Source organism: Paenibacillus sp. FSL P4-0113 (assembly GCF_038009305.1).
GTDB classification, from domain to species: Bacteria; Bacillota; Bacilli; order Paenibacillales; family Paenibacillaceae; genus Paenibacillus; species Paenibacillus polymyxa_D.
The window spans coordinates 3,617,501-3,675,171 of the sequence record NZ_JBBPAZ010000001.1 but is presented as its reverse complement, the minus strand read 5'-3'; the positions used below and the strand labels follow the sequence as shown (position 1 = coordinate 3,675,171).

At 47.6% G+C, this 57,671-nt stretch carries 55 protein-coding genes, 2 rRNA genes and 1 riboswitch (2 of these 58 running past the window's edge); of the genes, 3 read left to right on the top strand and 54 right to left on the bottom strand.

All coding sequences use genetic code 11. The annotated features are described in order from the left end of the window. The 28 genes from MKX46_RS15825 to pth form a co-directional block, all read right to left on the bottom strand. Positions 1-396: the 5' end (the start) of an aminotransferase class IV gene (locus MKX46_RS15825; protein ID WP_029514633.1), read on the bottom strand. It extends 501 nt beyond the left edge of the window; only the first 396 of its 897 coding nucleotides appear in the window; the start codon lies at positions 394-396; its stop codon lies off the left edge, out of view. Between the two features lie 3 nt (positions 397-399). After that, positions 400-975: an aminodeoxychorismate/anthranilate synthase component II gene (pabA, locus tag MKX46_RS15820; RefSeq protein WP_341071453.1), complete on the bottom strand. Its 576-nt coding sequence runs from the start codon at positions 973-975 to the stop codon at positions 400-402. Positions 976-980: 5 nt separating this feature from the next. After that, positions 981-2,603, bottom strand: a complete 1,623-nt coding sequence (locus MKX46_RS15815; protein ID WP_029514631.1) for an anthranilate synthase component I family protein — start codon at positions 2,601-2,603, stop codon at positions 981-983. 126 nt (positions 2,604-2,729) lie between these two features. Continuing rightward, complete coding sequence (gene cysK / locus MKX46_RS15810; protein ID WP_029514630.1) at positions 2,730-3,668, bottom strand: cysteine synthase A; 939 nt, start codon at positions 3,666-3,668, stop codon at positions 2,730-2,732. Between the two features lie 239 nt (positions 3,669-3,907). Continuing rightward, the gene (locus tag MKX46_RS15805) at positions 3,908-4,852 is read right to left on the bottom strand and encodes a peptidyl-prolyl cis-trans isomerase (protein WP_029514629.1); all 945 of its coding nucleotides are present in this window, start codon (positions 4,850-4,852) and stop codon (positions 3,908-3,910) included. 20 nt (positions 4,853-4,872) lie between these two features. Beyond that, entirely contained in the window at positions 4,873-5,757 is an 885-nt protein-coding gene (hslO, locus tag MKX46_RS15800; protein WP_025718327.1) for an Hsp33 family molecular chaperone HslO, read from the bottom strand. Between the two features lie 218 nt (positions 5,758-5,975). Then, complete coding sequence (locus MKX46_RS15795) at positions 5,976-6,743, bottom strand: type III pantothenate kinase (RefSeq protein WP_039274025.1); 768 nt, start codon at positions 6,741-6,743, stop codon at positions 5,976-5,978. 6 nt (positions 6,744-6,749) lie between these two features. Next, positions 6,750-7,640, bottom strand: coding sequence for a carboxylating nicotinate-nucleotide diphosphorylase (gene nadC, locus MKX46_RS15790; protein WP_341071452.1), 891 nt, complete (start codon positions 7,638-7,640; stop codon positions 6,750-6,752). Continuing rightward, positions 7,630-9,243: an L-aspartate oxidase gene (gene nadB / locus MKX46_RS15785; protein ID WP_341071451.1), complete on the bottom strand. Its 1,614-nt coding sequence runs from the start codon at positions 9,241-9,243 to the stop codon at positions 7,630-7,632. Before nadB ends, nadC begins: the two co-directional genes overlap by 11 nt. A 277-nt stretch (positions 9,244-9,520) precedes the next feature. Then, positions 9,521-11,560, bottom strand: a complete 2,040-nt coding sequence (gene ftsH, locus MKX46_RS15780) for an ATP-dependent zinc metalloprotease FtsH (protein WP_029514626.1) — start codon at positions 11,558-11,560, stop codon at positions 9,521-9,523. A gap of 97 nt (positions 11,561-11,657) precedes the next feature. After that, positions 11,658-12,197: a hypoxanthine phosphoribosyltransferase gene (hpt, locus tag MKX46_RS15775; RefSeq protein ID WP_023986447.1), complete on the bottom strand. Its 540-nt coding sequence runs from the start codon at positions 12,195-12,197 to the stop codon at positions 11,658-11,660. A gap of 47 nt (positions 12,198-12,244) precedes the next feature. Beyond that, positions 12,245-13,693 (bottom strand): tRNA lysidine(34) synthetase TilS, encoded by a 1,449-nt coding sequence (tilS, locus tag MKX46_RS15770; RefSeq protein WP_029514625.1) that lies wholly within the window; start codon positions 13,691-13,693, stop codon positions 12,245-12,247. Between the two features lie 66 nt (positions 13,694-13,759). Then, a complete protein-coding gene (locus MKX46_RS15765; protein WP_023986445.1) occupies positions 13,760-14,698 on the bottom strand; it encodes a protein kinase domain-containing protein in 939 nt (312 codons plus the stop codon). Continuing rightward, on the bottom strand, positions 14,682-15,431 hold the full coding sequence (locus tag MKX46_RS15760; RefSeq protein WP_029514624.1) for a VWA domain-containing protein: 750 nt from the start codon (positions 15,429-15,431) through the stop codon (positions 14,682-14,684). Before MKX46_RS15760 ends, MKX46_RS15765 begins: the two co-directional genes overlap by 17 nt. A 127-nt stretch (positions 15,432-15,558) precedes the next feature. Further along, positions 15,559-18,066, bottom strand: a complete 2,508-nt coding sequence (gene spoIIE, locus MKX46_RS15755) for a stage II sporulation protein E (RefSeq protein WP_029514623.1) — start codon at positions 18,064-18,066, stop codon at positions 15,559-15,561. A 505-nt stretch (positions 18,067-18,571) separates the two neighbouring features. Beyond that, positions 18,572-19,096 (bottom strand): S1 domain-containing RNA-binding protein, encoded by a 525-nt coding sequence (locus tag MKX46_RS15750; protein ID WP_014279051.1) that lies wholly within the window; start codon positions 19,094-19,096, stop codon positions 18,572-18,574. 123 nt (positions 19,097-19,219) lie between these two features. After that, positions 19,220-19,549, bottom strand: a complete 330-nt coding sequence (locus MKX46_RS15745; RefSeq protein ID WP_029514621.1) for an FtsB family cell division protein — start codon at positions 19,547-19,549, stop codon at positions 19,220-19,222. Positions 19,550-19,553: 4 nt separating this feature from the next. Then, entirely contained in the window at positions 19,554-20,132 is a 579-nt protein-coding gene (gene yabQ / locus MKX46_RS15740) for a spore cortex biosynthesis protein YabQ (protein ID WP_029514620.1), read from the bottom strand. Then, the gene (yabP, locus tag MKX46_RS15735) at positions 20,129-20,413 is read right to left on the bottom strand and encodes a sporulation protein YabP (protein WP_025721693.1); all 285 of its coding nucleotides are present in this window, start codon (positions 20,411-20,413) and stop codon (positions 20,129-20,131) included. Before yabP ends, yabQ begins: the two co-directional genes overlap by 4 nt. Before the next feature lie 178 nt (positions 20,414-20,591). After that, complete coding sequence (locus MKX46_RS15730; RefSeq protein ID WP_016818913.1) at positions 20,592-20,870, bottom strand: RNA-binding S4 domain-containing protein; 279 nt, start codon at positions 20,868-20,870, stop codon at positions 20,592-20,594. Beyond that, positions 20,870-21,142: an HU family DNA-binding protein gene (locus MKX46_RS15725; RefSeq protein ID WP_007428028.1), complete on the bottom strand. Its 273-nt coding sequence runs from the start codon at positions 21,140-21,142 to the stop codon at positions 20,870-20,872. Before MKX46_RS15725 ends, MKX46_RS15730 begins: the two co-directional genes overlap by 1 nt. Positions 21,143-21,475: 333 nt before the next feature. Beyond that, complete coding sequence (mazG, locus tag MKX46_RS15720; RefSeq protein WP_340931145.1) at positions 21,476-22,975, bottom strand: nucleoside triphosphate pyrophosphohydrolase; 1,500 nt, start codon at positions 22,973-22,975, stop codon at positions 21,476-21,478. A 156-nt stretch (positions 22,976-23,131) separates the two neighbouring features. Further along, positions 23,132-24,790, bottom strand: a complete 1,659-nt coding sequence (locus tag MKX46_RS15715) for a putative polysaccharide biosynthesis protein (protein WP_165150736.1) — start codon at positions 24,788-24,790, stop codon at positions 23,132-23,134. 141 nt (positions 24,791-24,931) lie between these two features. Next, the gene (gene spoVT / locus MKX46_RS15710) at positions 24,932-25,474 is read right to left on the bottom strand and encodes a stage V sporulation protein T (protein ID WP_029519371.1); all 543 of its coding nucleotides are present in this window, start codon (positions 25,472-25,474) and stop codon (positions 24,932-24,934) included. 167 nt (positions 25,475-25,641) lie between these two features. After that, positions 25,642-26,760: a peptidylprolyl isomerase gene (locus MKX46_RS15705; RefSeq protein ID WP_209950314.1), complete on the bottom strand. Its 1,119-nt coding sequence runs from the start codon at positions 26,758-26,760 to the stop codon at positions 25,642-25,644. Beyond that, positions 26,744-30,271: a transcription-repair coupling factor gene (mfd, locus tag MKX46_RS15700; protein ID WP_029519373.1), complete on the bottom strand. Its 3,528-nt coding sequence runs from the start codon at positions 30,269-30,271 to the stop codon at positions 26,744-26,746. Before mfd ends, MKX46_RS15705 begins: the two co-directional genes overlap by 17 nt. A gap of 134 nt (positions 30,272-30,405) precedes the next feature. Next, positions 30,406-30,636 carry an anti-sigma-F factor Fin family protein gene (locus tag MKX46_RS15695; RefSeq protein WP_007428020.1) on the bottom strand — a complete coding sequence of 77 codons (231 nt, stop codon included), beginning with the start codon at positions 30,634-30,636 and terminating at the stop codon, positions 30,406-30,408. An 86-nt stretch (positions 30,637-30,722) separates the two neighbouring features. Continuing rightward, complete coding sequence (gene pth / locus MKX46_RS15690; protein WP_029519374.1) at positions 30,723-31,283, bottom strand: aminoacyl-tRNA hydrolase; 561 nt, start codon at positions 31,281-31,283, stop codon at positions 30,723-30,725. A gap of 196 nt (positions 31,284-31,479) precedes the next feature. Here pth and MKX46_RS15685 point away from each other — a divergent pair, with 196 nt between their 5' ends. Then, positions 31,480-31,680: a hypothetical protein gene (locus tag MKX46_RS15685; protein WP_029519375.1), complete on the top strand. Its 201-nt coding sequence runs from the start codon at positions 31,480-31,482 to the stop codon at positions 31,678-31,680. Between the two features lie 67 nt (positions 31,681-31,747). On the opposite strand, the gene MKX46_RS15680 is transcribed toward MKX46_RS15685, so the two are convergent. From MKX46_RS15680 to MKX46_RS15620, 13 genes are all read right to left on the bottom strand, one after another. Beyond that, positions 31,748-32,701 carry a ribose-phosphate diphosphokinase gene (locus tag MKX46_RS15680; protein WP_013308125.1) on the bottom strand — a complete coding sequence of 318 codons (954 nt, stop codon included), beginning with the start codon at positions 32,699-32,701 and terminating at the stop codon, positions 31,748-31,750. Between the two features lie 59 nt (positions 32,702-32,760). Then, a complete protein-coding gene (gene glmU / locus MKX46_RS15675; protein ID WP_080658680.1) occupies positions 32,761-34,158 on the bottom strand; it encodes a bifunctional UDP-N-acetylglucosamine diphosphorylase/glucosamine-1-phosphate N-acetyltransferase GlmU in 1,398 nt (465 codons plus the stop codon). 345 nt (positions 34,159-34,503) lie between these two features. Beyond that, on the bottom strand, positions 34,504-34,791 hold the full coding sequence (gene spoVG / locus MKX46_RS15670) for a septation regulator SpoVG (RefSeq protein WP_007428016.1): 288 nt from the start codon (positions 34,789-34,791) through the stop codon (positions 34,504-34,506). Between the two features lie 175 nt (positions 34,792-34,966). Beyond that, positions 34,967-35,794 carry a pur operon repressor gene (gene purR, locus MKX46_RS15665; RefSeq protein ID WP_029519376.1) on the bottom strand — a complete coding sequence of 276 codons (828 nt, stop codon included), beginning with the start codon at positions 35,792-35,794 and terminating at the stop codon, positions 34,967-34,969. 181 nt (positions 35,795-35,975) lie between these two features. Continuing rightward, a complete protein-coding gene (gene ispE / locus MKX46_RS15660; protein ID WP_341071450.1) occupies positions 35,976-36,830 on the bottom strand; it encodes a 4-(cytidine 5'-diphospho)-2-C-methyl-D-erythritol kinase in 855 nt (284 codons plus the stop codon). A gap of 144 nt (positions 36,831-36,974) precedes the next feature. Further along, on the bottom strand, positions 36,975-37,154 hold the full coding sequence (locus MKX46_RS15655) for a small, acid-soluble spore protein, alpha/beta type (RefSeq protein ID WP_007428013.1): 180 nt from the start codon (positions 37,152-37,154) through the stop codon (positions 36,975-36,977). A gap of 162 nt (positions 37,155-37,316) precedes the next feature. Continuing rightward, positions 37,317-37,598 (bottom strand): biofilm formation stimulator Veg, encoded by a 282-nt coding sequence (gene veg / locus MKX46_RS15650; protein WP_013308120.1) that lies wholly within the window; start codon positions 37,596-37,598, stop codon positions 37,317-37,319. 201 nt (positions 37,599-37,799) lie between these two features. Then, entirely contained in the window at positions 37,800-38,696 is an 897-nt protein-coding gene (yabG, locus tag MKX46_RS15645; RefSeq protein ID WP_023986432.1) for a sporulation peptidase YabG, read from the bottom strand. A gap of 55 nt (positions 38,697-38,751) precedes the next feature. Continuing rightward, positions 38,752-39,636, bottom strand: coding sequence for a 16S rRNA (adenine(1518)-N(6)/adenine(1519)-N(6))-dimethyltransferase RsmA (gene rsmA, locus MKX46_RS15640; protein WP_209950312.1), 885 nt, complete (start codon positions 39,634-39,636; stop codon positions 38,752-38,754). A 7-nt stretch (positions 39,637-39,643) separates the two neighbouring features. Then, positions 39,644-40,189, bottom strand: coding sequence for a ribonuclease M5 (gene rnmV / locus MKX46_RS15635; RefSeq protein ID WP_013308117.1), 546 nt, complete (start codon positions 40,187-40,189; stop codon positions 39,644-39,646). A gap of 146 nt (positions 40,190-40,335) precedes the next feature. After that, positions 40,336-41,484 carry a 3D domain-containing protein gene (locus tag MKX46_RS15630; RefSeq protein ID WP_029519383.1) on the bottom strand — a complete coding sequence of 383 codons (1,149 nt, stop codon included), beginning with the start codon at positions 41,482-41,484 and terminating at the stop codon, positions 40,336-40,338. Positions 41,485-41,755: 271 nt separating this feature from the next. Continuing rightward, positions 41,756-42,038, bottom strand: a riboswitch (cyclic di-AMP (ydaO/yuaA leader). A 201-nt stretch (positions 42,039-42,239) separates the two neighbouring features. Then, entirely contained in the window at positions 42,240-43,010 is a 771-nt protein-coding gene (locus MKX46_RS15625; RefSeq protein WP_341071449.1) for a TatD family hydrolase, read from the bottom strand. Between the two features lie 42 nt (positions 43,011-43,052). Then, entirely contained in the window at positions 43,053-44,336 is a 1,284-nt protein-coding gene (locus tag MKX46_RS15620) for an HD domain-containing protein (RefSeq protein WP_341071448.1), read from the bottom strand. 331 nt (positions 44,337-44,667) lie between these two features. Here MKX46_RS15620 and MKX46_RS15615 point away from each other — a divergent pair, with 331 nt between their 5' ends. Continuing rightward, the gene (locus tag MKX46_RS15615) at positions 44,668-44,922 is read left to right on the top strand and encodes an AbrB/MazE/SpoVT family DNA-binding domain-containing protein (protein ID WP_007428005.1); all 255 of its coding nucleotides are present in this window, start codon (positions 44,668-44,670) and stop codon (positions 44,920-44,922) included. 124 nt (positions 44,923-45,046) lie between these two features. Here the strand turns inward: MKX46_RS15615 and rsmI are convergent, their stop codons facing one another. The 10 genes from rsmI to MKX46_RS15565 form a co-directional block, all read right to left on the bottom strand. Further along, on the bottom strand, positions 45,047-45,928 hold the full coding sequence (rsmI, locus tag MKX46_RS15610; RefSeq protein WP_029519388.1) for a 16S rRNA (cytidine(1402)-2'-O)-methyltransferase: 882 nt from the start codon (positions 45,926-45,928) through the stop codon (positions 45,047-45,049). After that, the gene (locus tag MKX46_RS15605) at positions 45,925-46,680 is read right to left on the bottom strand and encodes a tRNA1(Val) (adenine(37)-N6)-methyltransferase (protein WP_341071447.1); all 756 of its coding nucleotides are present in this window, start codon (positions 46,678-46,680) and stop codon (positions 45,925-45,927) included. The genes rsmI and MKX46_RS15605 overlap by 4 nt, the downstream gene beginning before the upstream one ends. Before the next feature lie 91 nt (positions 46,681-46,771). Continuing rightward, positions 46,772-47,146, bottom strand: a complete 375-nt coding sequence (gene yabA, locus MKX46_RS15600) for a DNA replication initiation control protein YabA (RefSeq protein WP_025722558.1) — start codon at positions 47,144-47,146, stop codon at positions 46,772-46,774. 27 nt (positions 47,147-47,173) lie between these two features. Further along, positions 47,174-47,974 carry a PSP1 domain-containing protein gene (locus MKX46_RS15595; protein WP_013308110.1) on the bottom strand — a complete coding sequence of 267 codons (801 nt, stop codon included), beginning with the start codon at positions 47,972-47,974 and terminating at the stop codon, positions 47,174-47,176. Between the two features lie 138 nt (positions 47,975-48,112). Beyond that, on the bottom strand, positions 48,113-49,108 hold the full coding sequence (gene holB / locus MKX46_RS15590; protein WP_023986424.1) for a DNA polymerase III subunit delta': 996 nt from the start codon (positions 49,106-49,108) through the stop codon (positions 48,113-48,115). A gap of 161 nt (positions 49,109-49,269) precedes the next feature. Continuing rightward, complete coding sequence (locus tag MKX46_RS15585) at positions 49,270-49,713, bottom strand: YaaR family protein (protein WP_013308108.1); 444 nt, start codon at positions 49,711-49,713, stop codon at positions 49,270-49,272. Positions 49,714-49,910: 197 nt separating this feature from the next. After that, on the bottom strand, positions 49,911-50,240 hold the full coding sequence (locus tag MKX46_RS15580) for a cyclic-di-AMP receptor (RefSeq protein ID WP_007427998.1): 330 nt from the start codon (positions 50,238-50,240) through the stop codon (positions 49,911-49,913). 74 nt (positions 50,241-50,314) lie between these two features. After that, complete coding sequence (tmk, locus tag MKX46_RS15575; RefSeq protein ID WP_029519390.1) at positions 50,315-50,962, bottom strand: dTMP kinase; 648 nt, start codon at positions 50,960-50,962, stop codon at positions 50,315-50,317. A 103-nt stretch (positions 50,963-51,065) separates the two neighbouring features. Continuing rightward, positions 51,066-52,649: an aminotransferase class I/II-fold pyridoxal phosphate-dependent enzyme gene (locus tag MKX46_RS15570; RefSeq protein ID WP_341071446.1), complete on the bottom strand. Its 1,584-nt coding sequence runs from the start codon at positions 52,647-52,649 to the stop codon at positions 51,066-51,068. A gap of 143 nt (positions 52,650-52,792) precedes the next feature. Next, positions 52,793-52,978, bottom strand: coding sequence for a sigma factor G inhibitor Gin (locus tag MKX46_RS15565; RefSeq protein ID WP_023986422.1), 186 nt, complete (start codon positions 52,976-52,978; stop codon positions 52,793-52,795). A gap of 399 nt (positions 52,979-53,377) precedes the next feature. Here MKX46_RS15565 and MKX46_RS15560 point away from each other — a divergent pair, with 399 nt between their 5' ends. Beyond that, positions 53,378-53,905: a hypothetical protein gene (locus tag MKX46_RS15560; RefSeq protein WP_029519392.1), complete on the top strand. Its 528-nt coding sequence runs from the start codon at positions 53,378-53,380 to the stop codon at positions 53,903-53,905. A gap of 364 nt (positions 53,906-54,269) precedes the next feature. On the opposite strand, the gene MKX46_RS15555 is transcribed toward MKX46_RS15560, so the two are convergent. The 3 genes from MKX46_RS15555 to MKX46_RS15545 form a co-directional block, all read right to left on the bottom strand. After that, positions 54,270-54,689 (bottom strand): hypothetical protein, encoded by a 420-nt coding sequence (locus MKX46_RS15555; RefSeq protein ID WP_013308104.1) that lies wholly within the window; start codon positions 54,687-54,689, stop codon positions 54,270-54,272. A gap of 234 nt (positions 54,690-54,923) precedes the next feature. Next, positions 54,924-55,040: ribosomal RNA gene (gene rrf / locus MKX46_RS15550) — 5S ribosomal RNA — on the bottom strand. 144 nt (positions 55,041-55,184) lie between these two features. Further along, positions 55,185-57,671, bottom strand: a 23S ribosomal RNA gene (locus MKX46_RS15545); it runs 442 nt beyond the window's last position.

The following is a 57,671-nucleotide window of genomic DNA, read 5'->3' as shown; positions in this document are numbered from 1 at the left end:
CGATGGGGAAGTCGATTGCCCAATTTGTGTATTGGTAGAGGGCAACGGCTTGGCAAACAAAATATGGTTGGGACGCGTATAGTCACCCGTCGGCAATCCTAGCACCTCTTCACCCGCTGATACAGTGTAGCGGATGTAGGCTTCATCCAACCCATTTGCCACCATCAGATGCTGGATGTGTTTCGTAAGCTGCTCCTCATCAGGTTGAAAAGGAATGCCGAGCATTCGGCAGCCTTCCTGTAGTCGATGCAGATGCCGATCCAGCAAGAATGGGGCGCCCTTGTAGGTGCGGAATGTTTCAAACAAGCCCATTCCGTATAAAAAGCCGTGATCACTTACGTGAACCACGGCTTTTGCGGCTTCCGTGAGGACGCCGTTGACTCCGATATATTTCATGAATCAAACGCCTACCTTGCGTTTTAGGAAATTGCGTAACAGCTGATGCCCGTAATCCGTAATAATGGATTCTGGATGGAACTGAGCTCCTTCTACGGCAAATTCTTTATGCCGCAAACCCATAATTTCCCCTTCTGCGGTTTCAGCGGTAATCTCTAGACACTCAGGTAGACTCTCGCGCTCTACCAGCAATGAGTGATACCGGGTTGCTGTGAACGGAGAAGGCAAGCCTTCAAATACTGACGTATTGTGATGAAGAATCGGTGAGGTTTTACCGTGCATGAGTCGTTCAGCCCGGATAACCTTACCGCCAAAAGCCTGTCCGATGGCCTGATGGCCGAGGCAAACGCCAAAAATCGGAATGCGACCTTTAAAATGGCTGATCACATCCAGTGATATCCCCGCCTCATTCGGCGTGCATGGACCCGGCGAGATCAAAATATGCTCTGGTGCCAGCTCTTCTATGCCTTTCACATCAATCTCATCGTTCCGTTTTACGATTACTTCTTCGCCAAGTTCACCCAAATACTGAACAAGATTGTACGTAAACGAATCATAATTATCAATCACCAAAATCATACGACTCACCCTCCTGTGATACCGCTTCTGCTCAAAGCGGCTTCTTCTTCACCACATTGTACCGCCTTCATGACAGCTTTGGCCTTGTTCCGACATTCCCGATATTCCCTGTACGGGTCTGAATCAATGACGATCCCCGCACCTGTCTGTAAATAGGCAGTGCTGCCTTTAACAGCTAGTGTTCTTATTATAATATTTAATTCCATATTACCGTTATAGTCAATCCATCCAAGGGACCCAGTATAAGGCCCCCGCCGGACAGGCTCTAATTCTTCGATGATTTCCATCGTGCGCACCTTGGGTGCCCCGGTAATGGTTCCGCCTGGAAAAGTAGCCGCAATTACATCTATAGCTGTACGACCTGAGGCTAACTTCCCCTCCACCTGAGAAACCAAATGCATAACGTGCGAATAATACTCGACAGTCAGCAGTTCAGGTACATGCACCGATCCGTATTCGGCAATCCGTCCGATATCGTTACGCTCCAGATCGACGAGCATAATATGCTCGGCGCGTTCTTTTTCGCTTGATAGAAGCTCTGCTGCCATAGTGGCATCTTCATCCGGTGTTAGCCCCCTTCTTCTCGTACCTGCAATAGGTCGGGCGCTCACACGTCCATCCTCCAGCTTCACCAACAATTCTGGCGATCCACTGACGATCCGTAAATCCGGCATACGCAGCATACCCATATAAGGGGATGGATTCAGCAGACGAAGCCATTCATATATATTCTCAGGAAGGGCTGCAAGCGTACGTTGCTGACGAATCGACAAGTTAACCTGGAATACATCCCCTTGGGCAATATATTCCTGCACACGTCTTACGGCCTGTTCAAAATCTTGTTGGCTGAATGCCGCTGTCCAACCTTCAGATTCTTGATGAGCAGCCTCTAATCCTTTTTCGGACAGCCGAGCACAACGGCGAGGATGAGCTGGATCAGTCTCTCCCGCATGTATGATGTTCTTCCACTGAGTCAGCATGCGTTCTGCACGTTGGACCGCTTCGGCATAAAGTTTGCCAAGTATCGATATGGTCTCATCCACCATAAGCTCATTAGCCAAATCAGTCTGGCTACTGAATTCACCGGAGCGGGCAGGATTGGGCATATGAACAGCACAATATATGCAGGATTTTTCGTGATCATAAATCCATAACTCATTCACCCTCATCCATACATAATCAGGTATGCCCGTATCGTCTGCAGCTTGAGATGGCAAACGCTCCAACGAGCGAGCTACATCGTATCCAAGATAACCCGCAAATCCTCCAGAGAAAAAGGGCATGCCAGGTACACGCGGTGCACGGTAAGGAGCGATCCAGTTGTTCATGACTTTCAAAGGTTGACCATGTATATCTCCATGCTTCCCACTTTGCAAGTCAGTCCAAACTGCATGTTCTCCCTTGCCTTCCAATACAGCAACCGGATTTAAGGCCAGATAGGTGTACCTCCCACCTTTAGCGCTCTCCAGCAAAAAGGCATATGGCGACGAATCCTCCCAAGCCTTCCGCCACGATGACGGTAGCCCTCCCACGGGTAATGGGTACTCAGCGATATAGGGAAGTATGCTCCAGCCTTCCTCCTGCCAAACCTGCCACTGCGCCTCCGTCACTCTAGCTGTCGATTTCATCCGTGTGTGCTTCCCCTTCCCAACTTTTCAATAAGTCTACATTCTCTCCTTAAAAAGAAACCCCCACTCCCCTGCAACAGGGAAATGAGGGAATCCTTACGTATAGTATACACAATTACGACATAATTACAGCTCGAAATTGTACAGTGGTGTACTCAGGTAACGTTCTCCATTACTTGGAATAATGACAACGATCCGTTTACCCTTGCCCAATTGCTTAGCAAGTTTCAAAGCCGCATGGACAGCCGCGCCAGATGAAATACCGGACAAAATGCCCTCTTCCTTGGCCACTCTACGTGCTACCTCGAAAGCTTCGTCGTTTTCTACATGAATAATTTCATCATAGATATCACGGTTTAAAATTTCAGGAATAAAGTTGGCACCCAACCCTTGGATCTTGTGGGGTCCTGGCTTACCGCCTGCTAACAGCGGGGAAGAGGCAGGTTCTACGGCCACAACTTTAATATCAGGGAATTCTTTCTTAAGCACTTCACCGGCTCCAGAAATGGTTCCGCCAGTACCTATTCCCGCTATAAAAGCGTCCAGAGTTCCGCCAATGGAATGAATGGCTTCCACAATCTCAGGACCGGTCGTTTCACGGTGAATTTTGATATTAGCTTTGTTCTTGAACTGCTCAGCAGCAAAATAATCCGGATTTTCACTCAGCAATTCTTCCATTTTCTTAACGGACCCGTTCATGCCTTCTGATCCTGGTGTTAACACAAGTTCGGCTCCATAAGCGCGCAACAAATTACGACGCTCTATGCTCATCGTTTCTGGCATAACGATGACTGCCTTATAGCCCTTCGCAGCAGCAACCATAGCCAAGCCGATTCCTGTGTTACCGCTAGTTGCTTCAATAATGGTACCGCCTGGCTTAAGCAGACCTTCACGTTCAGCTTCTTCTACCATACTAATCGCAATACGGTCTTTTACACTGGAGCCTGGGTTCTGATATTCCAGTTTCAAATAGATTTCGGCGCTATCTTCCGGTACGATCCGGTTGAGGCGAACAAGGGGGGTTTCCCCGATAAGTTCGGTGATGTTATTAACAACTTTAGCCATGATAATTCCTCCCTGACTGTAGATGATATATTAAAAAATGCGAAATCATATTGTAGATCATTCTTAGTCAATCAATTTAATTTTGTACCGTTCATTTAATTTCCGATAAAAATAGTGGGTTTTATACGCTAATCATAACAATCTTCAATTCCAATGTCAATACAAGTGAGTAAGCTGCGATGCTGTCAACCCGCGTTATCAGCATCGCGCTTCCTTCAAACCAATATTCTTTCACTACGTTACAGAGAAGCGGAGGATGCATTCTTTTCAGATAAAATACGCGCTCCATACTTATCACGCAGACTCTTCTCAACCTCTTCCAAAGGAGCGGCTTGTGCAAGCGCAAGAGATCGACGAATTTGCTGCCGGATCTGCTGCTTATCCGGAGAATTCTTCAACCGGACATCCTGTACATAAATGACAGCATAGCCATCGTTAACAGAGATTGGACCCGCAACATCCCCAGAGCTTAGCTCTCTCGCCGCCTTCATAATCGCCTCCGGTTGAAATGGATCATATTCATCCACCCATCCCAGCTGTCCACTGCTATCTTTGTCGAAAGGCTTACGTGAATGCTCTTGAATCAGCACATCGAAGCTCTCCCCCTGCTTAACCCGGTCTAGCAGCGCTTCTGCCTCCTCCGCATTATCCACATAAAGAGCTGCCAATTGGATCTGCTTACCGACGGCAAATTCCTCGGGATGCTGCTCCCAATACTCGTCAATCTCAGCTTCCCGAACTTGAATACCCTGCGTAGCTATTTTCTCCAAACCAATCCGGTATTCCGCTTCATTCCGCAAGTCAACCGGATCTAAGCCAAACTGTCGCTGCATTTCATCAAAGTAGGTATGATCTGATTCATACCCTTTACTATCCTGCTCCAGCACCTGCTGTAAGTCCTCTTGGGTGATCTTGATACCGAGACGCTTGGTTTCAGCCTGCACGGCTTTACGATTCAACATTTGCAACAGCGTATTGGTTCCATATCGCTTTTTCAGTTCCGCTACCCACTGTTCCTCCGATATGCCTTCCTGACCCATCTCCGCCACAGTATGATCGCCGTCATCCTTGCTTACATCACCCGGCTTTGACAGCCCCCGAAGCATGATAAGACCACCCAAGGCGGCGACGCTAACGGTCAGAATAATGACAGCTGTCCATAATCCCTTTTCCCGTGTAGTCATCGCTTGCACCGCCCATCCGGTTAGGCTTTGGCTTGATCTAACAGATTTTGCAGCTCATCTTTATTAAACTGATAAGCCTCATTACAAAAGTGACATACGACCTCAGCCTGTCCTTCTTCCTCAATTAACTGCTCTAATTCGCTTTCTCCCAAACTGATCAATGTTTTTTCCACGCGCTCACGTGAACACTCACATTGAAAATGGATATCCAATTCATCGAGAATCCGAACGTCCGGCAACATCCAGCGCAGCATTTCATCAAGTTCCAACCCTTGATCCAGCAAAGCGGTAACGGGCGGAATGGAGCTGACTGCATTTTCGATCGCAGTTATCTCATCATCATTCAAGCCTGGAAGCAATTGAATAATAAATCCACCGGCCACAATAACCGAGTTATCAGTATCTACCAGCACACCCAAGCCCACCGCTGACGGGGTCTGCTCCGATTTGGCAAAATAATAGGTAAAGTCCTCACCCAGTTCACCGGAAATAATCGGAGTACTGCCGCGATACGGTTCTTTTAACCCCAAATCCTTGATGATATGAATGAACCCCTCTGTACCTACAGCACCCGCTACATCCAGTTTGCCCATACTATTGCTCGGCAAATGCACATGTGGTTCAGTAACATAACCTCGCACTTCCCCTACAGCATTGGCATCAACGACGATTTGCCCAATCGGTCCATCACCTTTAACTTGAATGGTTAATCGCTCTTTGCCTTTTAGCATAGAACCCATAATAGCTCCTGCTGTGAGGGTTCGCCCCAAAGCAGCGGTAGCCGTTGGATACGTATCATGTCTTCTCCGCAATTCCTCTACCAATTGAGTTGTCCGAACAGCAAAAGCTCTAACCCTCCCATCCATGGCTGTGCCACGAATAAGTCGATCCTGCTTATTTTCCATATTGATATCCTCCCCTATTCTCCAGGACAGCTATGCTGCTTATTTTCGTTAGTATTGCTCATCATTGAAGCATAATTTCCTACTATATAAACAACCTGCATCGACAGATCACGCGAATTGTTCAAAAACGTAACATATTTCAGTATAGACGAAAAACGCCGCTAATCCAAACCGATAAGATCATCGGTTGGACGCAGCGGCAGCTTATATCCACTTTTTTATTCAGCGTTACGTTGGTAAATGATACGTAATCCTTCAAGCGTCAACATCGGCAACACTTTCTGAATGCTCTCTGTCTCTGATGCGATTAGCTCTGCAAGACCTCCGGTAGCAATAACCGTAGGCTCCGCCTGCATTTCTTCCTTAATGCGCCTCACAATGCCATCCACTTGCCCAGCATAACCGAAGATAATCCCAGCTTGCATGGCATGAACCGTATTACGACCAATAACCTTTTTGGGTTTCTCCAACTCGATACGGGGCAGCTTGGAAGCCCGTTGATACAGTGCCTCTGTCGAAATTCCGATACCCGGCACTATTACACCACCCAAGTAGTTTCCCTTATCGTCAATACAATCAAACGTCGTCGCGGTTCCAAAATCCACCACAACCAGCGGCCCGCCGAACCGTTCGACAGCCGCAACAGCGTTCACGATCCGATCCGCACCTACTTCACGCGGATTCTCATAACGCAGGTTAAGACCGGTCTTGATTCCCGGTCCGACGATTAACGGCGTTTTGCCTATGTATTTATCGCACATTTCTTCTAATACACGGACCAATGGCGGAACGACAGAGGAAATAATAACTCCATGGATGTCATCCTTTAATACGCCACCCATACTAAAAAGATTATGTATGAGTACGCCGTATTCATCTGCGGTTGCCTGTCTGGAGGTACTTATCCGGTAATGGTGCAACAGCTCCCGCCCTTCGTACATCCCCAGAACAATATTGGTATTACCTACATCCACTACAAGAATCAATGGGTGTCACCTATCTTTCTTTGCGTTAAGGTCAAGGCTGATATCCAGACTATGAAAAGAGTATGTCAGCCTGCCTACAGAAATCACATCTACGCCACTCTCAGCCATCTCACGCACTGTATCCAGCGATACATTGCCCGAGGCTTCTGTTTTGACATGTGGTGCCCGTTCCCGAATGAACCGAACGGCTTCCTTCATATCTGGGGCAGACATGTTATCCAGCATAATGATATCCGCCCCAGCTTCCAGGGCTTCCTGCACTTGTTTCATGTTTTCCGTCTCTACTTCAATCGTCATCGTATGCGGTATATTAGCGCGCGCTCGACTCACAGCTTGTTCAATCCCACCTGCGCCCTTAATATGATTATCCTTAATCATAACAGCATCGTACAGGCCAAAGCGATGATTCGAGCCACCGCCTACACGAACAGCATACTTCTCCAGCAGCCGATGTCCCGGTGTTGTTTTGCGTGTATCCACCAAGCGGGTGGACAAACCATGCAATTGTTCTATAAAAGCTCGAGTCCGCGTGGCAATGCCAGACATTCGTTGTAGCAAATTTAACGCCAGTCGCTCTCCAGTCAAAATCGCATGGGTACTTCCATTCACTTCAGCCAAAACGCTTCCCTTTTCAATCCACTGTCCATCGGTCACCAGCGGAGTAAACGACAAGGAAGGGTCCACTACCTGAAATACAAGGGCAGCCACGGGTAAACCCGCAACTACGCCGCTCTCCTTGGCATGAATGACAGCCTTGGATTGGTGGCCCTGCTCAATCGTCCAGCGCGTGGTCACATCGCCAGAGCCCGTATCTTCTCGCACCCAGCTGCGAATTTGTGCCGTCAGTTCCTCCTGATATCCACTAAACTCTCCATAAAGCTCGCTGTTAGATGTCATGAACGTACTCCTCCGTTATCCCTTGATCACGTCGCTGCTGGACATGCTTTCGCCAGGCGCTATCATCTGTCTCAGGAAAATCCTCGCGATAATGCGCTCCCCGGCTCTCCTCACGCAGTAACGCACCATCTGTTACTAATAAAGCACATGTGAGCAAATTGGCAAATTCGATCTCTTCCCGGCTAGCGATCACAGCCCCGAAAATAGGCATTTGCCCTTGCAGCTCATCTAATGCTGCTTGCAGCCCCTCGCCGTGCCGACGAACTCCAGCATAACGAACCATTGCTTCTTGCAGCTTAAGCCGTTGCTCCGTGACGGATGAAGCCGGGAACTCTGTGCGGTTATCGCTATAAGATATCAACGTATGGCCGACCAGCGGTGGCAATGAATGCAGTCGCTCAATAATCCTACTGGCGAATACAATAGCTTCAGATAATGAATTGCTCGCAAGACGATTAGCTCCGTGAACACCTGTAGAAGAGGTCTCCCCGCAGGCGAATAAACGCGCAATGGAGCTTTCCCCGTGTAAATTGGTCTGAACACCACCCATCATATAATGGGCAGCAGGCGCAATGGGAATCCAGTCTGTCGTCATATCCAAACCAAATGACAGACATGTCCGATAAATGGTTGGAAAACGTCGCTTCACCCGCTCAGGCGGCTCATGCGTAATATCCAAGTATACAAACGCAGCTTGGGTGCGTTCCATCTCATGAACGATAGCACGAGCTACGATATCTCTGGGTGCAAGCTCCTGCCGTGAATCATACTTGTCCATGAAGCGTTCTCCGTGAATATTGCGTAACACGGCTCCTTCTCCCCGTACAGCTTCGGAAATTAGAAACCTTGGAGCGCCCGGATGGCACAACGCCGTAGGATGAAACTGTATGAATTCCATATCCCGGACAATCGCCCCAGCACGATACGCCATAGCAATACCATCCCCGGTTGCAATATCCGGGTTAGTCGTATAACGGTATAATTGCCCGCTACCTCCTGAGCACAAAATCGTTGCATTAGCAGTGATATACGACCTTTCCCCACCTGGCTTTTGGACGAGGGCCCCAATACACTCACCATGCTCAGTCAGCAGGTCGACGACCATGCACTCTTCCCACACTTCGATACCGGGATGAGCAGCAACCTGCTTTGACAACGCACGAACAATTTCATAACCCGTAGCGTCCCCATTCGCATGCAAAATACGCCGATGGCTATGCGCTCCTTCCCGTGTCAATGCTAGTTCACCATCCACACGATCAAAAGCCGTTCCCATACGTATTAACTCTTGAATACCACCTGGACCTTCATGGACAAGCGTTCTGACCGCCTCTGGTTCGCACAAACCTGCACCAGCAATCAGGGTGTCCTGCATATGATAAGCAGGTGTATCCTCATCCGATGTGACAGCAGCAATGCCGCCTTGAGCATAACGTGTGTTGCTTTCCATCAAAGTCTTCTTGGTGATCAGCAACACTTTCCGATTCTCTGCAGCCTTAATGGCTGTATATAAGCCCGCAATGCCCGAGCCGATAATTAACACGTCGGCTTCCAATCGGGTCAATTCCGCTACATCAAAATCAACTAGATATCTTGGAATCATGCCTTCACCTGATTTCACAGAAGAATAGCGCACACCATAGGTTCTACAGTATGCGCTCACGTATATGTTCAAAATAATAGAAAGTCGATTGCAGCAGCTGTTGGCTTTTATAAGCTAAGAAGACGACAGCCGTTTATTTAACAATAAATGTACACAACGTTCCGGTGTCTGTCAAATCACGTTAGCAATAATCTTCCATTTAAAAAGCTCCGGAAAACCAATAATACCTGGTTCCCCGGAGCTTGCATATAAGCTTATTCAACTATCCATTGAATGATTAGGTTGTTGTCGGTGGAGTACCACCGGAGTTGCCCGAATTGTTGTCATCCTCTGGCTTTTGCAGATTAGGGATATCATTCGGTTGATCTGTTGTATTCTTAGGCTCTTCATCCTTACCTTGAATACGTACACGGACGTCTCCAATGTTGTCGATCACAGGCTCACCGTTTTCCGGTGTTCCTTCTCCCTCAGTCGTGCCACCATCCAAAGAACCTGTCTCAATCAAACGTTTGATTTGTTCAAGTTCCAAGGTTTCTTCTACCAGCAAGGTTTGAGCAATCAAATGAACCTCTTTGGAATACTTGGTCAGGAGTTCTCTAGCACGCTCATAAGATTCAGTGATGAAACGATTCATCTCCTGGTCAATCTGATAAGCGATCTGATCACTGTAGTTCTGCTCATGACCGATATCGCGTCCAAGGAATACTTGGCCTTGTGAAGTACCGAACTGCATCGGACCAAGTTTCTCACTCATACCATATTCTACGATCATGCTGCGTGCAATGCTTGTTGCTTGTTGGAAGTCGCTATAGGCTCCTGTTCCGATCTCACCAATGAACAGTTCCTCGGATACGCGTCCACCCAACAATCCAGTGATTTTGTCCAGCAATTCCTGCTTGGTTGTCAGCATGCGGTCTTCCTTCGGAAGCATAATGACATATCCGCCTGCACGTCCACGTGGAATAATCGTTACCTTGTGAACCATGTCGGCATTTTCCAAGAAGAAACCAATAATCGTATGGCCTGCTTCATGATAAGCAACAATTCGTTTCTCGCGGTCACTGATTACGCGGCTGCGTTTTTCTGTACCTACGATAACACGGTCGATGGCTTCATCTACTTCTCGCATCGAAATATCCCTGCGGTTACGACGAGCCGCCAACAAGGCAGCTTCGTTCAACAGATTTTCGAGATCAGCGCCTGTAAAGCCTGTTGTACGTTTCGCAATTACGTCCAATTTAACATCCTTCGTTAACGGCTTGTTGCGAGCATGTACATACAATACTGCTTCACGGCCTTTAACATCTGGACGGTCAACCGTAATTTGCCGGTCAAAACGTCCTGGACGAAGCAACGCCGGGTCTAGAATATCCGGACGGTTTGTAGCAGCTACGATGATAATACCTTCGTTTGCGCCGAATCCATCCATTTCTACGAGCAATTGGTTGAGCGTCTGCTCACGTTCATCATGTCCGCCACCCAATCCAGCGCCACGTTGACGTCCAACGGCATCAATCTCATCAATGAAAATGATACAAGGTGCGTTCTTCTTAGCGTTCTCGAACAAATCGCGAACACGGGAAGCACCGACCCCGACAAACATTTCTACAAAATCAGAACCTGAGATACTGAAAAACGGTACTCCAGCCTCGCCTGCAACAGCTCTTGCCAAGAGTGTTTTACCCGTACCTGGAGGGCCCACTAACAGAACACCTTTCGGGATACGAGCGCCCACAGCTGCAAACTTGCGTGGGTCCTTCAAGAATTCTACGACTTCGACAAGCTCCTGCTTCTCTTCGTCAGCCCCTGCCACGTCCTCGAACGTAACCTTCTTCTTCTCTTCGTTATACAGACGGGCTTTGCTCTTGCCGAAGTTCATAACTTTGCCGCCACCGCCCTGTGCCTGATTAAACAGGAAGAAGAACAACAGGAACATGATCACCAAAGGAATGATAGAAGTCAAAAACGTCAGCCAGATGCTTTCGCCTTCCATTTTCTTCTGTACATATTCAAACCCGTTCGTTTCGCTGGCATTTACCAGTTCACTTAGTGCTTGATCCGTTGGTGGAACATATACGGAAAAATTGGTCGATTTAGCATTAGCCGGCTGCTTCTTATATGCACCGGTTACAAGATAGGCGTAACCGTCAAATTGGACCGTTACTTTAGAGATGTTATTAGCTTTAACCTCTTGCCGTAATTGGTCATATCTAGGGAGATCGGAGGCTTCGTTACTGTTACTAACAAACTGAACGATACCCACCACAACTAAAAAAAGAATCAAATAAAAACCAGAATTCCGGATGAACCGATTCATCCCCTACCTCCTCTCGAGACACTTAAGTTATTTTACCATAGCCTGTAAGTCCTTCTCAACAAAGGGCCTTATTTAGTCCTAGGACTGGAGGCTGAGATTAGCTGGTATAGATTTCCGGCTTCAAAATCCCTATGTATGGGAGGTTCCGGTAGTGCTCGGCATAGTCCAGACCATAGCCGACAACAAACGCATCTGGAAGCGTAAATCCAGTATAATCTGCTTCAAGATTAACCGTCCGGCGTGCAGGCTTGTCGAACAAGGTTACGACACATACCGAATTGGCATTACGATTCTTGAGCAGTTCAATCAAATGTGTCAGCGTCAGGCCGCTGTCGATAATATCTTCGACAATCAGAACGTCGCGTCCTTCCACAGATGCGTCCAAATCCTTAATGATTTTGATGATACCTGAGGATTTTGTGGACGCTCCATAACTTGATACAGCCATGAAATCAAGCTCCAATGGCACTGTAATGGATTTAACCAAATCAGCCATAAAGATAAACGCACCTTTCAGTACGCAAATCACCAATGGATTTTTCCCTTCATATTTTACGCTGAGCTGTGCACCCAATTCCTTAATTTTACTCTGAATTTCTTCTTCGCTGATCAATATTTCCTGAATATCATTTTGCAACGGTGTAAACCTCCTAAGTTTATACTATGAAAGCCGTTCCTGTGCAATTACCGGTGCCCCGGACTCTCTCGTCTTTGCCATGACATATATATAACCGAAGACGTGTGCTCTTGCACCGCGGCATGTACAGAACGTCGTACGCCCGGAATCCAGAGAATAGCTCCAGAGTGGTCGCAGACGATGGGAATAACGGAACGCATTGAAGGAGGTATTTTTTCATTAATAAAAATATCTTTAACCTTTTTTCTTCCGTTTAATCCCATTACATACATGGTATCTCCAGGTAATCGCGAGCGTACAGTCAAAGGCAGACTCAATTGATCTGCGTCGAACCACGCTTCCTCCTTATTGGCCGGATGATCCCCATCCAAATAGGAAGCCCTTCGCCACCGGAGTATACCACCCGCTTCAGGCAACTCTAGCTCACCGGAAATAGGCAATACACTTAGTCCATAGCACCATTCGCCCATAACGACTTGCGTACGGTCAAACAAAACCGCTTGGTCATATTCGCGGACTCCAACCGCACCGCCTCCCAAATCCAAACTCCATGTAGACGATGCCTCTTGGAGAAGTCTTAGTCGAACGGTCTCAATTTTACGAAAATCAAAATTTTCACTGTCCGAAGGCAGATAATTTAATATTAGTTTAATCAACCTCCGTTGTAAAGCAACGGGTAGCTTACGGTATGAAGCGATGGGAAACATGTACCTGCCATTATCCAAGCTCACCATTTTCTCGTATGCTGACAGCGTAGATGCCTCCATAAAGTCATTTTCGTCAGCCATCGTTTCGGCCAGCCGGTTCAAGGATGGTGTCAGTCGCTCATTATATTGCCCCAAAAAAGGAAGCACATCCATGCGGATGGCGTTACGGCGGTATTTGGACGATAAATTAGTGCTGTCTATCACGTAGGAAAGACCATACAAGTTACAAAACTCAATCAGGTCAGCCTTGTACATACGTAGCAGCGGGCGAATGAGTTGCACATTTTTTTCATTGCGTGCCAAACGCATACCCGCCAAACCTGCTGGGCCGCTACCACGCAGCAAGTGCAAAAGAACTGTTTCGGCTTGATCGTCGCCGTGGTGAGCCATTGCAATATGCTGTGCTTCCCACTTTGTAGCCATATCATGTAAAAAGCTGTAGCGCAGCTCGCGTGCTGCTTCCTGTGGTCCCTTACCACTCTCCTTCATATAAGCGGGTACATCGACCCGAGTCATTTCAAATGGAAGTTCAAGCTTTCGGGCAATATTGCGTACCACTTCAGCCTCCGCATCCGATTCCTCTGGTCTGAATCCATGATGAACGTGAGCGCAGACGAGTTGTAAAGGCATATGTATAACGGATATTTCATGTAAAATGTGCAAAAGGGCCACCGAATCCGGCCCACCGGATACAGCAACCACAATGCGGTCTCCGGGGCTCCACAGTGAATGATCTCGCGCCAAGGCGAGCACTTCCTGTACAACACCGGTCGGTTTTGTTGTTCCCATTCCCGACCCTCTTTTCTCCCTACCGTAAAAATGATGATCATCTGTTATCTTATGTAAGTCATGCTGCTACCTTAACGCAATCCAGAGCGCTCCGGCAAGCAGCAAAAGCGATACCGTGAAAGCATATCCCAGCCAGCGTGGATTCCCTCTTTTGACCGACGATTGCCTGACATGTGCGGAAGCCAAACGTGACCAAGATCGGGCCGCTGCACGAGTATCGGAATATTCTCCACGCACTGCACCCAGTAGCCATTCGGCATAGGGGCGTAATACACGGCTGCGGCGAATGATGACCGTCAATTCTGCCGTATTACGCAACTGTGGCAGCCTGCTGGCAGCCGCCTTTAACGATTCGCTCTCCAATATATGAATCGTTAGAAGAGCGAAGGCAAACAGGTCATACTGGGAATCGGCATTTCGGCTGCCAGCATTCCAAAATCCCCTGTCATACCATTCTGTAAATTGTTTAACACTCCGGCCAGCAAGAGACACCCCACCGTAGTCAATTAATTCAGCCTCTCCATAGGCATTGACCAAAATATTCTGCGGCTTCAGGTCGCCAAACACCCACCCTGCCTGATGGAGATCCGCCAGACGATTCAGTATACCGGTTCCAGCCACGCCATACCATTCCGGCCCTTTGGCTGCCACAAAGCGATGAAGTGGATCACCCTTAACGTACCGCATAACATAAAAGGGTATCTCTCCGCTGCGTAACACTACATCATCCACCTCAAACAAAAAGGAAGGATTTCCATTTCGCTGGAGGGCGGCCTGAGTGCCCTGAGACTGCAATGTGGTCAGCACATTAATCTCCGATTGCAGATCAAGCGTGTTCTTCCCCATTTTCAGAGCAAATTGCCGATCGGCCTGTGCTTCTTTTACCAAATATACAGTTCCGTTCGCTCCCCGGCCCAGCAAGCGCTGGATGACATAGCTGCTCCGCTTCCACTTGCCCTTGATGACCGTTCCGGGTGCAAGAACGGGATCAGACGACGTAGTCACCGAGCATCCCTTCTCCTTTGCCATAGGATTCTTCCAGATCTTTCTGTTCCCCTAGTGTAACATATCGGTAATAATCAATCACTTGTAAAATGGCAGGACCTGTCGGCGTCGCTCCTTTCATCCGCAAGCGTCCAAATATCGATTTGATCTGGTTAAGCTCAGAGGTCCAACCGATATCCATGACTGCGTCTTCTCCCATTTTGCCGCCCGGAAAATGAAATACCGATAGACGGCTGTGTCCGCTTCTCGACTGCAAGCTGAGCAGCAAATCGCGAATGCTGTCCTCTACAGCAGGCAGCTTGGGCTTCATGCTCGCACTTGCATCAATGAGCAAGGCAATCTCCAGGGTGCTTGTTTCTGTCAGCTCGTCCATCACCTCAACTACTTGGGCTCGTTTTGCCGGAGGAAGTTCACCGATATGTTTGGCGCCACCCTCGCCCAAAATGTGCGTTAACTCTCTATTAACCGCCTGCTGAATGGTTTGAACCACCGTTTTGCGCGTCATCATCTGCATGGTCTGTGCCAACTGCTTCGTCCCAACGATTTGGCTAAACCCTCCCCCTGCTTTAGCAATTTCTTGAATCTCCGCGCTGCCAAGCTCGCCAATAGTTCCATAATCTATGACTCCGGCGACATTCACTGTAATACCTTCCCGTAGAGCTTGGGCAGCCGCCATGACTGGACTAACACCTACATTTGAGCACCCGTCTGTTATGATCAAAATTTGCTTCATCGTTTTTTGGCCTCCGCTTCCTCTTAATCTATTCCGATAGATTCTATCTTTGCCTAATCCGGAACGATTCAAACGAAGGATGCGGATTTTTAAAAAGCGAATAAGGAATTTCCCGGGCAATGTCGGATTAGCTCACCGTCCGTGGACGTTCCAACCACCTCATGCCAGGTACATGGAGAGTTGCCCATTCTGGGCGGAAGTGATCTATTTTACTAACGACTACTGTCATATCGTCATAGATTTGATTTTGTTGGTATCGAATAACCCGTTCTAGCAAACAGTCGGCCAACTGCTGAGGATCTTCGCTTTCAATCTCCTGAATCATGCGTTTCATCCATATTTCCTTATTAACCGCGTACCCCGGTGAGTCGTATATACCGTCTGTAATCATAATGAGAATATCACCCGGCTGGAGCTGCAGGGATACCAAATCAATTTCAATATCCTGTATAATGCCAATCGGCAAATTGCTGGCAGATACGGGAATGACCTCCTCTCCTCTTTTAATAAAGCTTGGCGTAGACCCAATTTTCATAAAGGTTGTCTGGGCCGTATACTGATCAATCAGCGCCATATCGACCGTAGCATACATTTCCTCAGGTGATCGCAGCATCAGGACAGAGTTAACCGACTTGATCGCCAATTTTTCGTCCATACCCGATTGCAGTAATTCCTCTAAAATGTTAAGTGCTGCACTGCTCTCTTGCTGCGCGCGCTCTCCGTTCCCCATACCATCGCTTAACGAGACTGCAAAAGTCCCGTTCCCTAGCTCCATCATGCTGTAGCTATCTCCTGAGAAAAAATCGCCTCCTTTGGCGGCGCTAGCTACCCCTGTAGCAATCTCATACGTTTTAGCAGAACCGAACATGACTGTAGCTAAGCCTTGGCGGCGATCTGCCTCCGTTTCGCGCATCACAGCTATATGCTCGTCCAGTATGTCCGACAGCAGTGGAGCAATGATTTTCCGACATTCATCAAATCCCCTTGTATAGGCATGGACAATCTCTATTTCTACCTGACCTGCATCCAGGTTAATAATCTCAATAGATTGGATGGACAATCCCAGTCTATCAAGAGCCTCTCGTATTTGCTCCTCCTGCCGATGCATGGTCTGCCCTTCCCGCTGAATTTCTCGCGCTAAATCCTCCATAATTTGTGATACACCCGATAGCTGGTCAGCAACAAGCTGACGACTATCGTATACTTGGCGCTTCCACTGCATATTATGTTGGTAGAGGCTATACTGCTGCTTCATCACTTGCAGGACAGCGCCCGTTTTAGCACATGCCTTGCTCCATTGCGGGGGTATCTGCTCCGGCTCCAAATCCGGGTTATCCTCAATGGCGCTCATCATTTCCGTCATATACTGATGGGTTTGCATAAACTTGCCGTCCCAGCACTGCTCACACTTGAAGCAGGAGGCACATGTCCCTTCGGCCACCGCATTCATAAAATGTTCGATTTCTCCGTCCGACTTCGTACTCTCACTCGCAGATATCTGGTGAAAGCTGCGGGATAACTGACTGAATACACGGGAAAACTTCGTTACCCGCTCTGCGGTGAGATCGCGAACCCTTTTGGCATATTCATGCTGAGATTTAGCATGGTCCTGCGTACCGGGAACATAGGTAGAAACCGCTTTAAAGAAACTTTTTGGGGTCATTAAAAATAATAGAATCGCCGCACAGCTCTCCCAGGTTGACGTCAGCACGTCCCCGGTCCCATCCAAATAGATCGTCAGAATGGAGGAGCCTAGCAGCATCCCAAGCGCAACAGCACCTTTTTTCCCTTCACGCAGCATCCCTGCCAGCAAACCTGCAAAAGCGAGTAAACTCATCTGCACAATTGCAGACATATTGGCCAAGCTTAAAATTAAACCGGTAATTACACCGACCGATGCACCCAGCGAAGCACCTCCCACCAAAGCAAACACCAAGACCAAATATCGCGACAATACATGATCGACAGACAATGAATGAACAGTCCATCCTACTGCTCCCGTCATCACAGAGGCTAATAATATAATAAGACATAAAATTTCCTCATTTTTGAGCTGGCTTGTCTTCTTGCGGTAAGTAAACAACGGTATGGCCTGTGTAAATACCAGCGTAAGCATAAAGCTGAGAACCGCATCCGTTCCCACAATGATAAGTTCATACCATGTGAAAGTTGGAGCCATCACGGCGTTAAATAAATTGACCATAAACACAGACAAGAAAACCATAAGCGGAGCATAGGATAGTTCCAGACGATCGAAGGTTCGTAACCCGCGATACAGGAAATAAAATACCAGTAGCTCACCACCAATCATAAATAACGATGGGTAAGGAGCTAACAGGCTGCCTAACACAACGGATACAGCTACAGGCAGCATCAGGTCACGCCGAAGGAACGTTATGACCGCAAAATAAGCGAGGGCAAAAGGAGAAAGCTCGTCCAAAATAGTGGCGCGTCCCAGTAGAACTCCCATAGCCGACAATAGCAGCATCCATCTTTGCGCTGTTACCCATTGCACCACTTTATGTGAATCCAGCCGTTTTCTGAGTCTGGAAGACCAACCTTCCGTACGCTCTTTGGATTTGGACTTTCTAGATTTTAACCCCGGAAAATGTACCACGTTCCATTTCTCCATCATGCGTCAGGCACCCCATTCATCAATTTGATGTTCCCATCTTAAACCGGAATGATTGAGAAAGTTTGTCAGAACCTCACGTCTTATTCCAAGAAATTTCCGACAAAAAAACGTTCTGCGCGAAAGGACAGAGCATCACCTTGAACATCAAGCTACGCCCGTATGGAAGCAGATGGAAGTTGCGTCTCTTAACTCCTTGCTTGACCTCTCTATGTCGTCCATCACTATGACCAAGACTAGCGATTTGCACAGAAGATAGACGGAAAACCGTTGGAGTTTGTCGGACGATTATGTCCTCACGACAAAAAAAACATTCGCTTTCCAGCACGAATGCTTCCTCGTCTTCATCAAAATTGCGAATCTCATAAAATACATGTATAACGATAACCGGATTTATCGCCCACAGCCATTGCGTGTCGCATCTATTGTCGGTAGAACGCAAAAAAACCGTAGCAGTCTTTCGACTGTACGGTTTTCCGTGTATGGTTGATACGGTTGTCAAAGTGAATTAAACACGCTTCGCGCCGCGTCCTCCGCGTTTACCTTCGGTGTTCTTTTTCAGCGACGAAATGCGTTCCTCACTATCTTTCAGGAAGCGTGACATTTTATCCTCAAATGAAGGTTTACCCGGTGCAGGCTTGAAAGAACGGCCTCCACGATCGCGGTTGAAACCACCGCCACCACCACCGCGTCCTTGACTTGGACCTGAACCTCCACCGCCGAAACGGTCGCCTCCGCCTGGTCCTCCCGTACGCTCCGGTCTTGGAGCTCTTGGGGGACGGGCTTCACTTGCCGGCTTGTCAATCGTTTGCTTAATGGAAAGTCCGATTTTGCCATCTTTGTCAACATTAATGACTTTCACCGTCACGACATCATTAATCTTCAGGTGGTCGTTAACATCCTTAACATAGTTATCGGCGATTTCCGAGATGTGAACGAGACCCGTGACACCTCCAGACAAATCCACAAATGCTCCAAAATGCGTGATGCCTGTCACTTTGCCCTCTAACTTGGTGCCCACTTCAATTGCCATAGAATAAAATGATCCTCCCTTAAAATATACAACCGATTTTTTTGCAAAAAAATCCCGCTGTGGTGATTTGATTATACAAAATGGCGGAACCAAGGTCAACTAAGCATTGGCCCGATAATGTTCCTATTTCTGATCTCCGATGATTGGCGTCTCTTCCGGTTTGTAAAGACCGTACTTGCTTCTGGCAATCTCGCCAATGTACTCAGGGTCCTTGAGACGATTCACTTCGGTTTGAAGCTGTTGTTCCGTTTGTGTAGCAGCTTGCTTCTGCTTTTCCTTCTGGATGAGCTGTTCATTTCGATCGGCCATAATCATGCCTTGAGAAAAAAAGGTAAAAATTGCCCAACTACCAAAGGCGGCAAGCGATAGCAACCAAATCATGATTCGCCTGCGCCCGCCCGCGTTGGACTTGGACGTAGAAGATGAATGGCGATCTACAGACGAATTACGCATGATACTACCTCCTTCCAAACCATCTTTTCGCTGTGTTTTTCAGTCTGATACCCAGCTTTACGAGCGACTCTGGAGTCCTCCAGCGCGCTTTAAGTGGACCGATCAGCCATAGGATCGGCTTCCAAACCGGCATCAGGATGTATATCAGCATCCTTCCCAGGAACACAATAAGTGCCCATGTCCATCCGACTAGCTTGCGTAACAGCCGATACAGCGCTAACACCGGAAGAACAATCAGGATGCGCAGTATGCTGTTCACGATCAACGTCAGTCTGCGAACTATCTCTAATAACATTACCACAAAACGTTGGGTTGTAACACTAAAGGCCCAAAAATAGAGCCAAACCCCCAAAAGTAGTCCTAAAAAGACATAAAACCGCAGCTCACCGCGATTACTCGCGTATAGCACACGGAAAATAAACAAAGCCGAGGCCACCCAGTACAGCACGTCCAATATATGAACGCTCCAGCGGGCAAAATGAAAGCGGATGGACAGCACCCGGTAGCTGTCAAACACCACTCCCATGGCTATGCCCGACACCAGCATCCACGTTAACGTCAGCCATTGCGTGTAAGGGTTCATTTGAAGATCTTGCCGAATAGGCTTTTTCCGTTTTTAGCCGGGGCCCCGGGCTCCAGGTAGACGAGGGAAGTAATCAGACCTTCAATGGACAACAGTCCCTCTTCTAGGCTGAGGTTTTTGATATGTAAATGTTGTCCGCGAATGGTGAGATGGCCCAGCTCGGTCTGAAGCAAAAATTCTTCACTGTCAAAGCTCTCCACATTGCTGACGCCTGAAATATCGAGTTGCTTGCGGCTTTGCATGCGCAGATCATGGTGCTTTGACTTCCCTTGTTCAATCATGGCATGTACCCCTCCTTCTGTTCTTAGCTTATGAAGGGGGCCGTATGATTTAGAACCGCTTTTGCTGTTAATCAGCATATGATGGACGAAAACTCGTCATCTAAAGAAAAAAAGCACTCCTTCATAAAATAATGAAGGAATGCTTTCATGTACAGTTGTGAGAAAATCAGATGTCTGCTTACCAGTTTAAACCATTGTCCCTGGCAATAGGCTCTTCCTTTACCAACGTGTACATACTTGCAGCCTCGTCCTTGCGTGTAGTGTCGGCGAGCCGTTCCACTCGCACGGTCACCAGCTTCTGGCCAAACTGGACGGTAATTTCATCGCCTACTTTGACCGCACTGCTCGGCTTGGCTTCGCGTCCGTTCACCAGCACTCTCCCTTGTTCGGAGACGTCCTTGGCTACCGTACGCCGCTTAATCAGCCGCGAGACTTTCAAGAATTTATCAAGACGCATTAGTTAACGGCTTCTTTAAGCTTATTACCGGCTTTAAAAGCAGGAACGGTCGATTCTGGAATTTCAATCGTGTTACCGGTTTGTGGATTGCGGCCTGTACGGCTGGAACGCTTGCGTGTTTCGAAAGTACCAAAGCCGATCAGTTGCACTTTGTCACCGCTAGCGAGTGCATCTGTAATTTCACCAAGAACGCCATTCAATACAGCTTCAACGTCACGTTTGCTCAAACCGCTTTTGCTGGAAATATTGTTGATCAGATCTGTCTTGTTCATAAGATAAAAGCCTCCCAAATGTCAAAAAATAATCATCACGCTGCATGTCCATTGATGGAGCAGACGTGAGGTCCAACTGTGGCCGAAGCCCTTCTGAATGTCACTGTAACACGCTTAACTATAAGCTACAGTTATTTTCAGAATTACTACAAGTTATTCTGGCTTGTCCGTAAAAATCCTGCAATGACAGGCGTTTTTTTATTCGACCCCAGTTAAGCCAACATCCTACTACAAAACTCTGCCCATTGGCAAGTCCCCTCAAACTGGGCCTTCTTACACCCCTGCATATGTCTCATTTTACTGTTCTGTGCAGCCAAAAGCGAATATGTGGAATCACGCTTTACCAAGGAGCTTTTTCGCTTCCTGCCAGTAAGTCTCCATTTCATCTACGCTGCTTTCTTCGGGACGACGCCCCTGCTCGCGTAATTTCTGCTCAATATACTGGAAACGGTCGACAAATTTGCGATTGGTAGCCGACAATGCCTCTTCCGGGTCTACTCCCATAAACCGGGCTGCATTCACGGCAACAAATAGCACATCGCCTAACTCCAGCAACTGGGCTTCCGCAGCATGCCCTTCACGAACCGCTTCCTTCAGCTCAGCCACTTCTTCGTCCAATTTATCGAATACGCCCTCAATGCTATCCCAGTTAAAGCCCACTTTAGCTGCTTTCTTCTGGAGCTTGTACGATTTCATAAGAGCAGGCAGATCTCGCGGAACCCCGTCCAGTACAGAAGGGTATGCCGCCGTCGTGCCTTTAAGCCGTTTTTCCTCAGCCTTCATCTGCTCCCAGTTTTGCAGCGCTTCTTCCGCATCATTCGCTTGATTGTCACCAAATACATGTGGATGACGGAAAATAAGCTTATCATTCAGCCCCTGGATAACATCATACACATTGAAGGTTCCGACTTCCTCTTCCATTTGGGCATGCAGCAAAATTTGCAACAACAGATCGCCCAGCTCTTCCTTCATATGCTCAGGGTCGTCCTCATCTATCGTTTCGATGACTTCATACGTTTCTTCGATCAGATTTTTGCGAATCGACTGATGTGTCTGTTCACGATCCCAAGGACAGCCTTCCGGGCTGCGCAAAATATCGACAATCTCGTGTAGACGGTCAAAAGAACGCCGTTTCAGCGCTTCATCTTCACTGCGAGGTATGTATACCAAGGATAGGTTCCCGTAGCCCTCTACTCGATCCAGCTCGTACAGCGGTACCTTGTGCACCGTTTCCTCCCCTTCTACCCCAAGGGCGTGACCGACATATACCTCATAATCGTCAGGATACCTCTCCATCAGGCACAGCTTCACATCAGAAGCCGTAAAGGTGTCATACACCTGTCCGATCAGTGTATGCAGCTGAGGCTGGAGCCAGCTGGCATCCAGTGTACCTGCGTCCAACAACTGAAAACCCTCAATCGGATCAAAACCAAGACGCACAAAAGCTTCATCCAGGAAACTTTCGCCGCCCAGAATATTCAGTTCAATCCCTTGCGCAGGACAACGCTCCTTAAGCAACTGCACCGCTGCTTCTGCCACCATAGGGTGGCCGGGAACCGCATAGACGATTTCGCTTCCGTCTGCCGCCTTAGCAGCCGTCGTAATCAATTGGCTGGTAATTTCCTCGTATACCTCTGGGAAAGACTCTTTTGTCTCATATACCTCGTCAAACGACTCAAAAGCCACTTCAAACTCATTTAGCACTTGAACCGCAGGATGCTCCTTGGTCCGCAGATACAGCGCTGAAGCGCCCCGCATTTTGTTCAATATCCCTATCGTAAGCTGATCCGGATCCCCCGAGCCCAAACCTACGACTGTTAATGTTACGCTCATATCCCATCCTCCGTTTCGCAGAAACAAGGCTCATGCTCGAAAAAATACACGGCCTAACCCCGCTTCCGCTTCCTTTGCTTTGGCATTACTATACCACAAAGTGGTATAGGCTCATAAAATGGTTGTCCCGATTCACGCCGTAAGCCGTATGCCTGGCTAAGCCAGTACACGTAGCCTGCGCAGCACGGCTGCCAGCGGGCGTCCGAGCTTGGGCACCGCCACAAGCTCGGCTTCCGTGATCAGCCTCAAGCGTGCGAGGCCGATCACGAACACAACGGCGCCTGCGGCTACACCCAGCAGGCTCTCCACGGCTGCCGTGGCACGACCTTCGGCAGCCCACCCCAAGGCACCCAGCACAGCGCTGGTGCCCCACATCGCTGCCCCGGCCGCACCAGCCAGGGCGATAAGCAGCGCCGCCGGCTTGAGCACGCTGGCGGACCAGCTCGCGCGCAGGCCTACCAAGCGAGCCAGCAGCACGATGTTGATCACTGCCGCCAGCAGATAGGCGACAGCCCCCGCAATGGCGGCTCCAGCCGTGCCTAGCTGCGGCACGAGCAGCCAGTTTAGCAGCGCCTTGGCTGCTGCGGCCGCGAGCATCGCCAGAGCCGGCGCGCGAACTGCGCCAAGCCCTTGCAGCAGCGCAGCCGAGATAATGCTGAGCGTGCCGCCTACGGCGGTTAGCGCCATCCAGCGCATGACCCCGCTGCCGGTGTCGTCCGCATACAGCATCACATTGACGGGCACAGCCAGCACGATCAAGCCTGTCGCAGCGGCCAGTCCCAGTAGCCAAAACCAGCGTAGCGATTGCTCGCACTGGCGACGTGCCAGTTCCGTACCGCCGGTTACCCGGGCCTCAGCCAGCGATGGAATGAATAATGCCGACAGGGTGGTGGCAAACATCATGACTAGCTGTACCAGCGGCAGACCTCGGTTATACACGCCAAAGGCCACCATAACCGCAGTATCGTCCAATCCCTCCTGCTTTAACAAGCGAGGTACAGTAAATGTGTCTACCAGGCTAATTAACGGAACGGCTAGCGCTCCAAGGCAAACAGGCAGGGCATAACGCAGTATCGCCTTTAACAAGGCACCATTGCTTTCCGCTGGGTGTAGCTCTCCAGCTTGTGCTTGCACTGTCGCCATGACCGTCCCTTGCCTTCTAAGCCTCTTCCTGTGATTTCGCCAATATAGCAACATGACGACCAAGCCCGCTGCTCCACCTGCTGCTGAACCAAACACGGCTCCGGCAGCAATCATATCTGCTCCCGCTCCTTGTGACAGCATGAGCAGCAACAGTATAATCATCACGCTTACCCTTATCGCCTGCTCCGTCACTTGGGAAACAGCAGTCGGAAGCATATTTTGCAAACCTTGAAAATATCCTCTCAGTCCCGCCATAACCGGCACGAACAAAAAGGCAAACGCCGCCGCCCTCACCGACGGAATGACGTGAGCATTGTCGATCCATTGACCAATGAGCGGCGCACACGTATACATCAGCACGCCCAGGATTAATCCGAAGACACCCAAGACAAGCGAAGATAACCGAGCAACACGTTGCCCCGCTGCTCGGTTTCCCACTGCCTCAAACTCAGCTACAAATTTGGATATTGCAGCCGGAAATCCAGCAGCTGCAATGGTAATGAACAGCGTATAAAAAGGATAAACCGTATTATAAATGCCAAACACGCCGTCGCCGCCGATATTCTGCAGCGGGATTTTTTGCACTGTGCCGATCAGCTTGCTCGCTACCGCTGCCAGTGTCAAAATGACAGCACCTCGTAGCAGCCGCGAAGCGGCGCGATTTTCCTGCATTCTCCGTCTCCACTCCCACCTGAAATATGCATCTTACCCGAGTCCTATTATACCGCCTCTTCTCACGGAAAGAAAAAAAACCCTGTGCAACGTAGGACGGCTTTCGCCATTCTGTACGTCATACAGGGGTGAAACGGGATGTTACTGTTCCATTTGTTTGCCCAGGAAGCCAGCGGCTGTTTCAGCCATTTTGACCTCCATTTCGGACATTTTTACATTTTCGTCCTTGTTCAACAATACAACGGAACCAATGGGATCACCACCGGAAACAATGGGAGCCGCCACAAAGGACGAGAGTGTTTCTTCGTGGTCTCGCGTTAGCTCATAAGAGCCGCTGGCTGTCTCCAGCACAGTTTTGCGATTATCCATACTACCTTCGATAATGCTACCGATTGGCTTGTCCAGAAACTCTTTTTTAGAGCCTCCAGCCACCGTAATAATGGTGTCCCGATCGGTAATCATTGTAATATGGCCCGTGCTTTCAAACAGGGACTCAGCATATTCTTTGGCGAAATCACCAAGTTCACCAATAGGTGAATACTTTTTCAAAATGACTTCTCCGTCACGATCCACAAAAATCTCAAGCGGATCTCCTTCACGAATTCTCAAGGTGCGGCGAATTTCCTTTGGAATAACTACCCGCCCAAGGTCATCAATACGGCGAACTATACCAGTAGCTTTCATTTCACATGTTGCCCCACTTTCTCAAGAAGAATTTAGTAAACTACTGACGGTATCGAAAGACGCTTCCACTCCCCCAGAAGCGGTCACGAAGAACGTCACGGTCATGGTGTTTATGGTGATATCTGACCATAGTATTCATCTGTTCCCAATTCCTTATGCATGTTCAGTTATTTACCTTCGTTTGTAGCTCCATCTTTGGCTGTTCCTGCCTTGGCATCGCCCGTACCGTTTGTTGTTGCGCCCGGTGTAGTTGTGCTACCGGCACCAGAAGTTGCACCGCTTTTCTCTTGCGTAGCTGGTACCTTCGGCAGATTGATTTTCAAATCAAGTTTCGTCAAATCATTTTCGGTAAAGTTTTGGATACTTTCCCCGGCCAATTTATTTTTCAGGGCAGCCTTTTCGTTGTCTTTCAATTTATCAAACGTTGGCTCATTGCGGGACTCCACTTTGATCACGTGATATCCGTATTCCGTTTCCACCGGCTCACCGATTTTGTTAATCGGTTGGGTCTCAGCGGCCTCTTTAAAGGCAGGTACCCATTGCGCTACGGATGCATTCTCATACAGACCTCCGTTAGACGCAGAACCTGGGTCTTCTGAATATTTCTTGGCAATCGTCGCAAAATCCGCTCCTCCGTCCAGCTTCGCCTTCACTTCTTTCGCCAGCTTGAGGGCATCCTCTTTTTTGCGCTGTTTCTTTGTTTTAGGATCTTGGAAGTTAATCAATACATGACGCACGGTTGCTGTCGTGAATTGATCTTTATTTTTCTCAAATTCCTGTTTTAGCTGATCATCTGTTACTTTGTTAGTTTCGCTGTTGATTACCGTCATTACACGCGTGAAGTAATCTTTCACACCTTGTTCAGTCAGTTTCTTATCACTCAGAAATGTCTTGAACTTATCTTCTCCGACTGACTTTTTATACTGCTCCAGTTGTTCGTTCCCTTCTTTGGCACCCTGCTCCTTGGCTTTGTCGTCCGCTTTAGCCGCCAGAAGCTTGTACACCACTTCCTGCTTTACAATTTGCTCTCGTACCTGATCCGAAGCTAACGCAGCCTCATACTCTGGGTACAGGAATTTCATCATACTGATTTCTTGGTTGAACTCATTTTCGGTAATCGTTCCACCCTTATAGGTCACGACAACCTTGCTGTTGTCCTTCGGTTCATCCTTGACCTTGTTCTCATCCGGTTGCTTCGTACATGCTGCCAGAACCGATATAGCTAGCAGCGCTGCCATTCCCAAGGAGAGCATTCTCCAAGGTTTTCTTTTATTTAGTTGTGGCATTTTGCAGTTCCTCCTTCAATGTGAATGCTTCTTTCAATGCACTCAAAAATTGTTCCAGCAGTTCTAGCAACTGTGGATCATTTAGACCTTTGCCCTTTATGCGTGCGCTCATAGATGTGCCCTGTTCAAATTGTACACGTCTTTCAAAGCGATTGCCAATCTCGGCAAGTTTGGCGGTCTGTACCGCCTGCTGACGCCCTTCATGGAATTTCAACACGATATTGTCATCCCGTTGCACTATGGACTCGATGCCATACATGCGTCCATATACCTTGAGGCGAGCCACGGCTAGCAAATGACGCACAGCCTCTGGCAGATCGCCAAATCGGTCGACCAGTTCATCCTCCAGTTCAGAAGCCTCGTCAAAGGTACTGACCGCTGCAACCTTTTTATAAATCTCAATTTTCTGGATGCTGTCATAAATATAGTCACCCGGCAGGTAAGCATCGACGCCTAAATCAATCGACGTACTCCAATTCCGATTGGACTGATCCTCTTCTCCAAGTACGCTGACTTTACGTTTATTAATTTCCTCAGCCAGCATCTGCGAGTAAAGATCAAAGCCGACGGATGCGATGAATCCATGCTGCTCAGCGCCAAGCAAGTTACCCGCGCCGCGGATGGACAAATCGCGCATTGCAATCTTGAAGCCGGAGCCCAGCTCCGTAAATTCTTTAATCGACTGAAGGCGCTTCTCCGCCACTTCCGTGAGCACCTTATCCCGCTGGTACGTGAAATAAGCATAGGCAATCCGATTGGAACGACCTACACGCCCACGCAGCTGATAAAGCTGGGATAGCCCCATTTTATCGGCATCATGCACAATGAGTGTATTCACATTGGGAATATCCACGCCGGTTTCAATAATGCTGGTGCTGACCAGCACATCATATTCGCCATCCAGGAAATCCAAAATAGTTTTCTCCAGTTCGGTTTCGGACATTTGTCCGTGACCCACGCCCACCTTGGCCTCCGGTACGAGCGCATTGATCTCTGCAGCCATCTCCTGAATGCCCTGCACACGATTATACAGATAGTACACCTGCCCTCCGCGTGCCATCTCGCGTTCAATGGCCTCACGGACTAGAGTCTGGCTATGCTCAACCACATACGTTTGCACTGGAAAACGGTTTTCCGGTGGCGTCTCAATGACTGACAAGTCACGTACACCCAGCATGGACATATGCAACGTACGCGGAATAGGTGTTGCCGTTAACGTCAGCACATCTACGTTCGTTTTCAGCTTCTTCAGCTTTTCCTTGTGGGTTACGCCAAATCGCTGTTCTTCATCGACAATCAGCATTCCAAGGTCCTTAAACACCAGATCCTGCGACAACAGACGATGGGTACCAATGACAATATCGACCGTGCCTTGCCGGACCCCTTTAATCGTTTCATTCTGCTCTTTGCGCGAGCGGAAACGGCTCAATACCTGAATATTGAACGGATACCCTGAAAAACGTTCACGGAACGTCTCATAGTGTTGCTGTGCCAAAATCGTCGTCGGTACCAGCACCGCTACTTGTTTGCCTTCAATAGCAGACTTAAAAGCAGCACGAATCGCAACTTCAGTTTTGCCGTAACCTACATCACCGCATAGCAAACGATCCATCGGGCGGCTCTGCTCCATGTCCTTCTTAATCTCTTCGATGGCCCGAATCTGGTCACGTGTCTCATCATACGGGAACATATCCTCAAACTCTTGTTGCTCCGGTGAATCCTTTTCAAAAGCAAACCCTGGTGCCGACTGTCGTTCTGCATATAGCTTGATCAAGTCATCCGCAATATCCTGAACCGAGCTGCGCACCTTACTTTTAACCCGTGTCCACTCATTGCCACCCAGTTTATAAATCTTGGGTTCCTTGTCCTCTGAGCCAACATATTTCTGAATCAGATCAATTTGTTCAATCGGCACTGACAGCTTATCTCCACCCGCGTAGAGGACATGCATGTAATCCTTATGGATACCGCCAACCTCCAGCGTGCCGATCCCCATGTACTTCCCGATCCCGTGATTTTGGTGTACGACGTAGTCGCCCACCTTCAGCTCGCTATAGCTCTTAATTCGTTCTGCATTGTCCACATGGCGGCCCTGCTTACGAGCTTTCCGCTGCTTCTGAGAAAACATTTCACCCTCGGTAATGACCGCCAGGTGAATAGATGGCATTTCAAAACCGCTTTGCAGATTGCCGATAGCCATCGTCGGCTCATCAATACCATAATCCTCAAGCACTCGGCGCATCCGGTCCAGACGTTCATCTCCACTCGCCAGCATCATAACCTGTGTGCCAGCTTTGCGCCAACGATCCATCTCCGCCTTGAGCACATTCATTTGGCCATGGAAATCCTGCATGCCTCGGCAGATGAAGTTCAAAATATTTTGCGGCTGGGTATGAGGAACCTGACGGAGGAAAATCGACAGGAACAACGTCTGAAATCTCCGGTTGTACAGCAGATTGTCCGCGTCGTCTGACAGTTCTAGCTGCGGTAACGTTTTACCGTTTTGAAGCAAATGCAGATTCCATTCTGACTCATCCCGTTCCAGTTGCTTGGCTGTTTCCAGCATACGCGCCGGTTCGTCAATAATCAGAATCGTATCTTCCGGCATATAATCTGCCAGGGTTTTACGTTCAGGATACAGCAGGGAGATATATTTATAGATTTCGTCAAAATACACATGCTCTCGCAGCAACTCAATTTCACGATGGATCTCTTCTTTCAGATGCTGCTTAGCTTGACGATCCGTCATTTTGCCCAGCTGCTCCTCCAACAAAATAGCAGCGGCATCTGCCGCCTGATCCATACGCTGGTTATTCGCAATAACTTCCTTACACGGCGTTACAGTAACGGCCTGAACCTTTTCCACCGAGCGCTGATCTTGCGGATCAAACTTACGGATCGAATCAATTTCATCGTCAAACAGCTCCACACGATAGCCCCAACGGGTTGTCATTGGATAAAAATCAATAATTCCTCCACGTACGCTCATCTCTCCACGTGATTCCACACGCTCTACACGCTGGTATCCCATCTCGACCATATGTAGCAAAAACGCTTCCAGCTGAATTGTTTCGCCTTCTTTCAGCTCAATACGAGCCTCACGCCATGTTTCCGCCATTGGCAATAAACGTCGAACACCAGAAAACGGCACGACAACAATCCCACGAAAACCCTGGGCGCAGCGTATCAATACATCAATTCGTTGGGATAAGGTCTCTGGACTGGATATGGCTGCTTCAGCAGCTACCAGCTCATTGGCAGGATACAATAAAACCTGATCAGGGGAAAGCGCTTCCTGTAAGTCATCTGCTATTTTTTGAGCGGCAAACATATTGTGCGTCATGACCATTAACGGTCGTCCGGTATCTTCGGCAAGCGCGGCCATCAGTACCTGTCGGGAAGAGCCTGATAAACCTGATATCAGTTGTTCCTTCATCCCTGATGATATGCCTGCTGCAATGGATGCATAATCAGCATCCTTCGTAAAAGCCTGAATAAGTGCTTGTAACAAAAAAGGCACCCCTTTATGCTTATAAATAGTTACATGTAAACCGAAAAAGAAGCCTCAGCAATGCTGCCAAGGCTCCATAAGCGGAATTGCCGCTTCACCTCTCAAGCTGGTACATCGGACCAGTTGAATACCTGTTATTGGAGCGGATTAACGAGCAGACTCAGCTCTGGATTATTCTCCAGTGCCTGACTGCAATGCTCGCAAATGACTTTGACGGTCACTTCACCGCCCGAATTATACGCTATTATATCTCTACGTTCGGCAGGGGTCAAGGAATGGAAGCCTAACCTTTCTTCGGTTATTGCAGCGGAATCAATCCGTCCCAAGAAAGTTCGACAATGTCTGCATACATAATTAACAACCATGTAATGTATATGCCTCCTGAAAGTTTTCTATACCTTTCAGTATGTCCAACAATCTTCCATTTAAGCCCGTCTACCTACGTCTAAACTTACTTGTTGAATTCAGCCATCGTCCGTTCAAACGGATGACTCAAGCTGTATTCTAAGGCGTTGCACGTGTCCTCGATCATTCCGGCCAGCAATTCTTTTTCCTTCTTTGGAAAGGTACCTAGAACATAATCGACAATAGCATGTCCAGGCTCCGGGCGGGAAATGCCCATGCGAATCCGATTGAAGGACTGCGTGCCGGTATGTTGAATGATCGATTTAATGCCGTTATGGCCGCCTGCGCTACCTTGATAACGCAATCTTATTTTACCGACTTCTGTATCCAGGTCATCGTACACGACAACCAGATCTTCCATATCGGCCTTATAATAGTCCATATAAGCACGTAGAGACTCGCCTGATAGATTCATATAGGTCATTGGCTTAATCAGTACAGTTTTCACGCCACCAATGTGGCCCTCTCCAATCAACGCCTTGCATTTGCTTTGGTTAATCTGGATGTTATGACGCGAGGCAAGAGCATCCAATGCCATAAATCCGACATTATGTCTCGTTTTCTCGTATTGGGGACCGGGGTTACCCAATCCTACAATCCACTTCATAACCTTGACACCCTCTTTCACAGTCTGGATTTTTTGGTAAAATAGTTGTATTGAGGATTTTGCAAAAATCTAATAAGCGACTTTCAATGAACAATATATAGATCGAAATGGTCTAGTTCGTCTATATATTGCACTTTGGAGCGACTGGAATCGAATTTTGCAAAATCCTGTTATGAATAGGAAGGTGCGTGCCGGTATGCTCAATCAAGGTGATATCCTCTTATATGACAGCCATTTTCTATATCATTTAAAACATTCCGTTCCTGTCCAGGTTTATGACGGGAATGTACATATCCAGATTGGCATCGTTGCGCGTTTTAATGAGCATTTCGTCGAAATAGAGGACACACTATACAATCGTCAACGTTTCACATTCATATCTCGCCCAGGCTTTTAGCCTGACATGCTGATAGGGGTTACCTTTTCCACATGGAAAAGGCAACCCCTTTTTAATGAGCCAGCGCTTATTCGATTTCAAACAGTTTGCTGATCGACAATTCTTCATGCACACGGATGATAGCTTCTCCCATTAATGGAGCCACAGACAATACCTTCAGCTTGCTTGTCGGATTCGGGTGAACGATCGGGATCGTATCCGTCACAACCACCTCTTTTAATGGCGAATTCTCCAGTCTTTCCATCGCAGGACCAGACAATACGGCATGTGTACAACACGCATACACATCTTTTACGCCGCCTTCTTTAAGCGCATTTGCACCTAATACAATCGTTCCGGCTGTATCAATGATATCATCAATTAAAATAGCCGTTTTACCCTCAATGTTCCCGATGATGTTCATCACTTCACTGACATTTGGCTCTGGACGACGCTTATCAATAATAGCGAGCGGCGCACTCAGGAAGTCCGCCAGCTTGCGCGCACGAACAACCCCGCCATGATCGGGTGAAACGACAATCGGGTTCTCAATTTGCTTGGAACGGAAATATTGGGCCAGAATTGGTGCTCCCAGCATATGATCCACTGGAATATCAAAGAATCCCTGAATCTGCATCGCATGCAAATCCATGCTGATTACGCGGTGAGCTCCCGCTTTTTCAATCAAGTTAGCGACGAGTTTCGCTGTAATCGGATCGCGTGAACGAGCTTTACGATCCTGACGAGCGTAACCGTAATATGGCATAACGACATTGATACTTTTGGCAGAAGCGCGTTTAAGTGCATCAATCATAACCAATAACTCCATCAAGTTGTCGTTAACCGGCAGACAAGTTGACTGCACAATATACACATGGCAGCCGCGTACGCTTTCCGACAGCTTAACCTGGATTTCACCGTCACTAAACGATGTGGTATGGGATTCCCCCATTGGGATGCCGATGTAGTCCGCAATCTGGTGGGCTAACTTCGGATTGGAGTTACAAGTAAATATTTTGAGTTTGGAATCGCAATAAGTCATTAATAGAAACCCTCCGTGCTGGTTCATTCATTACAGATTCAACAGCTTGCTGATTAAGGTCATTCCGATCTTTTCTTCTTCGCTTTGGCACGTGCGCGGATTTTGTCCGCATATCCGGCTTTGTTCTCTTGACGTGGTCTGGCAATGGCCAGATCGTTATCAGGGACAGCATGTGTTACAGTGGAGCCTGCTACAACATAAGCACCTTTTCCAATCTTAATCGGGGCGATCAGATTCACGTTGCTGCCAATAAAGGCATCGTCTTCAATTTCTGTAATGGATTTATTATATCCATCATAATTGACCGTTATTGCCCCGCAGCCAATATTTACGTTTGTACCCACCTTGGCATCACCGACATAGCTCAAATGAGACACCTTGGAATGATCTCCAATGGTCGCATTTTTCACCTCAACAAAATCACCAATTTTCACATGTTCGCCAAGCTTCGCGCCTGGACGCAGATAAGCAAACGGCCCCACAGATGTACTGCTTCCCACTTCCGCTTCGTTCAACACCGAATGTTTTACCGTCGCGCCTGAATGGATAATCGTATTCTGAATCTCAGCCTGCGGACCAATCACACAATCTTCTCCGATTTGTGTTTGACCATGCAGCCATGTGTTCGGGTACAGTACCGTATCGGAACCAATAACAACCTCGCTCCCGATATAGGTAGAAGACGGATCAATGACAGTGACACCATTTAGCATATGCTTGCGAACGATGCGCTCACGCATATAGCCCTCAGCTACCGACAAAGCGACTCTGTCGTTAACACCGATGGATTCAGACACATCATCTGTCAAATACGCCTCAACCTGTTCACCTTCACCATGCAAAATACCAATGACATCTGTCAGATAATATTCCTGCTGTGCATTGGTGTTCGTTACCTTGTCCAGCGCTGCAAACAGCTTGGCATTGTCAAAGCAGTACGTTCCCGTATTGATCTCCCGGACAGCATCTTCCTCAGGTGAACAATCTTTCTGTTCCACGATCTTGAGCACGGCCCCGGAAGCATCACGGATAACTCGTCCATATCCTTTCGGGTCGTCCAACTCAGCGGTCAAAATCGTCGCAGCTGCCCCACGGCTCTCGTGCAATTGCACCAAGCCTTCCAGCGTCTCCGCTGTGATCAAAGGAGTATCCCCACAAATGACAATGGTTGTACCTTTTTCCTGACCGAGCAAGTCCTTGGCTTGCTTAACAGCATGGCCCGTTCCCAACTGCTCTGCCTGAAGCGCATATTCTGCCGACGGTCCCAAATAAGACTGTACTGCCTCTGCTCCATGACCCACGACGACTACACTTCGGGACACACCGATTTCACGAACCGTGTCGAGCACATGCCCAACCATCGGTTTTCCGCACACCGGATGCAGAACTTTATATAATTTGGATTTCATACGTTTTCCCTGCCCTGCGGCAAGAATGACTGCCAACCTTTCCAACAAGTCCAACCTCCTATCCTGAAAATAACAGTTACCCCTTGGCTAAAACGTTAATTCCCAGATCAGATTTTGCTTAACTTTTCACAATCCTCCTGAAAAATAACGGCGAACCTTTGGTTAATGGCTATTTTTTCAGGCCAGCTTGTGCTGGACATTCATCCCCGGGACGCATCGCTGCCTAGTCCCTGTCTTATGAAAAAGCCGCTTCGGCAGCCCGGATGGCTCCAAGTTGCCTTAAAACTGACTGTTAACTCACTAAAGAATATATCTCATTCCAGACAAAAAGAAAAGAGAGCCACAGTTAGTGGCTCTCTTTTTCTTTTGTTCCCCAATCCTGCTTTAGGCGAATTAAGCGCCTTCTTCAATAGCAACTTCTTCATCCACAGCCGCACGTTCGTACTCAGTCAATACAGCAGCTTGGATCTTCTCACGGGTTCCTGAAGATATCGGGTGAGCGATATCGCGAAACTCTCCGTCTGGAGTTCGTTTGCTTGGCATAGCTACGAACATCCCGTTATTACCGTCGATAACTCGGATGTCATGAACAACGAACTCGTTATCAATCGTAATGGATGCAATCGCCTTCATTCTTCCTTCTGAGTTCACTCGGCGGAGTCTAACATCCGTAATCTGCATGTGTGTTTCACCACCTTTTTCCAAATAGGACTTGGTGTATACATTCCACACAGCAGTTCGAAATCCTTCTTTTTTTCGGCAATTCGTATCCTAAATTCAGGTAATTTTTTTGAAAAGATTTCTTTTCGACATATTTAGGTATTTTATGATGGATTGTGACAATTTACAGCCCTGTTCACTCATCAAAATAATTGCCCAGCTTGACCGTAATTTGCTTGCTTCGAGAATCGACTGCGGTCAGATTCGCCAGTGAAATATAATCGTGCAGCAGGCGCTCTTCGTTCTCCACCTCGCCCGATTCTACCAGCACACCTACACCGGCCACCTCAGCATTAAACTCAGCCAGCAAGTCGACCATCCCCTGAATCGTGCCACCGGCCTTCATAAAATCATCTACGATAAGCACACGCGATTTCTCACGCATCGCACGTCTGGATAAAGACATCGTATGCAGGCTCTTTTGTGATCCTGAAACATAATTAATACTTACAGCCGAGCCTTCTGTTACCTGATGATCACGCCGTACGAGAACGACTGGCAAATTCAGCTGTGCTCCGGTTGCATAGGCAAGTGGAATACCCTTGGTCTCCACCGTCATAACCACATCAATCTGACGATTGGCAAAGGCGGTCGCGAATATTTTACCAGCTTCGTTCATCATCGCAGGTTGGCCCAGCAAATCGGACAAATACAGGTATCCTCCCGGTAATATGCGGTCAGGCTGCTCCAGTTGCGCACACAGGTCGTTCGCAAACGCAAGCGCATGCTGCTTGGAAAGCCTCGGGATCAGTTTCACGCCCCCTGCCGCTCCCGCCAGCGTCAGAAGCTCGCCAGTACCTTCATCCTCAAATACTTCCTTGATGATGGCCAGATCCTCGCTTATGGACGACTTAGCTGCCCCGTAGCGATCCGCAAAATGAGTAAGAGGCACCAGCGTATGCGGCCGTGACAATAAAAATTGCGTCATTTCCACCAATCGTGAGCTTCTTTTAAGTTTTTTCACAACAATTCCTCGCGATCTATTCTCCTGCCGCCCGCTTCGTACAGTAAAGCACCGGCGGACTGGCCGGTTGCTGGCGGAATGTAAGTGATATAGTGAAATCCGAATATTTAATAGTAAATATATCATCTTCGTACGTATTTGTACAACAATTGCCACTATAATAAGAAAGAAATATCTAAAATCAGGTCAAAAGTCGTACTGCGTACACATCTTTACAAAACCCTCTTAGTCCATTGTAAATCCGTGGCACTTTGGCTTCCTTCGATACTAGTCCGAACACCGTAGGTCCACTACCTGACATCAGCACACCGTCTGCTCCTAAGCGGATCATGGAGTTTTTAAGATGCTCTACCTCTGGATACAGCTTTAGTGTTACATTCTCCAGTACATTCCCCAGTGCGTTGCATACATCGGTAAAAGAAGCGTTACGGATCGCATGCTCCATCTGGCGTGCAGACGGGTGGTGCGTAATCTGATCCGCTTTGACACGACCGTACACTTCAGCCGTCGATACATTAATCGGCGGCTTCGCAAGGATCACCCAGCATTGTGGCGGATTCGGAAGTGGCTTGAGCAGTTCTCCGCGTCCACTCGCTAAAGCTGTACCCCCTGTAATACAGAAAGGTACATCTGAGCCCAGCTCCGCACCCAGCACCCTTAATTCGGCATCCGAGATACCAAGCTTCCATAGCTTGTTCAGTCCACGCAGCGCTGCGGCAGCATCACTACTTCCACCCGCCAACCCTGCTGCCACCGGGATATGCTTATCCAGATGGATGTGGACGCCCGTAGACACGTTATAACGTTCTTTGATCAGACGCGCAGCCTGAAAAGCCAAATTCTTTTCATCCAATGGTATGTACCCGGCTTGACTTGAAATAATAATGGTATCACGCGGTAACTCAGACATCGTCAATCGGTCAGACAGATCGACCATGGTCATAATCATTTCGACCTCGTGATAACCATCGTCCCGTTTACGTAGAACATCAAGCATTAAATTGATTTTCGCCGGTGCTTTTTCATATATTTTCAAGGCGTTCACCCACCTTCAACTTTTCCCTCAAGACAGCTTAACATATTATATCAGACTCAGCGTGTCAAGTCATGAGGTTCAAAAAAGCGGAGATGACCCGGTCTAATCCCGGATATCCCCGCTTTTCATCAGCACCACCGATGGCTACGATTTGCGAGAAGCAGCCTGCTCAGCAAGCTGGATGGCCCGCTTGACCATATTGCCCGCATCCTTGGCTTTAATGCCTCCCCAGCCTTCTTCCTTGACCGTGTCGTAAAATCCAAGATCTTTGGCCAGCTCGTACTTTAGCTCCTCCGACATGACACTCCGTCTTCTTCGGCTCATACATACGCCTCCTTCGGCAATGGAATAAGGAAGATCATTCCCGGCTTAGTATGTGCAGAGATGTCATGCTTCATCCTGCTCTGTATATACAAAACGGCCCCGTCATTTGAAATGACGAAGCCGTCGTTAAACCTGCAAAGCTGGTATAAATCACGAAATGAATTAAGGTGTTTCAAAATATTCGACTACACTTGTATGGGAGTCGGGATCATATACGCTGACTTCCACCGACTCGGTAAGGATGTCAGCATAGCTGTAGGAGACACGTTTAAACGTCTGTTGCTCCTGATCCAGCTTGACGATAAAAACAGAAGGGTACGTTTCTTCCAAGACACCAGTTCGTTCGACGGTCTTACGGCGTCCGCCGTTAGCCCGCAGCAAAATTTTTTGCCCTACATGTGCGTCGAGACTGCGTTTGATTTCCAACAGCGTATTTTTAGCCATTGCCTAACGACCACCTCTTTCCTTGTCCATTATAACGAATTTTAGAGGGATTGTCAAATCGAGCTAAATATTATAACAACACGAAAAATAAGTTGTCAATTTAATTTTTTGCGAACAGGAATAATTTATATAAAAAATGACAAAAAGCCTCTGAAAGCAGAGGCTTTTTGTTCAAGTCAATCCTATTGGCACATTTGAATCCTAGATTGCAGAAGGCGTTACTTTAAGCGTTGACAAATTTTCAAGCTTCGGCAGGCCGATGCGATAGCTTCCTCTGGTTTCAATTCCACCCACTCCGCGACTGCCGCTGATTGTCTGGTGAAACAGGTCCCCCATATTCACCGTATCACGGATCGAAGTAAAAGCCGCCTTGGCAGCCACGTAAACGGGGTCCAGCGCGTGAATCAGGATACGCCCTGGTGAGCTGGCGAAGTTCGCTCCCGCACGCAGCAGCGCCTCAAAATGGGACTGGCACGCCCCCGCTACAATGGTCAGCGAATCCAGATGACGTTCATATTGTCTTGCTACCTGAATTGCCGCCACAAAATTTTGCGAATTTTTATAACTTTTCAAGCTGTACAAATCGTAAGGCTGTGGCTGCTTTAGCACGCCATCATGTCCGGTAATCACTACAATATCCGGACGGATACGGGGAAGCAGCCGGTACAACGTATCCGCCATTGCCGATTCATGAACGTGATGTCCCTCTGCAGGAACACGGAGCTGTTCATATAAACTGAGACATTTTTTCAAATAGCCGGGATCTCCATCCAGATGAAGAACCTTTCCCGGCATTTCAAAATACGTTGACTCGACTGGATCACTCCAGTCCCCAACCAGAGCTGCCTGACTACGAGCAGCTTGCTGCTGGCGTGCCCGTTGCAACAGATTAAGAGACTCACCAGCCTTAATGTGAGCCTGCTGAGTCTTACCGCTAATCTGGTCTGCAGGCACTCTGACCAGATCGTTCACCGGGGAATCGGCCAGCAACCGAAATTCTATTCCCTTAATGATCGCTTTATCCCGCTGGATGTCCTCAACGCGAAACGTGACATCTCCGCCGTACGATTTCCGAACGACCAAGTCTCCTAAACTCATCACACTGTATCACCCCTCGTATATCGTATGGGTGAATGCACAGTTTGGTTCCAGCTTAGGATATACCTGCTTCCACCAGAACAGCACTGAGACGCGCAAATTCCTCAATACTTAGCGTTTCTCCTCGACGGGAGGGTTCAATACCAGCTTGTTGCAACAGCGGCTCCAGCGTGTCCCTGTTCTCTTTGGTGAAGAATCGGCTTTTTAAGTTATTGGAAATCGTTTTACGACGCTGGGCAAAAGCAGCATGAACCACTTCAAAGAAGTGCTTCTCATCCACCACTTCCACCGGAGGGGCTTCCCGTACACGCAACCGAATGACTGCAGACTCCACATTTGGCTGGGGAATAAATACTGTATTCGGTACAATACAGACCAATTCAGGTTCGCTGTAATATTGTACTGCAATGCTCAGGCTACCGTAATCCTTCGTTCCAGGAGACGCAGCCATACGCTCAGCCACTTCTTTTTGGATCATAACGACGATATTCTCCAAAGGAAGCTTGTCCTCCAGTAGCCTCATCAGAATCGGTGTAGTAACGTAATACGGCAGATTAGCCACGACACTTACTTTACTCACGTCTGCAAAATCAGCTGCAAACACCTCGCGTAAATCCAGCTTCAGCACGTCTCCATGACGTACCTTCACATGCTCATAAGGGGCCAACACTTCTTCGAGAATTGGCAGTAGCCGCTGGTCAATCTCAACAGCGGTAACTACCTTGGCCGATTGCGCCAGCTTCTCGGTCAAAGCGCCAATCCCAGGACCAATCTCAAGTGCGCCCTTCGTCTCATCCAATCCGGCAGCATTCACAATCTTATTGAGAATATTTTGATCAATCAGGAAATTTTGTCCCAAACTCTTTTTGAACGAAAAACCGTGCCGTTGAATAATTTCCTTTGTACGCCGCGGTGTTGCTATATCTTGAATTCCTGTCATACGGATATCACAATCCTTCACTTTCAATTTGTGCCAGCGCTCCGGCAAATTCCTCGCGGCTGATCTGAAATACAGAGAGCCGTTTATGTAGCTGCTTTCCGTTACAATAACCAATACCCAGCACATTCCCTAAGGCCATACGGCGTGCAGCAGCATTGGGGTGGGTGATAAGTCCAGCATCAATCAGGTCCGCCCACTCAATCAGCGGGTCGGCGCCTTCTACTGTCGTATGAACCCGTGCGAGAGCGTGTCTGATCGCTTCCGGTGAGGCATTCTCCACACCAATATCTCCTTTGCGCGTCGCTTCTGCCTCGGGTATAAAGGCCTGCTTGCAGCCGGGTACCTTGGAAGCGATAATCTTACGGATGCGCTCCCCTGCATGATCGGGATCGGTTAAAATGATGACCCCCCGCCGCTCCTGCGCCAATGCAATTTTACGCAGCGTCATTTTATTAATGGCTGAGCCGCCAGTTTCTATCGTATCCGCTTCAACAGCGCGGCGAATGGCCACCGTATCATCCCGGCCCTCTACCACGATCACTTCCTTGATCATTTGCATTTCCCTCCACTGCTACACAGCAAGCTATATTTATCTTTCCCTGCTTTTGAAAACAAAATAAGAAGAGGATATCCTCTTCTTAGCATGGCATAACTATGTTGTTAATACTATCGCATTGCCCTCAACATACACAACCTGTTTTAGTTGATTTCAGGCTTTACCGGTCCGATAACATATACGGTTTTACCGTGCTTACGACCAAATTGGTTGGCTCGGCTCAAACTCTCATAATACACATCGATTTTGTGGCCTTTAATCGCGCCACCGGTATCCTCCGCACGGCGGAAGCCCACCCCTTCGATATACACCCACCAGCCGATTGGAATTATACTCGGATCGACAGCGATGGTACGACCTTCCGTCACGCGCGTGCCGGATGCAGTACGTGTACCGATACCTGGCTCCTGTGAGGAATACGCCGTCATGGAGACATTTTGTAAAACTTTGCTATATTTAAAATTGACGCCTGCTTTACGGACAGCACTGCCCGAACTAACCGTTGTTGTCTTAACCGCATCATTGGGACCGACGGAAGCAGCAAGAACGACCGGCTTTTTCTTCGTTCCTACCGCAATAACCTTATCCACACGGTTCTGTGCAACTTCCTTGTTAACCAGCTGTTTGGATACCAACTTTCCATCATGATATACCTTTTGAACGTGCTGGACTACCACACCCGATTTGCCGCTTTGAATGACCCGATTATCGCCTTTATAAAGACTTGGATCGGCCGTTTTGATGACCTGATAAGGCACCTGTTTTTTCTGTTCGACCTGCTGTTTCTTCACACGGACGATTTTTATGTCCATGTTAGACGAAACAGAGGCATCCAACGCAGGATAAACTTTATCCGTTGACGATAATTTATAGCCCGAGGTACGAATGGCACCTTCTACTGTATTTTCTGTTGTGTACAGCTTTTTCGTCTCATTGCCTGAAGATACTTTAACTTGATTGGCACGTTTAATGACTACGCGGTCCCCATCCTGTACTGCTCCATTTAGCGGCATAGAAATTGTATCATGCGGCTGAAGTGAAATGGAATGCTCGCTCAGCAAATCTTGAAGCTTGGATTCCCGGGTTTCTACCGCAGATGCCTTGCCATCAATGACAAAAAAGACTTGTTTTTTAGATTGCGTGTACATCAGAATTGAAATCATAATCGTTAGCGCGATTAGAAAAATAGCAACCAAAGCAGCCTGGCGCACATTCTCTTGCTTCCAACGCAATACGTAAGACATGCTGGATGAGCGTGACTCATGGGTCTCCTCTTTTTGGAAAATGCCCATTTCCTCCGTCCTCCTTACATAGCCCGCCGTCTGGAGTAAGACATAGTTGAGATTTGACGTGACTATAACAGATTTTCTACAAGACAAGCCCAAACTGCGACTGTCCTGCACCATGTACCCGTCTTCGCGGCATGCTGTCCTCCCCTGTTTAACCACAGTATGATGACAGATTTTCTTTTATTCACAACAAAAAAAGCCAAAGAAAGAGACTAGAGAGCTCTTTCGTGGCTTCCGGCATGTGTGAATATGCGGGAAAACTCATGCACGAGATGGCTTCTCTCTTGTTACGCTTACGGGGTTAGCTGTCGGGTTCGGACGTAGAGAGTCGCCCTAGCTTGGGTCAACCGCTCATGGCGGTCGCCTTCACATTCACCCCGAAGACCCAGAAAGAAATCGAAATACGGCTCCTCTACCTGTTCAATCCCATCTGGGAAAAGAATTTAGGTCGAGCCGGCTGGCGGAAGAGACGTTCCCTTCTTGCACATAAGCCGGACGTACTGTAAGCCATATCGGTTCCCCCGTTCCCTGTAAAAGGGACTCAGCGAGACTGGTTCATGAAATGACTTGTTGATGTTTACATTCAAACAACAATTCACTGAAAAGATGATATCCTGTTTCCATGCATGTTGTAAAGCAGGTTTCAAGTACATTTTTCAAAATATTCGGTTAAAATATTGTAATATTCTCGAGTTTCCTGCAACAAATTCATGATTAGCTTCGTCTATCTCTTTATTTTGATCGATTTCTTCGCTTTTTTATTGAATGTCAAATCGTTCCAAGGCATTTTGGGTCGTTATTGACACTAATTCCTCCACTGTAATCCCCTTGATTTGGGCTGCAGCCTCTGCTACCAGTCTCACATGCGCAGACTCATTTCGCTTCCCGCGAAACGGATGCGGCGTCAGGTAGGGCGCGTCCGTTTCAATGAGCAGACGGTCCAGTGGCACCTGTGCGAGCACCTCTTTTGGCTGCTTGGCATTTTTAAACGTTATTGGACCACCGAAGGAAAGGTGAAATCCCATATCCAGCACCATTTGGGCTGTCTCCCAGCTCCCAGAAAAGGAGTGCATGACTCCGCCAATCTCACTCGCTTTTTCCTCACGCAAAATCCTAACAATATCTTCATGGGCATCCCGGTTATGAATAACAATGGGCATTTTGAGCTCACGAGCCAGACCAATTTGATTTCGAAACACCCGATGCTGAATATCCTTCGGTGATGTATCCCAATAATAATCCAGACCGATCTCTCCGATGGCTACGACCTTCTTATGACTACATAACGATGCAATCCATTCTAAATCGCCCTCTTGCATTGTAATCGCATCCTGTGGGTGCCATCCAACTGCCGCATAAATAAAATCATACGTCTCGGCCAATTTCATGGTGGATGGAATGGTCTCACGATTAAATCCGATATTGATCATCCGCGTTACTCCTGATTCGACAGCACGTGCTATAACTTCTTCACGATCTTCGTCAAATTGTGGCGCATCCAAGTGAGTATGAGTGTCGAATAAATCCAAGGTTTACATCTCCTTTTTTTACTTACATTTCTATATAGTTGTCTATTCTTTGACAAAATAATTCCTTATTTCGGCAGGAAGCCTGTCTTTTACCGCGTTCAATTTATTCTGGGGAAAATACATATGATATTTTCCTCGGTGGATACCACTTATGGAGCGCACAATTTCCGAAACTTCGGAAATTTCACTCACCTCGCCCTGACGTCCAAGCAGTAAAATCTGGTTGTCCGTCGAGCCACCCTGCCGAAACACATCATAAGGAAGATCCGTCGGAAAATCAATTTCAAAATCATATTCAGGGTGCAAACCAGCCTCTTCCAAAGCTTTCCGAATACTGTCAATGGTATCTGTATCCATATTTTCAATCTCTACATATTTATACAATCTACGGTCCATAAAGCGGCTGCTCAAATCACTTAAAATTTCGTCTTTTTCTCGTTTCCACTGGCTAAATACGGTCTGAATTAATGACTCATCGAGCATTAGATATTGCTCTACTGTAAGCTCTCCTTTCAACAGATCCGGCAGCGGGTCCAGCAGAAAACTAAACTCATATCCGTTTTTAAACAATTCCTTTGCTCGCTTGAAAATTTTACGTAAAAGGATCTCCGAGCTGCGTGTTACAGGATGAAAATAAATTTGCCAATACATCTGATAGCGTGACATTAAATAATCCTCTACTGCATGCATGCCTGATTCCTTCACAACAATTCTCCCATTATGAGGACGCAACAGTCGTAAAATACGATCCAAATCAATCGTGCCGTAGTTGACACCTGTCGAATGAGCATCCCGCAACAAATAATCCATACGATCGGCATCTAGCGGACTGGTCACCAAGTTAACAACAATCGGCTTATCATACGTTTTGGCTATAACTGCAGCCACCTTTTGTGGAAGCTTCTCGTCGACTTGCCGTAGCACGGCGTTGATCTTCGTGTCTCCCAGTACAATGCGGCATGTCCAATCCTCATGGTTCATATGAAAGGCTTCCTCAATTGAATGTGAAAATGGGCCATGCCCCACATCATGCAATAGAGCTGCACACAGAGCAACCAACCTTTCCTCTTTCGGCCAATCTGGGAAATCTCCACGTTCAAATTGAGAAATAATACTTCTCGTAATCTCATATACGCCCAATGAATGTGAAAAACGGCTATGCTCCGCTCCATGAAACGTAAGATACGATGTGCCTAACTGCCGTATGCGGCGTAAACGTTGGAACTCCGGCGTGTTGATCAACCGCCATATCACAGTATCCTGAACATGAATGTAATTATGTACCGGGTCTTTAAATACTTTTTCTTCACTGAGTGGCTGGTGCAAGATATCAGCTCCTTTAATATTCGGAATAATGGATTAAAATACAATAAAATCCTAAAGCATTTCCCTCATTCGACATTCTTTGTCGTAATATGTCGAATTATAGTTTTTCGACATTTCCAAATCGACAAATTGAATAAATCATCAATAAGATAAGGCAATGCACATGAGTAAAGCTCTTTAATCTAAATACTTTTGCATAATCAGACTGTTACTACATTTTTTAGGTTGACTGTTTTGGGAATCGTTGGTATAGTAAATATCAGAAAAGAGAAAATTTTGTCGAATCATGACACTTATATTATTTTAAACGGCGAGAGGAGCCTGATTTATTATGATGAAATCCACTGGTATTGTAAGAAAAGTCGACGAGCTCGGACGTGTTGTTATTCCAATCGAATTGCGCCGTACCCTGGGAATCGGGGAAAAAGACGCGTTGGAAATTTATGTTGATGGCGAACGCATCATGCTTAAAAAATACGAGCCTGCTTGTATCTTCTGCGGTAATGCTGAGAACGTAATTTACTTCAAAGGGAAAATTGTTTGCCAAGATTGCATTTCTGAAATCCCAACACCTGTGACAAACTGAGAATTTTAGTATATAATAGACTTATCAGATATTGTTAATTCTAACCTTTTTCATATACACTCCTTGTTGCCTTCCACGGTTTGAACCCAACCGTTGGAAGGCCCTTTTTTGTTTAGGCAGATATTCATAAGAGTGCGTTGTAAACATCTCTCTTGGAGATTGCACGATCTGTGGCTGTACGCTTCATTGCGTCCTTGCGTGTAAGTCCCTCTTGCTCGTAATGTGCGACGTGGGACTCCAAAGATAAGGACTGCCACCATGCCTGACGTTCCTGTTCTTCTTCCTCTTCGTCTTTTCCTTCAACCACTAGACAATACTCACCAATCGGTGGATTTTCCTCTAGTTTAGCAAGGCATTGCTCCACGGTTCCTCGTACCCATTCCTCATGCAGCTTGGTCAGCTCACGCGCAAGCACCACTTTGCGTGAACCTAATGTTTCCTTCAACACCATCAATGTCTTCACAATACGATGAGGCGATTCATAAAAAATAATTGTGCCGTGAGATACCTGAAACGATAGCAACAGCTTCTCCAGGTCCTTTTTCTCCCGTGGTGGAAAACCAGCGAAGGTGAACCTTTCTGTATCCAGTCCTGAGGCAATTAAAGCAGATAGTGCCGCATTCGCTCCTGGGATGGGGATGACGCTAATTCCCGCTTCCAGTGCCAGCTTGACCAGATCCGAACCAGGGTCAGAAATGGCCGGTAGACCTGCATCGCTAACCAGCGCCAAGTTTTTCCCTTCTATTATGTAACGTATCAGTTCAGGCCCACTGGCAACCTTATTATGTTCATGATAACTAAAGAGCATATCCGGTGTGATTTCGAAATGAGTGAGCAGTTTACGTGTCTGCCGCGTATCTTCGGCAGCGATAATACTACACGACTTTAAGGTGTTAATTGCCCTAAAGGTCATATCTTCCAGATTCCCAATGGGTGTTGCAACAAGATACAACTTTCCCCGTTCTTCTTCGCTGTTACTAAAGCTTTTTTGTACAGCTGCTTTCACACAGAATCCCCCTTGCTTACTTCTCCATAGATATCTCTTATCTCCTGAGTATAATTCCCACTTTCCTGATATACAATGAGCGGAGGCAACAAACGAACCTCGGGTTTACCGTCACGTAATGCTTCAACCAGTACCATATTGGCTTCCATATGAACTCGTGGGTGAACAAAACGTATTCTTTTGGGTTCCAAACTATGTTTACGCATCAAGGTTATAATCTCGCCCAGCCGCTGCGGGCGATGAACCATGGATACTTTTCCCCCATTACGGACAAGCCGGGTGGATGCCTGAATGACTTCTTCCAGTGTGCAGTTCACTTCATGACGGGCAATTGCCTGGTGAGGATTCAGCTTGATATCGCTACCATTTAGCGGCATATAGGGGGGATTCACGGTAATCGCATCATAAACACCATGTCCCGTGATGTGAACCAGCTCACGCAGGTCCCCTTCCCGAATCTGAATTGCTGCTTCTAATCCATTCAAGCTGACACTGCGTCTAGCCATATCTGCCAAGCGTGGTTGAATCTCAATTCCTTCAATAGACGCTTTTGTTCGTGTCGTTAGCAGCAGGGGGACAACCCCATTGCCTGTACACAGATCCAGAATCTTTCCACGCTGCGGAATACCAGCAAAACGTGCCAGCAAGACCGCATCCATCGAGAAGCTGAATACTTCATCACTCTGGATAATGCGCAAATTATGTGAAAGCAGATCATCAATTCGTTCAGACTTCTTTTCTTTTTCCTCCATAGTGCTCTCCCATCTTTTATAACCAAAGTCGCTTTTCACTCATACTTCCCTACAAAAAAAGCCGTAGGCATCTTGCTCCTACGGCTTGTTTTTATTTATTCAAAAATGACAGACAGAAGAGGCAATCGCCTTCCGTTCGCAAATGTCCGTAATACACGTTGCATATATGAAATCCTTCATGATACAGCCTTGCTAGATTGTCGTAGCCTTCGCCCACGACCTCACCCGTTTGCCCTTCATCCTTAATGACGATCGGAGGAGGAAGCTTCGGCTTGTTTGCCGTCTTTTCTTCTCCAGAGGTTTCACGTTTGAGCATCTTGCGCACCTGTTCGTTTTCAATCGTTAGTCGTTGATTTTCCTCCAGCAGCTCTTTAACTGCCAGTTTCAATTCACCCAGATCGCTATGCAACTGTCCCATTTGGGTTTCCATTTCGTGAATACGCGCAAAAACATTTAATTTATCCAAGTTTCCACCCCGAAGCAACCTAATGGTTTACTTGACGACTACATCGTCCATTGGAAGTTCCTTGACCTTACTGATCTCAAACAGTTGAACATGCACCGTGCGATGACCTGCATTCACACCTACGACTTTACCTTCCCCCAAAGAGGTGATAACCATCTTACCCACCTGAGGTAGCTCTTCTCGCATACTTTCGTAGTTATCATGTTCAAACTTGAGACAGCACATCAATCTCCCGCACAACCCGGAAATCTTCGTCGGATTCAGCGACAAACTCTGATCCTTCGCCATCTTAATAGATACCGGCTCAAAATCCCCCAGCCATGAGGAGCAACACAGAATACGTCCACAAGGTCCAATTCCGCCAAGCATTTTAGCCTCATCCCGTACGCCGATCTGCCGCAGCTCGATCCGTGTACGAAAAATACTGGCCAAGTCCTTTACAAGCTCTCGAAAATCTACTCGACCCTCTGCCGTAAAATAAAAAATGATCTTATTGCGGTCAAATGTAAATTCTACATCTACCAATTTCATTTTAAGGCCATGGTCTTTAATTTTATTTAAACACGTGCCGAATGCATCCTTGGCCGCTAATTTATTCTCTTCTACCACAAGAGCGTCATCATCCCCAGCAATACGAATGACTTTTTTTAAGGGCAGGACAACATCCGAATCATTTACCTCTTTTTTGCCCACTACAACCTTGCCATATTCAATACCGCGCGCGGTCTCTACAATGACACAGTTTTCTTTCTCCACTGGAAGATCCAGCGGATCAAAATAATAAGTCTTGCCCGCCTTCTTGAAACGGACACCCACTACACTATACAAAAATTAACCCCCTTGTATGCCACTAAACCTCATTTGAAGCCGACATTGTACGAATGGCCGCAATTGAAGTCTCACTGTCGCACAAACCGGGAACCTGGCGTCGCGGATTGTGCAGAGTGGAACAAGCGCGCCTTCCTGTTAGCCGGTGATAGAACCGCTTGTATCGGACAACCCAATCAGAAGCTGCTCCACGCATAACTGCCCGTTGACGTGAAAACGGAGCTTCTTCCTGCAATTCGCGGCCAAATCCATATAAGAGACCCATTGTTCCGTGCTGCGGGTGATTGCCAATTTGGAGACGGACTCCAAATGATCTATGAAAACAATGCTTTCGTGCCTTCCGTAACGGAAATGAAGCATATCCTTAAACCACAAATGAAACAGATGAAACAGAATATCCAGGTGTTCAGAAAGTCCAGTTTTAAAAATCTTCTGTTGAGCCAGAATAATAGACGAGCTCCCCCGACTCATGGACTCCTTCACTAATTGTAACACTACGTTTCTAATTTCTGCAAACCAATTCTGCTGGAGAATTTCTCTACATGATTCCAGTCCTGAAGCAATATGAACGACCGACCGGACAAGCCCTGCCGTATAGCCTTCCCCAATTAATGCCTGCATCATCACCTCCGGCTGTAAAGCGTGGAAAGGAACCTGCTGCGTCCGTGATTGAATCGTAGGCAGCAACGCCTGTCCATTTTCAGAAATGAGTATACCGACCACTGGAATTTGGGGCTCCTCCAGAAATTTAAGTAAGCTATTAGCAGCTTGCACTGTCATGGTATCCGCCTGTCGGATGATATATACCTTCGGATTGGAGCTTTCAGATTTGTAAGAAAATATACGTTGAAGCCCGCGAATCTGATCAATTTTAATCGTAGCTCCATCCGGCTCTACAATATGCAAATCTGGATGATTCCCGTGCTCTACCTTGCGGCATGACAAACACTCCCCACATGCATCGTCCGTCTGTCGCTCACAAAATAAAGCCTTAGCAAAGATCTGCGCCATGTTCATCTGCCCGCTTCCCGGCGGCCCGCTAAAAACATAGGCATGGTTGACCGTATGATTCCGTAGTGCACTTTGCAGCATTTTTTTGGCTACATCCTGGCCCATTATATGTTGAAAAGACATATTTCCTCACTTTCTCCACTGAAAACAACTGTGATCCATCGGCAAATCGTTGTTCTTCCAGGCATGTACATAGTCAAAAATAATCTGCCAGCATGATCAGCAAGCAGATTATTTCTTCGTGGCAATAGCCCGTCTGTATTCATTTATAACATAAGTCTGCATTAAAATGAGAGATTAATTAGCAATCCTCTGATCTCACCGACCCCTTGCAAAAGCTCAATCTTGCCTTGCTCGGTTTCGAGCAGTTCATCTGCCATTTTGAGCAACAGCTCATCCACTTCATCAATCAGCTTATAACGTTTGCTGCGTCCCCGGCGATCCCAGCCCTTCGTGTCCTTCATGGACACGCCTCGCCGAACGGTATCTTCCAAAAACCGTTTAACCAGCATCTTATAGGCCTTCAGCTCACGAATCGTCATTGAACGTGCAAGACGATCTCCCTGCATTTGTATTTCCTTAAAGCGCCGATTCAATTCCTCCTGCGAAGCTTGCTCACCATTTTGCTGCATAACGTCGGAGAAGCTCTTGGGCTGAATTGGCTTTGCACTCATTTCATTTGTAGACAATGTACTTTGTAAAGGGCGATAGCCCGGATTTATTTTCATATAAACCTGCTTTCTCCCCGGATGCTTCCACTTTCCCCCTTCATGAACAGTTCAACCTAGAACTCAGGGTTTCTTCGGCTTTCCGGGGACTGCGCTGTAGCGCTGCCGTTTTAGTAGATCTGCCCTCATTCCCATCATGCAGGAAGATACAGGCGATTCCCCTATCATATCGGCAGAATAGGCCCTATTGTGTAGATTCAGAAATGCTCGAAACGGTCTACAGGCATCACGAATACCGTCGCTCCACCCACCTGCACTTCAACAGGCAACGGTAAATAGGAGTCCGTCGTCCCGCTCATAGGGGTAACGGGTGTGACCAGCTGTTCACGAACCTTGCAACTGCTGCGAATGACGTTCATTAATGAGTCCACCTGATTGTCATCAACACCGATCATAAATGTCGTATTACCTGCACGCAGAAATCCTCCTGTGCTCGCCAATTTGGTAGCACGGAAATTAGCTTTCACCAGTCCGCTGGATAATCTATTACTGTCCTTATCCTGTACAATCGCAATAATCAGCTTCATCCTGTATTCCTCCTTCAAGTCATATTAGAGACAACCTTGTCCCTAGCTCAATTTTACCGTATATCCTTCGACAATTATATGCTAAAATTCTGAGCAAACCGTGTTTTCAGCAAATCCTTCAATACTTGCTCCACCTGCTCTGGCGCCGGAGATGCATCAACAATTGTAATTCGCTCCGGAAATTTGCGAGCCAACTCCAAATATGCCTCTCGCACCTTATGGTGAAACGATATACTCTCCATGTCGAGGCGGTCCATTTCTGCTCCTCGTGACGCACTAATTCTTGCCAATCCCAGTTCGGGCTCAATATCCAGATAAAATGTGACATCCGGCTCCCAATCATCTACCGCAAAGCGATTAATTGAAGCTACCTCTTCAATTCCGATTCCTCTTGCAAATCCTTGATAGACTAAGCTACTATCCACAAAACGATCACATAATACGATAGCTCCCTGTTCAATAGCCGGCTTTACCTTCTCCACCAAATGCTGACGCCGTGCCGCCGCGTATAAAAGTGCCTCTGTTCGAGCATCCATACTGGTATGAGCAGGGTCCAAAATGATAGAACGAATCTTTTCGGAAATTTCGATGCCACCCGGCTCCCTTGTCGTGATGACTGGATAGCCTTCTTCCTCCATAAACTTCGCCAGCCGTTGAATCATAGTTGTTTTACCGGAGCCGTCTCCCCCCTCCAGTGTAATAAAAATGCCTTTGCGATTCATGTTATTCCCTGCTTTCCTGTCTGAAAAATAAAAGTCACCCACAGGCTACGTATGCTTCTTTTATTCAGTCTTCTGTATTTGTTAAGTCTCTAGTATCTAATCTTTATTGTAAACGGAATACCCGAATTGTAAGCATACTTTCATCTGCTACCCCGTGCCATTTGGCTCCCAGCTTACGTAGACGACCCATCCGCAGTGCAATCGCTTCTGTGATCGTTTCTCCTGCATATAGCAGTGGAATACCTGGAGGATACGGGATAATCATTTCGGCCGCTACCCTGCCAGCGCATTCCTCTACAGGCACCGTCTCCATCTGATCGGGGCTAATCGGTCGAAGCCCAAACGGCACCGGAAAAGAGTACCCCTTCATTCTATCATTGTTCCACGTGGAAAAATCTAATTCGAGTCTTTGCTGCTCTTTTTCCGTTGGCCCCGGCTCACCAGCCGTCTCCTTAAATCTTATATCATTATTTATATGCACAAGAGCCTGCAACAGGTGACTCGCATCCTTAGCCGTAGAGCCTAACGTAAACAATAAAACAACATGTTTTTCGTCGCTCATCTCTGGAACACATCCGTAAGTCTCCAATTCGTGCTTGAGTTCAAATCCATCCAGTATACCCCATGTATCATACAGCACCAATTTAAAGGGATCCTGGGTTGAATATCTGCTTATTCCCTCCTCAGCCCTTTCTAGGACCTCAGAGGTTCCCCTGTGAGCGTATTCCCCCTCTAGTGCCTGCTGTGTAGATTCTAACAAGCGAAAGCGCGGGAGCTGCTCCAGGCCCTTTCTAAAAGCATCTACTGCCGCTAAGCCCATGGTAAAAGCATCTGCTCCATACGCCTCTATATACCATCTTGCCAAATCCAATGAAGCCATTAACGGATAAGAAGGGCTAGAGCTTTGCACCATCGCCAGTCGCTGACGAAGTAGTTCCCGATGAATTCTCTTTCCCTGCACATGTAACATGGCCCCCATGGTCATGGCTGGGAGCATTTTATGTGTCGATTGGACGACTACATCAGCCCCGCAGGATAGCGCAGAGGCTGGCAAACGAGGATGCAGCCCATAATGGGCACCGTGGGCCTCATCTACCAATAGCGGCACATGGGCTGCATGACAGACCTTAGCCGTTGCCGTTAGGTCATGTCCCATCCCATAGTAATTAGGTAGTGTAAGTAACACCCCTTTTGCCGAAGGATATGTCTTCAGTGCAGCCTTTATTGTATCCGTCGTTGGGGCAACCGCCAATCCGCTCAGTGTATCTATTTCCGGATCCAGGAATACCGCATTAGCCCCTGACAGCATGAGACCGTTCAGGACAGATTTGTGTACATTTCTCTGTACCAGCAGTAGATCTCCCGGCTCCGTACATACAGTTAAAATCATAGCCAAATTACCGACCGTGCTTCCTCCAATTAGCCAAAAGCTCTCTTCAGCACCAAAACACTTTGCAGCCAGCTCTTGCCCTTCACGAATCACATCTTCTGGGTGATGCAAATCATCCAGTCCAGTAATTTCTGTCGCATCAATAGACATCACTTCTTGCAACAGAGATGCAATATTTTCATGCTCATATACTTGTCCATTTTTATGACCGGGCACATGGAAAGAAGCATTGCCCTGAGTCCGGTAACGTATTAGGGCTTCCATTAATGGTGCGTGTACCGCCTTTTTCCCCATCATTCTGCAATCCTTCCAAACAAAGCTTTATATCTACCTTATTTTATCGTAAAATCAAGCGGAATCCTACTTTTACTCACAGAAAAAAAGGCCCGTATCGACAGACCTTGAATGCCAATCCTTCAAAGACTAATTAGCAAAGGATATTATGCATTTTTCTGTACCCAGATTTGCTTTAGTTGATCAATAAAAAAATGATATTTGGCATCAGTTGCATCCGTGTGTACCATTTCAGCTTCACACGTATCACAGATAAACTCGGAAACGATAAAAATGCCTTCATGCTTGTGCTGTCCGCATATAATACAGCGGTGGCCGCCTTGATCATGCATATCCATCCCACCTTGTTTCTTTTACTATTAGTATGGGGCACTTTCTACTATTTTAAACCTTTTCATAGCTCAGTTTGACGATATACTCTATATATATTCCTCCTGGGTCATTATGGTGTTTGTACCCCGTATGTTTAAAAAACAGCCGTCTATGCCGATATAATAAGAAAAGCTCTTATGTATGGATACCCTTTCATCGGAGCCTTGAACACTTCATCAGTGATAGCTTTTCCAGTAATTATAGAGTAGGCTAGCTAACACTGGATGTCGATCATTCTGTATTTCTACAAAAACGATTAAATGCTTATTTAAAGCGGCATGAGCGAAGTACCGTCCCTTTTTCCGGCTGTGGACGGGAAGCCACTTGTGATGCAGTAGATTAATGAAAGGACTGTTCGCATGACAGAGGAAACCGGAACCAAAGCTACCTACTATCACTACAAGCTCATTAAAAAAATCAGTATACCGCGTCAACTAGTATGGAGTCATATTTCACTGCCTATTATTATGCTTCTCTTTCTGCTTCTTGCCTTTTCCTGGACTAGCGTGTTTTTGTTTGCTCTTGCCTTTTTCCTTACCTTATGGGTACACTTCGTAATCTCACGATCTGTCCTATACATCGGTGGCGGAGCATCCTTCCGCAAACGCTGGGCATTCCACCGTAAGTTACCCTGGCTAGGCTATATGACAGACCAGTACATAGGCTATAGCATCTTTCGTCGTGTGCACATACATACCCTCTGGATCGGTATCTGCTTATCAGGCGTATTCATTCTCTGGTCTCCACCAGCCTTTACGGTATCTTTACTCTTCTGGCATCTATGGCTTATTGCACCGCGTCTATACATCCTCAGTCGGCTTACGGGCGAGAGAAAAGACGGCATGTTGAAGTTTACCGATGAAGATGCCTCATATTATCAACAGTAAATCTAACCACTCATATCCGTACAGATAAAAAATTCGGATCTGAACTACCTACAACGATCTAGACTGAAGCAAAAAGGAGCAACCTCAATCGGTTACTCCTTTTTTTGCGACTTAACAACCATAATCGCTTTATTCTCTTATCAAGTAAACTTTCCCTCAACTTTATCCTCGTTAAATGTAGAAAGATTATTCAACATGCAAATATATAAAAGGAAGCTACTCCCTACTCAACGGCAGTTCTGAGTGCTTCCCCACATCCAATCTCATCATTCATCATTATACACAGCATACGATACGCTATGAGTTTACTATAAATATGATCTACATTAAGTCCTATGCTGCTTACCGGTTGAAAACCGTACTCCTAATTAAGATCCACGCTTTTGCTCTTCACAACAGCCTTTCTGTCTTTTGGAACCAATACAGTAAAAGAACCATCATGCACAGACAAATGCACCATGTGTTTATTTTTCTGAAACACCTTCTGATTGGAGGTCGATAGATTCGGTTCCTCAGTCCAGCCCCAAGCTGCAATCTCCTCTAGATAAGGAGCAGGTAGACTATCACTTTCCTTCAACGCTGGCAGTGCATAGCGAACATAGTCCATGTCCGAATTACTGCTGGCCCGATCGGTTTTACTAGCTTCTTTGGGAACCGGAAACGTCTTCTCGTTAGCAGCACCCTCAAACGATGTCCAAGAAGGCTCCTCTTCCACGCACCCGGTAAGAATCGCGACAGCGACACTGAATAGCACCAATAGAGCAAGCCATTTATTTCGCCGCATGATCTTCCCTCCTTACCAGCCTGATTGATTATACAAAAATCCTATGATGGAGTTTGCATAATTCTGCAACAATGCAGCGTGTGTGTATGGGATTCAATACCTATATTATACAGGGTTTACTCTTACATTCCGTAACAAAAATGTTACCTTCCTTTTGCAAGGATATTTCCAAAATATACGTATATGCAGAAGAGGACCATGATCTCATTGAGATCATGGTCCTCTTTACCTGTTGCTTGGCGACGTCCTACTCTCCCAGGACCCTGCGGTCCAAGTACCATCGGCGCCGGAGGGCTTAACGGTCGTGTTCGGGATGGGTACGTGTGGAACCCCTCCGCTATCGCCACCAAACATGAATTTACATCGTAAATTCTTTTTCAGGAATCAGCATCGCCAAATGCTGTGTGTTCGCTTGTTCCATATAAGCCACTTGTGCTTATACAATACAAAACTTACACCCTGAAAACTGGATCCGAAACTCATTGCGTTTTATCTTAGGATAAGCCCTCGACCGATTAGTATTGGTCAGCTCCATGCATTACTGCACTTCCACCCCCAACCTATCTACCTCGTCGTCTTCAAGGGGTCTTACATACTGGGAAATCTCATCTTGAGGGGGGCTTCACGCTTAGATGCTTTCAGCGCTTATCCCTTCCGTACATAGCTACCCAGCGGTGCTCCTGGCGGAACAACTGGTACACCAGCGGTACGTCCATCCCGGTCCTCTCGTACTAAGGACAGCTCCTCTCAAATTTCCTACGCCCACGACAGATAGGGACCGAACTGTCTCACGACGTTCTGAACCCAGCTCGCGTACCGCTTTAATGGGCGAACAGCCCAACCCTTGGGACCTACTTCAGCCCCAGGATGCGATGAGCCGACATCGAGGTGCCAAACCTCCCCGTCGATGTGGACTCTTGGGGGAGATAAGCCTGTTATCCCCAGGGTAGCTTTTATCCGTTGAGCGATGGCCCTTCCATGCGGTACCACCGGATCACTAAGCCCGACTTTCGTCCCTGCTCGACTTGTAGGTCTCGCAGTCAAGCTCCCTTCTGCCTTTGCACTCTTCGAATGATTTCCAACCATTCTGAGGGAACCTTGGGGCGCCTCCGTTACTCTTTAGGAGGCGACCGCCCCAGTCAAACTGCCCACCTGACACTGTCCTCGCACCGGTTTACGGTACCAAGTTAGAACCTAGATACGATCAGGGTGGTATCCCAAGGATGCCTCCCTTCAAGCTGGCGCTCAAAGTTCGACGGCTCCCACCTATCCTGTACAGATCGTACCCAAATTCAATATCAAGCTGCAGTAAAGCTCCATGGGGTCTTTCCGTCTTGTCGCGGGTAACCTGCATCTTCACAGGTATTAAAATTTCACCGGATCTCTCGTTGAGACAGCGCCCAAGTCGTTACGCCATTCGTGCGGGTCAGAATTTACCTGACAAGGAATTTCGCTACCTTAGGACCGTTATAGTTACGGCCGCCGTTTACTGGGGCTTCGGTTCATAGCTTCGCTCTTGCGAGCTTACCACTCCCCTTAACCTTCCAGCACCGGGCAGGCGTCAGCCCGTATACTTCGCCTTGCGGCTTCGCACAGACCTGTGTTTTTGCTAAACAGTCGCTTGGGCCTTTTCACTGCGGCCCCCTCGGGCTATTCACCCTACCGAGGCACCCCTTCTCCCGAAGTTACGGGGTCATTTTGCCGAGTTCCTTAACGAGAGTTCTTCCGCGCGCCTTAGAATTCTCTTCTCGCCTACCTGTGTCGGTTTGCGGTACGGGCACCTTCTCCTGGCTAGAGGCTTTTCTTGGCAGTCTGAGATCATGACCTTCGCTACTATAATTTTCGCTCCCCATCACAGCCCAGCCTTAACGATGTGCGGATTTGCCTACACATCAGCCTCACTGCTTAGACGGACATCCATCAGTCCGCGTCACTACCCTACTGCGTCACCCCATCGCTCATAACGGATTACGGTGGTACAGGAATTTCGACCTGTTGTCCTTCGACTACGCCTATCGGCCTCGCCTTAGGTCCCGACTTACCCTGAGCGGACGAACCTTCCTCAGGAACCCTTAGGCTTTCGGCGGATCTGATTCTCACAGATCTTTTCGTTACTCATACCGGCATTCTCACTTGAATGCAGTCCAGCGCTCCTTACGGTACACCTTCAACCCGCATTCAACGCTCCCCTACCCCTGATGCAAGCATCAAGCCATAGCTTCGGTGGTGTGTTTAGCCCCGTTACATTTTCGGCGCAGAGTCACTCGACCAGTGAGCTATTACGCACTCTTTCAATGGTGGCTGCTTCTAAGCCAACATCCTGGTTGTCTGTGCAACTCCACATCCTTTCCCACTTAACACACACTTGGGGACCTTAGCTGATGGTCTGGGCTGTTTCCCTTTCGACAATGGATCTTAGCACTCACTGTCTGACTCCCGGAACTAAATCTATGGCATTCGGAGTTTGACTGAGCTTGGTAACCCTTGCGGGCCCCGCACCCAATCAGTGCTCTACCTCCACGATTCTTCTTTCCGAGGCTAGCCCTAAAGCTATTTCGGGGAGAACCAGCTATCTCCGGGTTCGATTGGAATTTCTCCGCTACCCCCACCTCATCCCCGCATTTTTCAACATGCGTGGGTTCGGGCCTCCAGTGCGTGTTACCGCACCTTCACCCTGGACAGGGGTAGATCACCCGGTTTCGGGTCTACGTCCACGTACTCAAGTCGCCCTATTCAGACTCGCTTTCGCTGCGGCTTCAGCTCTTCACCTTAACCTTGCACGGGAACGTAACTCGCCGGTTCATTCTACAAAAGGCACGCCATCACCCATAGATCGGGCTCTGACTTCTTGTAAGCACACGGTTTCAGGATCTATTTCACTCCCCTTCCGGGGTGCTTTTCACCTTTCCCTCACGGTACTGCTTCACTATCGGTCGCCAGGGAGTATTTAGCCTTGGCAGATGGTCCTGCCGGATTCATACG

Excerpts from the sequence above, each read along its gene's own strand:
- pabA (WP_341071453.1), bottom strand. The coding sequence starts at position 975 with ATGATTTTGGTGATTGATAATTATGATTCGTTTACGTACAATCTTGTT.
- MKX46_RS15815 (WP_029514631.1), bottom strand. The coding sequence starts at position 2,603 with ATGAAATCGACAGCTAGAGTGACGGAGGCGCAGTGGCAGGTTTGGCAG.
- cysK (WP_029514630.1), bottom strand. The coding sequence starts at position 3,668 with ATGGCTAAAGTTGTTAATAACATCACCGAACTTATCGGGGAAACCCCC.
- MKX46_RS15805 (WP_029514629.1), bottom strand. The coding sequence starts at position 4,852 with ATGACTACACGGGAAAAGGGATTATGGACAGCTGTCATTATTCTGACC.
- hslO (WP_025718327.1), bottom strand. The coding sequence starts at position 5,757 with ATGGAAAATAAGCAGGATCGACTTATTCGTGGCACAGCCATGGATGGG.
- nadC (WP_341071452.1), bottom strand. The coding sequence starts at position 7,640 with ATGACATCTAACAGCGAGCTTTATGGAGAGTTTAGTGGATATCAGGAG.
- nadB (WP_341071451.1), bottom strand. The coding sequence starts at position 9,243 with ATGATTCCAAGATATCTAGTTGATTTTGATGTAGCGGAATTGACCCGA.
- ftsH (WP_029514626.1), bottom strand. The coding sequence starts at position 11,560 with ATGAATCGGTTCATCCGGAATTCTGGTTTTTATTTGATTCTTTTTTTA.
- tilS (WP_029514625.1), bottom strand. The coding sequence starts at position 13,693 with ATGGGAACAACAAAACCGACCGGTGTTGTACAGGAAGTGCTCGCCTTG.
- MKX46_RS15760 (WP_029514624.1), bottom strand. The coding sequence starts at position 15,431 with ATGAAGCAAATTTTGATCATAACAGACGGGTGCTCAAATGTAGGTGTT.
- spoIIE (WP_029514623.1), bottom strand. The coding sequence starts at position 18,066 with ATGATGGAGAAATGGAACGTGGTACATTTTCCGGGGTTAAAATCTAGA.
- MKX46_RS15750 (WP_014279051.1), bottom strand. The coding sequence starts at position 19,096 with ATGGCAATTGAAGTGGGCACCAAGTTAGAGGGCAAAGTGACAGGCATC.
- MKX46_RS15745 (WP_029514621.1), bottom strand. The coding sequence starts at position 19,549 with ATGCGTAATTCGTCTGTAGATCGCCATTCATCTTCTACGTCCAAGTCC.
- yabQ (WP_029514620.1), bottom strand. The coding sequence starts at position 20,132 with ATGAACCCTTACACGCAATGGCTGACGTTAACGTGGATGCTGGTGTCG.
- yabP (WP_025721693.1), bottom strand. The coding sequence starts at position 20,413 with ATGATTGAACAAGGGAAGTCAAAGCACCATGATCTGCGCATGCAAAGC.
- MKX46_RS15730 (WP_016818913.1), bottom strand. The coding sequence starts at position 20,870 with ATGCGTCTTGATAAATTCTTGAAAGTCTCGCGGCTGATTAAGCGGCGT.
- MKX46_RS15725 (WP_007428028.1), bottom strand. The coding sequence starts at position 21,142 with ATGAACAAGACAGATCTGATCAACAATATTTCCAGCAAAAGCGGTTTG.
- mazG (WP_340931145.1), bottom strand. The coding sequence starts at position 22,975 with ATGAGCGTAACATTAACAGTCGTAGGTTTGGGCTCGGGGGATCCGGAT.
- MKX46_RS15715 (WP_165150736.1), bottom strand. The coding sequence starts at position 24,790 with ATGCAGGAAAATCGCGCCGCTTCGCGGCTGCTACGAGGTGCTGTCATT.
- spoVT (WP_029519371.1), bottom strand. The coding sequence starts at position 25,474 with ATGAAAGCTACTGGTATAGTTCGCCGTATTGATGACCTTGGGCGGGTA.
- MKX46_RS15705 (WP_209950314.1), bottom strand. The coding sequence starts at position 26,760 with ATGCCACAACTAAATAAAAGAAAACCTTGGAGAATGCTCTCCTTGGGA.
- MKX46_RS15695 (WP_007428020.1), bottom strand. The coding sequence starts at position 30,636 with ATGGTTGTTAATTATGTATGCAGACATTGTCGAACTTTCTTGGGACGG.
- pth (WP_029519374.1), bottom strand. The coding sequence starts at position 31,283 with ATGAAGTGGATTGTAGGATTGGGTAACCCCGGTCCCCAATACGAGAAA.
- MKX46_RS15685 (WP_029519375.1), top strand. The coding sequence starts at position 31,480 with ATGCTCAATCAAGGTGATATCCTCTTATATGACAGCCATTTTCTATAT.
- MKX46_RS15680 (WP_013308125.1), bottom strand. The coding sequence starts at position 32,701 with ATGACTTATTGCGATTCCAAACTCAAAATATTTACTTGTAACTCCAAT.
- spoVG (WP_007428016.1), bottom strand. The coding sequence starts at position 34,791 with ATGCAGATTACGGATGTTAGACTCCGCCGAGTGAACTCAGAAGGAAGA.
- MKX46_RS15655 (WP_007428013.1), bottom strand. The coding sequence starts at position 37,154 with ATGAGCCGAAGAAGACGGAGTGTCATGTCGGAGGAGCTAAAGTACGAG.
- veg (WP_013308120.1), bottom strand. The coding sequence starts at position 37,598 with ATGGCTAAAAATACGCTGTTGGAAATCAAACGCAGTCTCGACGCACAT.
- yabG (WP_023986432.1), bottom strand. The coding sequence starts at position 38,696 with ATGAGTTTAGGAGACTTGGTCGTTCGGAAATCGTACGGCGGAGATGTC.
- rsmA (WP_209950312.1), bottom strand. The coding sequence starts at position 39,636 with ATGACAGGAATTCAAGATATAGCAACACCGCGGCGTACAAAGGAAATT.
- rnmV (WP_013308117.1), bottom strand. The coding sequence starts at position 40,189 with ATGATCAAGGAAGTGATCGTGGTAGAGGGCCGGGATGATACGGTGGCC.
- MKX46_RS15630 (WP_029519383.1), bottom strand. The coding sequence starts at position 41,484 with ATGGGCATTTTCCAAAAAGAGGAGACCCATGAGTCACGCTCATCCAGC.
- MKX46_RS15615 (WP_007428005.1), top strand. The coding sequence starts at position 44,668 with ATGATGAAATCCACTGGTATTGTAAGAAAAGTCGACGAGCTCGGACGT.
- MKX46_RS15605 (WP_341071447.1), bottom strand. The coding sequence starts at position 46,680 with ATGGAGGAAAAAGAAAAGAAGTCTGAACGAATTGATGATCTGCTTTCA.
- holB (WP_023986424.1), bottom strand. The coding sequence starts at position 49,108 with ATGTCTTTTCAACATATAATGGGCCAGGATGTAGCCAAAAAAATGCTG.
- MKX46_RS15585 (WP_013308108.1), bottom strand. The coding sequence starts at position 49,713 with ATGAAAATAAATCCGGGCTATCGCCCTTTACAAAGTACATTGTCTACA.
- MKX46_RS15580 (WP_007427998.1), bottom strand. The coding sequence starts at position 50,240 with ATGAAGCTGATTATTGCGATTGTACAGGATAAGGACAGTAATAGATTA.
- tmk (WP_029519390.1), bottom strand. The coding sequence starts at position 50,962 with ATGAATCGCAAAGGCATTTTTATTACACTGGAGGGGGGAGACGGCTCC.
- MKX46_RS15570 (WP_341071446.1), bottom strand. The coding sequence starts at position 52,649 with ATGATGGGGAAAAAGGCGGTACACGCACCATTAATGGAAGCCCTAATA.
- MKX46_RS15565 (WP_023986422.1), bottom strand. The coding sequence starts at position 52,978 with ATGCATGATCAAGGCGGCCACCGCTGTATTATATGCGGACAGCACAAG.
- MKX46_RS15560 (WP_029519392.1), top strand. The coding sequence starts at position 53,378 with ATGACAGAGGAAACCGGAACCAAAGCTACCTACTATCACTACAAGCTC.
- MKX46_RS15555 (WP_013308104.1), bottom strand. The coding sequence starts at position 54,689 with ATGCGGCGAAATAAATGGCTTGCTCTATTGGTGCTATTCAGTGTCGCT.